The 43,908-nt window shown below is 69.6% G+C and carries 40 protein-coding genes and 1 pseudogene; 27 read left to right on the forward strand and 14 right to left on the reverse strand.

The genetic code is table 11. The features are described 5' to 3' along the window. Nucleotides 1–916, forward strand: a 916-nt coding sequence (locus tag IEZ17_RS35800) for an APC family permease (protein WP_189307642.1), incomplete at its 5' end; no start/stop codon positions are given. Between the two features lie 317 nt (nucleotides 917–1,233). On the opposite strand, the gene IEZ17_RS35805 is transcribed toward IEZ17_RS35800, so the two are convergent. Continuing rightward, a complete protein-coding gene (locus tag IEZ17_RS35805) occupies nucleotides 1,234–3,438 on the reverse strand; it encodes an FUSC family protein (RefSeq protein WP_189307699.1) in 2,205 nt (734 codons plus the stop codon). Nucleotides 3,439–3,968: 530 nt separating this feature from the next. Here IEZ17_RS35805 and IEZ17_RS35810 point away from each other — a divergent pair. Then, nucleotides 3,969–8,213, forward strand: coding sequence for a bifunctional nitrate reductase/sulfite reductase flavoprotein subunit alpha (locus tag IEZ17_RS35810; RefSeq protein ID WP_189307644.1), 4,245 nt, complete (start codon nucleotides 3,969–3,971; stop codon nucleotides 8,211–8,213). Between the two features lie 386 nt (nucleotides 8,214–8,599). Then, nucleotides 8,600–9,118, forward strand: a complete 519-nt coding sequence (locus IEZ17_RS35815; protein ID WP_229852971.1) for a hypothetical protein — start codon at nucleotides 8,600–8,602, stop codon at nucleotides 9,116–9,118. Between the two features lie 314 nt (nucleotides 9,119–9,432). On the opposite strand, the gene IEZ17_RS35820 is transcribed toward IEZ17_RS35815, so the two are convergent. The 3 genes from IEZ17_RS35820 to IEZ17_RS35830 all read right to left on the reverse strand — a co-directional run bounded on the left by IEZ17_RS35820 (nucleotide 9,433) and on the right by IEZ17_RS35830 (nucleotide 12,821). Then, nucleotides 9,433–10,758, reverse strand: coding sequence for a PP2C family protein-serine/threonine phosphatase (locus IEZ17_RS35820; RefSeq protein WP_189307646.1), 1,326 nt, complete (start codon nucleotides 10,756–10,758; stop codon nucleotides 9,433–9,435). Then, entirely contained in the window at nucleotides 10,758–11,717 is a 960-nt protein-coding gene (locus IEZ17_RS35825; protein WP_189307648.1) for a hypothetical protein, read from the reverse strand. Before IEZ17_RS35825 ends, IEZ17_RS35820 begins: the two co-directional genes overlap by 1 nt. A gap of 690 nt (nucleotides 11,718–12,407) precedes the next feature. After that, on the reverse strand, nucleotides 12,408–12,821 hold the full coding sequence (locus tag IEZ17_RS35830; protein WP_308427746.1) for an FAD-dependent monooxygenase: 414 nt from the start codon (nucleotides 12,819–12,821) through the stop codon (nucleotides 12,408–12,410). Nucleotides 12,822–13,143: 322 nt separating this feature from the next. Between IEZ17_RS35830 and IEZ17_RS35835 the strand changes: the two genes are divergently transcribed. Then, entirely contained in the window at nucleotides 13,144–14,148 is a 1,005-nt protein-coding gene (locus IEZ17_RS35835; RefSeq protein WP_189307651.1) for an NAD(P)H-dependent glycerol-3-phosphate dehydrogenase, read from the forward strand. Nucleotides 14,149–14,627: 479 nt separating this feature from the next. On the opposite strand, the gene IEZ17_RS35840 is transcribed toward IEZ17_RS35835, so the two are convergent. Then, a complete protein-coding gene (locus tag IEZ17_RS35840) occupies nucleotides 14,628–15,038 on the reverse strand; it encodes a Fur family transcriptional regulator (RefSeq protein WP_189307653.1) in 411 nt (136 codons plus the stop codon). A gap of 592 nt (nucleotides 15,039–15,630) precedes the next feature. Here IEZ17_RS35840 and katG point away from each other — a divergent pair. The 3 genes from katG to IEZ17_RS35855 all read left to right on the forward strand — a co-directional run bounded on the left by katG (nucleotide 15,631) and on the right by IEZ17_RS35855 (nucleotide 19,901). Further along, nucleotides 15,631–17,847 carry a catalase/peroxidase HPI gene (katG, locus tag IEZ17_RS35845; protein ID WP_189307655.1) on the forward strand — a complete coding sequence of 739 codons (2,217 nt, stop codon included), beginning with the start codon at nucleotides 15,631–15,633 and terminating at the stop codon, nucleotides 17,845–17,847. 652 nt (nucleotides 17,848–18,499) lie between these two features. Then, nucleotides 18,500–18,724, forward strand: coding sequence for a cytochrome P450 (locus IEZ17_RS43360; RefSeq protein WP_229852972.1), 225 nt, complete (start codon nucleotides 18,500–18,502; stop codon nucleotides 18,722–18,724). Nucleotides 18,725–18,923: 199 nt separating this feature from the next. Further along, on the forward strand, nucleotides 18,924–19,901 hold the full coding sequence (locus tag IEZ17_RS35855; protein ID WP_189307656.1) for a phosphatase domain-containing putative toxin: 978 nt from the start codon (nucleotides 18,924–18,926) through the stop codon (nucleotides 19,899–19,901). Nucleotides 19,902–19,936: 35 nt separating this feature from the next. On the opposite strand, the pseudogene IEZ17_RS35860 reads toward IEZ17_RS35855, so the two are convergent. After that, a pseudogene (locus tag IEZ17_RS35860) lies at nucleotides 19,937–20,606 on the reverse strand (coagulation factor 5/8 type domain-containing protein); the annotation flags it as partial. 240 nt (nucleotides 20,607–20,846) lie between these two features. On the opposite strand from IEZ17_RS35860, the gene IEZ17_RS35865 reads away from it, so the two are divergent. The 3 genes from IEZ17_RS35865 to IEZ17_RS35875 are packed head-to-tail and all read left to right on the forward strand — an operon-like array spanning nucleotide 20,847 to nucleotide 22,251. Further along, nucleotides 20,847–21,428: a DUF6230 family protein gene (locus IEZ17_RS35865; protein WP_189307658.1), complete on the forward strand. Its 582-nt coding sequence runs from the start codon at nucleotides 20,847–20,849 to the stop codon at nucleotides 21,426–21,428. Continuing rightward, entirely contained in the window at nucleotides 21,428–21,787 is a 360-nt protein-coding gene (locus IEZ17_RS35870) for a DUF6114 domain-containing protein (RefSeq protein WP_189307660.1), read from the forward strand. The genes IEZ17_RS35865 and IEZ17_RS35870 overlap by 1 nt, the downstream gene beginning before the upstream one ends. Beyond that, entirely contained in the window at nucleotides 21,784–22,251 is a 468-nt protein-coding gene (locus IEZ17_RS35875) for a hypothetical protein (RefSeq protein WP_189307662.1), read from the forward strand. The genes IEZ17_RS35870 and IEZ17_RS35875 overlap by 4 nt, the downstream gene beginning before the upstream one ends. A gap of 3 nt (nucleotides 22,252–22,254) precedes the next feature. On the opposite strand, the gene uppS is transcribed toward IEZ17_RS35875, so the two are convergent. Further along, nucleotides 22,255–23,070, reverse strand: a complete 816-nt coding sequence (gene uppS, locus IEZ17_RS35880) for a polyprenyl diphosphate synthase (protein WP_189307664.1) — start codon at nucleotides 23,068–23,070, stop codon at nucleotides 22,255–22,257. A 96-nt stretch (nucleotides 23,071–23,166) separates the two neighbouring features. On the opposite strand from uppS, the gene IEZ17_RS35885 reads away from it, so the two are divergent. Beyond that, a complete protein-coding gene (locus IEZ17_RS35885) occupies nucleotides 23,167–23,760 on the forward strand; it encodes a phosphatase PAP2 family protein (RefSeq protein WP_189307665.1) in 594 nt (197 codons plus the stop codon). On the opposite strand, the gene IEZ17_RS35890 is transcribed toward IEZ17_RS35885, so the two are convergent. Then, nucleotides 23,729–25,099 (reverse strand): cytochrome P450, encoded by a 1,371-nt coding sequence (locus tag IEZ17_RS35890; protein ID WP_189307667.1) that lies wholly within the window; start codon nucleotides 25,097–25,099, stop codon nucleotides 23,729–23,731. The two genes, IEZ17_RS35885 and IEZ17_RS35890, sit on opposite strands and share 32 nt — an antisense overlap. A 60-nt stretch (nucleotides 25,100–25,159) precedes the next feature. Between IEZ17_RS35890 and IEZ17_RS35895 the strand changes: the two genes are divergently transcribed. Together IEZ17_RS35895 and IEZ17_RS35900 are read left to right on the forward strand one after the other, a co-directional pair. After that, complete coding sequence (locus IEZ17_RS35895) at nucleotides 25,160–26,626, forward strand: FAD-dependent oxidoreductase (RefSeq protein WP_189307669.1); 1,467 nt, start codon at nucleotides 25,160–25,162, stop codon at nucleotides 26,624–26,626. Next, nucleotides 26,623–27,132, forward strand: a complete 510-nt coding sequence (locus tag IEZ17_RS35900) for a nitroreductase family deazaflavin-dependent oxidoreductase (RefSeq protein WP_189307671.1) — start codon at nucleotides 26,623–26,625, stop codon at nucleotides 27,130–27,132. Before IEZ17_RS35895 ends, IEZ17_RS35900 begins: the two co-directional genes overlap by 4 nt. A 95-nt stretch (nucleotides 27,133–27,227) precedes the next feature. On the opposite strand, the gene IEZ17_RS35905 is transcribed toward IEZ17_RS35900, so the two are convergent. Next, nucleotides 27,228–27,833 carry a TetR/AcrR family transcriptional regulator gene (locus IEZ17_RS35905; RefSeq protein WP_189307706.1) on the reverse strand — a complete coding sequence of 202 codons (606 nt, stop codon included), beginning with the start codon at nucleotides 27,831–27,833 and terminating at the stop codon, nucleotides 27,228–27,230. Nucleotides 27,834–27,935: 102 nt separating this feature from the next. Between IEZ17_RS35905 and IEZ17_RS35910 the strand changes: the two genes are divergently transcribed. The 4 genes from IEZ17_RS35910 (at nucleotide 27,936) to IEZ17_RS35920 (ending at nucleotide 31,371) form a co-directional block, all read left to right on the forward strand. Further along, nucleotides 27,936–29,165 carry an alpha/beta hydrolase family protein gene (locus IEZ17_RS35910; RefSeq protein WP_189307674.1) on the forward strand — a complete coding sequence of 410 codons (1,230 nt, stop codon included), beginning with the start codon at nucleotides 27,936–27,938 and terminating at the stop codon, nucleotides 29,163–29,165. 12 nt (nucleotides 29,166–29,177) lie between these two features. After that, nucleotides 29,178–29,603 (forward strand): MFS transporter, encoded by a 426-nt coding sequence (locus tag IEZ17_RS35915; RefSeq protein ID WP_229852973.1) that lies wholly within the window; start codon nucleotides 29,178–29,180, stop codon nucleotides 29,601–29,603. A 328-nt stretch (nucleotides 29,604–29,931) separates the two neighbouring features. Then, on the forward strand, nucleotides 29,932–30,063 hold the full coding sequence (locus tag IEZ17_RS44010; RefSeq protein WP_268249883.1) for a hypothetical protein: 132 nt from the start codon (nucleotides 29,932–29,934) through the stop codon (nucleotides 30,061–30,063). 195 nt (nucleotides 30,064–30,258) lie between these two features. Next, complete coding sequence (locus IEZ17_RS35920) at nucleotides 30,259–31,371, forward strand: methyltransferase domain-containing protein (protein WP_189307676.1); 1,113 nt, start codon at nucleotides 30,259–30,261, stop codon at nucleotides 31,369–31,371. A 164-nt stretch (nucleotides 31,372–31,535) separates the two neighbouring features. Here IEZ17_RS35920 and IEZ17_RS35925 read toward each other — a convergent pair whose 3' ends face one another. Both IEZ17_RS35925 and IEZ17_RS35930 read right to left on the reverse strand, forming a co-directional pair. Beyond that, the gene (locus IEZ17_RS35925) at nucleotides 31,536–31,751 is read right to left on the reverse strand and encodes a hypothetical protein (RefSeq protein ID WP_189307677.1); all 216 of its coding nucleotides are present in this window, start codon (nucleotides 31,749–31,751) and stop codon (nucleotides 31,536–31,538) included. After that, entirely contained in the window at nucleotides 31,748–32,734 is a 987-nt protein-coding gene (locus IEZ17_RS35930) for an Lrp/AsnC family transcriptional regulator (RefSeq protein WP_189307679.1), read from the reverse strand. The genes IEZ17_RS35925 and IEZ17_RS35930 overlap by 4 nt, the downstream gene beginning before the upstream one ends. A 116-nt stretch (nucleotides 32,735–32,850) precedes the next feature. Between IEZ17_RS35930 and IEZ17_RS35935 the strand changes: the two genes are divergently transcribed. From IEZ17_RS35935 to IEZ17_RS35965, 7 genes are all read left to right on the forward strand, one after another. Then, the gene (locus IEZ17_RS35935; protein WP_189307681.1) at nucleotides 32,851–33,645 is read left to right on the forward strand and encodes a class I SAM-dependent methyltransferase; all 795 of its coding nucleotides are present in this window, start codon (nucleotides 32,851–32,853) and stop codon (nucleotides 33,643–33,645) included. Between the two features lie 448 nt (nucleotides 33,646–34,093). Further along, nucleotides 34,094–35,038: a phospholipase D-like domain-containing protein gene (locus tag IEZ17_RS35940; protein WP_229852974.1), complete on the forward strand. Its 945-nt coding sequence runs from the start codon at nucleotides 34,094–34,096 to the stop codon at nucleotides 35,036–35,038. A 546-nt stretch (nucleotides 35,039–35,584) separates the two neighbouring features. Next, nucleotides 35,585–35,851: a hypothetical protein gene (locus tag IEZ17_RS35945; RefSeq protein ID WP_189307712.1), complete on the forward strand. Its 267-nt coding sequence runs from the start codon at nucleotides 35,585–35,587 to the stop codon at nucleotides 35,849–35,851. A gap of 7 nt (nucleotides 35,852–35,858) precedes the next feature. Next, nucleotides 35,859–37,049: a glutathionylspermidine synthase family protein gene (locus tag IEZ17_RS35950; RefSeq protein ID WP_189307683.1), complete on the forward strand. Its 1,191-nt coding sequence runs from the start codon at nucleotides 35,859–35,861 to the stop codon at nucleotides 37,047–37,049. A gap of 686 nt (nucleotides 37,050–37,735) precedes the next feature. After that, on the forward strand, nucleotides 37,736–37,915 hold the full coding sequence (locus IEZ17_RS35955) for a ribbon-helix-helix domain-containing protein (protein WP_189307685.1): 180 nt from the start codon (nucleotides 37,736–37,738) through the stop codon (nucleotides 37,913–37,915). 1 nt (nucleotide 37,916) lies between these two features. Then, nucleotides 37,917–38,261: a VOC family protein gene (locus IEZ17_RS35960; RefSeq protein WP_189307686.1), complete on the forward strand. Its 345-nt coding sequence runs from the start codon at nucleotides 37,917–37,919 to the stop codon at nucleotides 38,259–38,261. 22 nt (nucleotides 38,262–38,283) lie between these two features. After that, nucleotides 38,284–39,141 (forward strand): class I SAM-dependent methyltransferase, encoded by an 858-nt coding sequence (locus IEZ17_RS35965; RefSeq protein ID WP_189307688.1) that lies wholly within the window; start codon nucleotides 38,284–38,286, stop codon nucleotides 39,139–39,141. 257 nt (nucleotides 39,142–39,398) lie between these two features. Here the strand turns inward: IEZ17_RS35965 and IEZ17_RS35970 are convergent, their stop codons facing one another. From IEZ17_RS35970 to IEZ17_RS35980, 3 genes are all read right to left on the reverse strand, one after another. Then, nucleotides 39,399–40,022 (reverse strand): methyltransferase family protein, encoded by a 624-nt coding sequence (locus IEZ17_RS35970; protein WP_189307690.1) that lies wholly within the window; start codon nucleotides 40,020–40,022, stop codon nucleotides 39,399–39,401. Between the two features lie 3 nt (nucleotides 40,023–40,025). Next, a complete protein-coding gene (locus IEZ17_RS43365; protein ID WP_229852976.1) occupies nucleotides 40,026–40,562 on the reverse strand; it encodes a PucR family transcriptional regulator in 537 nt (178 codons plus the stop codon). A gap of 62 nt (nucleotides 40,563–40,624) precedes the next feature. Then, nucleotides 40,625–41,005 (reverse strand): hypothetical protein, encoded by a 381-nt coding sequence (locus IEZ17_RS35980; protein WP_189307692.1) that lies wholly within the window; start codon nucleotides 41,003–41,005, stop codon nucleotides 40,625–40,627. A 146-nt stretch (nucleotides 41,006–41,151) separates the two neighbouring features. On the opposite strand from IEZ17_RS35980, the gene IEZ17_RS35985 reads away from it, so the two are divergent. From IEZ17_RS35985 to IEZ17_RS35995, 3 genes are all read left to right on the forward strand, one after another. After that, nucleotides 41,152–41,595, forward strand: coding sequence for a GDSL-type esterase/lipase family protein (locus IEZ17_RS35985; protein ID WP_189307695.1), 444 nt, complete (start codon nucleotides 41,152–41,154; stop codon nucleotides 41,593–41,595). Nucleotides 41,596–41,979: 384 nt separating this feature from the next. Further along, nucleotides 41,980–43,026 (forward strand): alpha/beta hydrolase, encoded by a 1,047-nt coding sequence (locus IEZ17_RS35990; RefSeq protein ID WP_229852977.1) that lies wholly within the window; start codon nucleotides 41,980–41,982, stop codon nucleotides 43,024–43,026. Between the two features lie 263 nt (nucleotides 43,027–43,289). Next, nucleotides 43,290–43,853, forward strand: coding sequence for a cysteine hydrolase family protein (locus IEZ17_RS35995; protein ID WP_189307697.1), 564 nt, complete (start codon nucleotides 43,290–43,292; stop codon nucleotides 43,851–43,853). Nucleotides 43,854–43,908 lie beyond the last annotated feature (55 nt).

Raw genomic sequence — 43,908 nt, forward strand, 5'->3', positions numbered from 1 at the left:
CAAGCGCGACCTGCCGCGCGCCACGATCGGCTCGGTCGCGATCGGCGCGGTGATCTACATCCTGCTCCAGGTCGTCTACATCGGCGCCCTGCCGCTGGCCTCCTTCGCGCACGGCTGGGCCAAGCTGAACTACGCCGGCATCAGCGGCCCGTGGGCCGGTCTGGCCACCGTGGTGGGCCTGGGCTGGCTGGGCTGGGTCCTGTACGCCGACGCCATCATCTCCCCCGGTGGCACCGGCCTGATCTACACGACCTCGACCTCCCGCATCTCCTACGGCCTGAGCAAGAACGGCTACGCACCCAGGCTGTTCGAGAAGACCGACGCCCGCGGCGTGCCGTGGTTCGGCCTGATCATCTCCTTCGTGACCGGCGTGATCTGCTTCCTGCCCTTCCCCAGCTGGCAGCAGCTCGTCTCCTTCATCACGTCGGCGAGCGTCCTGATGTACGCCGGTGCGCCGCTCGCGTTCGGTGTGTTCCGCGACCGTCTGGCGAACCACGAGCGGCCGTACCGCCTGCCCGGCGGCAACGTGATCTCGCCGCTGTCCTTCGTCGTCGCGAGCCTGATCATCTACTGGGCCGGCTGGGACACCCTCCAGCGGCTCGGCTGGGCGATCATCATCGGCTACATCCTGCTCGGCAGCTACGCCTGGTACGCCACGAAGAAGCAGCTGCCGAACGCTCCGCGACTGGACTGGAAGGCCGCGCAGTGGCTTCCGGTCTACCTCATCGGCATCGGCCTGATCTCCTGGCAGGGCGGCTTCGGCGGCAAGGGCCACATCCCGCTCTGGTGGGACATGGTGATCATCACGGTGTTCTCGCTGGGGATCTACTACTGGGCCCGTGCTACCGCCATGTCGGTCGAGGCGATCGAGCAGAACATCGAGGAGGTAGCGGTCGTGGACGAGGGCGGTCACTGACAGCGCCCTGAGACCTGACGGTCAAGCATGCCGATGAGTTCCGCCGGTCACCCGGCGGAACTCATCGGCTTCTGCTTTCGTGTATTCGGAATCCTGTTCGCTCGCATCGCGACGGCATTCGCATCAACTGCGCAGGACGAACCCGACCCGGAATTGCGGAAGTTGACCTGGATCGGCCGACGGGGAATTCGCAACAGGACAGATGTGGGAAGCGAATTGACCGTCCACGTAAGCGAGTTGATCTGGACGGCCACACCGTGTGGCCATGAGAGGACCGTTCCGCAGCGGAGACCGCTTGCCTGGAGAGGCGCCGGCGATCACGGGATTTCCGCAGCGACCGGGCTGTTCCTGCTCCCGCTGCGCCCCGTCACCGGCACGTCGAGGGAGCGGGCGATGCCCACCACGCCCTCGTCGAGGCGCTGGAGATGCCGCAGCACACGGAAGGTGACGGTGCCCGACCGCAGTGCAGGGGAGTCGTCCGCGTCCAGCATCGAGGCGATGCTCGCGCCGGATTCGACCTCGCCCTCGGCGGGCTCGTCCGCCACGCGCGCGACGATGAGATCGATGTTGCACGCGATCCGCAGTCCGGCGCGTTCGAGCCGAGGATCGGCCGCAACGGTCTTGCTGAACGGCACGAGTTCGGCCGTCGCCGCCAGAGAACGGGCGTGATACGCGCAGGTGTCCAGAAGCGCCACCAGATAACGGGCCGTCTGCCGGCGGCCCCGCAGCGGGGTGATGGGATGCATCAACGGCTGGGTGGAGCCCCGCAGATCGTCCAGGGCGGTGTCCAGATCCCGCGCCCGGCTCAGCAGGTCCACGGCGGGCCCGCCGCTGAGCTGCTCCACCGCCGCGGACACCACCTCGCGCAACCGGACCAGGACCGTGCCCAGATGCTCGTCCGTACGGCGGTCCGTGTGCACCGGCAGCACCACGACGGCGGCGATGATCCCGCAGGCCGCGCCGAGCGCCGTCTCCTCGATACGCAGCACCAGAGTGGCGAGGCTGTACGTGTTCAGGAGCGTGTAGAGCAGGCCGAGCATCGCGGTGACGAAGAAGGACATCAGCGCATACGACAGCGGAGCGGTGAAGAACATCCCGAAGACGCAGAGCAGGACGAGGAAGAACGCGCTCCAGGTGTGGTTGCCGACCAGGCCGGCCAGCGCGACACCGGCGACCACACCGAGCACCGTGCCCAGCAGCCGGCGATAGCCCTTGACCAGGATCTCGCCCGTCGAGGCGGTGTTGAGGAACACCACCCAGCAGGTCAGGACCGCCCAGTACCAACGTTGGGTGGACAGGAACTCACCGCCGACGATGGCCAGCGCGGACCCCACCGCGACCTGGCAGGCGGCCCGGGTGGTGGGCCGCTGGAGCCCGGTGCGGTCGTCCTCGCTGTCCGCGCTCTCCTCGGCCCCGACGATCGCGAGGTCCTCGGCATCGAACTCTTCGCGCGAGCGCGTGGTGGCAGGAGAGTCGTCGGACTCGTCCTGCGGCCCGTCCAGAGCCAGCCGAAGGCCCAGTACGGCACGCGCGGCCTCACCGAGACCGCGGAAGGCGTCCTGGACGGCCGGTGTGCCGGGCGGCAGATTGTCCTCGTCGCGGTAGCCGAGCAGCCTGTTCCGCACATGCGCCAGCCCCGTGCCGCGGTCGCCGGGCGCCCGTGCGACCAGCAGATGAAGCGCCTCAAGGTCCCGGCGCAGCGTGCCGACGGCATCGCCCTCGGCCTGTACACGGTTCATCATGGCCGGCACCGGGGCATCCGGCAGATGCAGGGTGAGGGTGTCCGTGCGCTCCGCGCTGCGGGCGTTGAGCAACATCACCCCCAGCCGTTCGGCCGCGATCTCGGCATCCGCGACCCGGCGCTGAAGCAGTCCCGCGACGGCGGCGTCACGGGTTCCCTCCTCCAGGCGGCCCTGAATCATCAGTGCCGCTTCGTGCAGTCGGGCAGTGTGCCGCCGCAGGTCGTCCAGGACACCGTCCAACTGCTTGGGACCGGCGTCCACGAGTTCGACATGGGTGGCCACAAGCTGCGCGAGGCGGGCCCGGAAAGCTTCGCGCAGTCGGCGCAGGGTCCCTTCCGGAGTTTCGGGGACGACCGCGAAACGCACGACCGCGCTGCACACGAACGCGACGGCCAGCGTCAGGTACAGCTCCGGCAGAGTCGGCACGGTGGCATGCACGAACAGCGAGACGAAGTAGACCTGGAAGCCGATCAGCCCCAGGGCCATGCCGCGGTCACCGAAGCGGCGGGCGTAGACGGCACCGAAGATCAGAGCGACGAAGAACACGTCACCGGCGATGATGCTGGTGTGGAGCAGGGCCGCCAGCGTCATGGCGGCGAGTGCGATGGGCAGACCGAGGGCGAGCGTGATCGCCTGGCCGCGCACCTCTTTCTCCCTGATGGCGAACGTCGCGACCATGGCCGCCATGGCGCCCGCGACCATCAGCGTGACGCCGGTGTGCAGCAGTGCCAGCGTGACGAGGGTAAGCACGATGGCCGCCACCGTCCGCAGCCCGGCCATCAGCCGCAGCAGCCCGGGGTCCGATGCCGCGAAGCGGTCCCAGGTGCCACGCCCCGTCCGTCGTATCGCTGCCTTCACGCTGCCGCACACTCCCCATTCATGGCATCGGCCGAGGTCATGTGCGCCATCGGCCGGGCGGATCAAGCATCGCACGACACCTGTCCGGGACCGCCGCCGAAGGTCCAGTGGTGGTGCAGAACCGTTGGGCGTCCGTGCCGACTTCCGCGAAAAGCAGGTGCCAGCGCCTGGCCGGCGAGCGGGAGGCGCGGCGTTCCTCGGCACTGAGCTCTCTGAAAGATCCCCTGCGGGCGGGGCACAGCCGGCCGTCGACGTCGCGCTGGGCCGGCGTCCAAACCCCGCGCGCCTCACACGCCGCCGCTGTAGCGTGTGCGCGGGGCGTAACCCCGGGTGCTCCCACCGTGTGACGGGCCGGAAATTGGATCTTTCTACGGTGCTGGTCATGGGGCTGCACGCCAGCGGCGCGACGCCCCCGGCCGGGGAAGGTACACGCACCACGGGGTGGGGTTTCGGTGGCATCTGGCGCGAAGGACGGCAGCGTCCGCACGGTCTGCTCGTACTGCGGGGTCGGCTGCGGGGTCGTGCTGGACGTGGTGCGGGACCCTGCTGACGGCCGCCGCCGTGCGGCGAAGGCGTCCGGGGACAAGGCGCACCCCACCAACTTCGGCCGCCTGTGCACGAAGGGCGCGACCAGCGTGGACATGATGGCCGCGCCCGGACGGGTGGAGAAGGCGCTGGTGCGTGCCGAGCGGGGCGCCCAGCCGGTCGAGACGGAGGTGGACGACGCCATCGCTTCGGTCGCCGGCCGGTTGCGGGCGATCCTGGACGAGCACGGGCCGGACGCGCTGTCCTTCTACGTGTCCGGGCAGATGTCCCTGGAGGCGCAGTACCTGGCGAACAAGCTGGCCAAGGGCTTCGTGCGCACCAACCGGATCGAGTCGAACTCCCGGCTGTGCATGGCCTCCGCCGGCTCCGGATACAAGCTGTCGCTGGGGGCGGACGGCCCGCCCGGCTCCTACCAGGACTTCGACAGCGCCGACACGTTCTTCGTCATCGGCGCCAACATGGCCGACTGCCACCCGATCCTCTTCCTGCGCATGATGGACCGGGTCAAGATCGGCGCCAAACTGATCGTCGTCGACCCCCGCCGCAACGCCACCGCCGACAAGGCCGACCTCTTCCTTCAGATCAGGCCCGGCACCGACCTCGCCCTGCTGAACGGCCTGCTGCACCTGCTGGTCGCGAACGGCCACACCGACGAGGAGTTCATCGCCGAATTCACCGAGGGCTGGGAGGAGATACCCGCCTTCCTCGCGGACTACCCGCCCCACCGGGTCGCGGAGATCACCGGCCTCGCCGAGAGCGACATCCGGCAGGCCGCGCAGTGGATCGGCGAGGCCGGCGAGTGGATGAGCTGCTGGACCATGGGCCTGAACCAGTCCACCCACGGCACCTGGAACACCAACGCCCTGGTCAACCTGCACCTCGCCACCGGCGCCATCTGCCGCCCGGGGTCCGGCCCCTTCTCATTGACCGGCCAGCCCAACGCCATGGGCGGTCGCGAGATGGGCTACATGGGCCCCGGCCTGCCCGGACAGCGCTCCGTACTGGTCGACGCCGAGCGCGCCTTCGTCGAGAGCCTGTGGAAGATCCCGGAGGGCTCCCTGCGTACCGACGTGGGACGCGGCACGGTCGACATGTTCGAGCAGATGGCCGCCGGAGACGTCAAGGCCTGCTGGATCATCTGCACCAATCCGGTCGCCTCGGTCGCCAACCGCAAGACCGTCATCGCCGGCCTGGAGTCCGCCGAACTCGTCATCACACAGGACGTCTTCGCCGAGACCGAGACCAACGCCTACGCCGATGTCGTCCTGCCCGCGACGCTGTGGGCGGAGTCCGACGGCATCATGATCAACTCCGAGCGGAACCTCACCCTCGTACAAGGGGTCGTCGACCCGCCCGGACAGGCACTGCCCGACTGGCAGCTGATCGCCCGGGTGGCCTGCGAGATGGGCTTCGCCGAAGCGTTCACCTACACCTCCGCCGAGGAGGTGTTCGAGGAGCTCAAGCAGGCATGGAACGCCAAGACCGGCTGGGACCTGCGCGGCGTGACCTACCAGCGGCTGCGCACCACACCGGTCCAGTGGCCGGCACCGGACGCCGACGGCCCGGACCGCAACCCGATCCGCTACCTCAACAACGGAGTCAGCCAGACCCTGCTGGAACGCGAGGACGGCACCCGCCCCCGCCTGGCCTTCCCGACCGCGAGCGGACGCGCCCAGTTCTTCGCCCGACCGCACCTGCCACCGGCCGAACTCCCCGACGACGACTACCCGTTCGTCCTCACCACAGGCCGCCTCCAGCACCAGTGGCACACGATGACCAAGACCGGCAAGGTCACCAAACTCACCAAACTCAACCCCGGCCCGTTCGTGGAACTCCATCCCGACGACGCCGGCGCACTCGGGATCACCGAGGGCGACCACGTGGAAGTCGCCTCCCGACGAGGCCGCGCCGTACTGCCCGCCACCGTCACCGACCGGGTCCGGCCGGGCACCTGTTTCGCCCCCTTCCACTGGAACGACCTGTTCGGCGAATACCTCAGCATCAACGCCGTCACCAGCGACGCCGTCGACCCGATCTCCTTCCAGCCCGAGTTCAAGGTCTGCGCCGTCACCCTCACCAAGACAGCCGCCTCCGTCCCCGAGGCCCGCACCGGCACCCGGTCCGGGGCCGCCCCGACGGCAACCGCGCACCAAGAAGCTGCCGTACCCCCCGCCCCGGCCCCGGCAGCAGCCCCGTCGGACTCCGCCGTCCCCGCGCTCGCCACGCTCTTCGGCATCACCGACCTCACCCCCGCACCACTGGCCGAGCCGGAGCGCCGCTACCTCGCCGGCTATCTCTCCGGTCTGACCCTCGCCCCGCCCGACGGGCGCGTCCCGGTACTGCCGCCGGACGCGCCCTTCGCCCCCGACTCCGCACTGTGGGTCCGCGGCGTCCTCGCCGGCATGTTCTCCCGCACCGCCGCCGCCACCCCCCTCGTGCCCGCGCGGACCGGCGCACCGGCAGCCGACGTCGCCGTACCGACCCGCCGCCTGGTCATCCTGTGGGCCTCGCAGACCGGCAACGCCGAGGAGTTCGCCGCCACCGCCGCCGCACACCTCACCGAGGCAGGACGCACCCCCGAACTGCTGCCCATGACGGAGGTCGCCCCGGCACAGCTCGCCACCGACACCGACCTGCTGATCGTCACCAGCACCTTCGGCGACGGTGACGCGCCGGACAACGGCGCCGACTTCTGGCACGCGCTCTCCTCCCCGGACACCGGACGGATGGCGGGAATCCGGTACGCCGTGCTCGCCTTCGGCGACTCCCACTACGACGACTTCTGCGGCCACGGCCGCCGGCTCGACGAACGGTTCGACGCACTCGGGGCCACCCGGCTCGTCGCCCGCACCGACTGCGAACCCGACTTCGAGGAAACCGCCGAGCAATGGCTCGGCCAGGTGGTCACCGCCCTGACCACCGCCGACGACCGGCACTCCGTGACCGCGAGCGCAGTCGAGACCACCGCCCCCGAACCCGCCAACCCCCCGGCCGACGCGCCCACACCGACCAGCACCTCCACACCGGCCGGCTACACCAAGGCATCACCCTTCGCCACCCTGCTCATCGGCAACAGGCTGCTGAGCCTGCCCGGTTCCCAGAAGGAAGTACGGCAGTTCGCCTTCGACACCCGCGACGGCGAACTCGCCTACGACGCCGGTGACGCCCTCGGGGTATGGCCGGTCAACGGCACCGGCCTCGTCAGCGAATGGCTCGCCCTCACGGGACTGGACCCCGACGAGCCCGTCATCCTCGGCGACAACGCCCGCATCCCCCTCGAAGAAGCACTCCGCACCCGCCTGGACATCACCCGCATCACCACCGACCTGCTCAAGTTCGTCGCGGAGCGCACCGGCAGTCACGACCTGAAGCGACTGCTGCGGCCCGACAACAAGGACGCGCTCGCACAATGGAGTTGGGGCCGCCAGGCCGCCGACGTCGTCGCCGCCTTCCCCGTCCGCGCGTCCGCCACGGACTGGACAGCCGTACTCAAGCGCCTCCAGCCCCGCCTGTACTCCATCTCCTCCAGCCCCCTCGCCCACCCCAGCGAGGTCCGCCTCACCGTCTCCGTCGTCCGCTACACCAACGACCTCGGCCGGGACCGCGCAGGCGTCTGCTCGACCTACCTCGCCGACCGCGCGGACGACGGCCCGGTACAGGTCTTCGTCCAGCGCTCGCCGCACTTCCGCCCGCCCGCCGACCCCACCACCCCCATGATCATGGTCGGACCCGGCACCGGCGTGGCACCCTTCGTCGGCTTCCTCGAAGACCGCCGGGCCCGCGGCCACACCGGCCCCAACTGGCTCTTCTTCGGCGAACAGCGCCAGGCCACCGACTTCTACCACCGCCAGGACCTGGAGGCGTACCGGGCATCCGGCCACCTCGACCGCCTCGACCTCGCCTTCTCCCGCGACCAGCGCAACAAGATCTACGTCCAGGACCGGATGCGCGAGAACGGCGCCCGCCTGTGGCAGTGGCTCCAGGACGGCGCCCACTTCTACGTCTGCGGCGACGCAGGACGCATGGCCAAGGACGTCGACAAGGCACTGACCGAAGCCGTCGCCACCCACGGCGGCATGGACCACGACGAAGCCACCGCCTACGTCAGGCGCCTCTCCGCCGACAAACGCTACGTCCGCGACGTCTACTGACCGCGCCGCCGGGCCGACCCGCCCGGCGCGCGGCCGGGCGCGAGGGCCGCAAGCCGCCAAGCCGGCGTCCGGTGCCAGGCCGCGCGTGCATGACGGTGCCCCGGTCCGCGTTCCACCTGCCCGACCACAGGGCGACGTTCACGAAGTGCTCCCTCGCGCGCCGCAGTCTGTCGCCGGCCGGTCCCTCGCGCAGATCCGCGCGGTGCTGCAACGCCTCGACTCCCGAGGGCCAGGAGTCGTGTGGTTGCGCGCACCAGGCGCGGAGGGTCAACTGCGGTTTCTGATGGGCTGGTGATGCCATGAGGACGGATTGCGGGGGCGGACGCGAGCAGTGCAGTCCCCACCCGTGGATTGTCTTTGAGGGACACTGGGCGATCCTTACCGGTATGCACGACGCGCTCACTCACTGGGACAGTCCCTTCATCAACTTCAAGGAGTTCGACTTCCCGGAGGGGCGAGGTCACGGATTCCGGTGGGTTCACATCAAACGTTTCCATCTCCCGCCTGGCTCGCCGACCGAGCAGGATTTGCTCGCCTCCCTGATCGCCCACCCGGAGTTCCGGGACACGTACGACGGAGCCGGCGTCCGGTTGGAACCGCGCCACGGTCAGTGGTGGTCGGACCGGATTGCTCCCAGCGCCTACGCGGCCGTCGACGAGTCAAGCGCCATCAGCACGATGCGCACATGGGCGAACAACGGTTCTCCCCTTCCTCCACCTCTGGACGCGAGGCTGCATGAAGCGGTTTACACACCGATCCACCAGGCGACGAGTCGGTACGCGCTCGGAGCCCTCCCCGAAGACGCGCAACACGACTACGGACCGATCCACATCGAGTTTCATGAACTCGTGCTCATCGACCGCCGCATCGGCACTCTCGCCCTCCTGGTAGCCGCCGACGACTGAGACTGGTACTCAACCGGGCTTCCGGACTTGCCAACGCGTCGCCGCAGCACGCAGCGCGCTCCACTTGGCGCCGCTTCGCGACTTCGCGGCTCCGTTCGTGGAGTCGATGGACGCGTCGTAGGTGCATGGCCGGCACCGAGATCGGGAGCCGCCCTGATCGGGTGACTTCCGTGAGGCTGCCGGGCTGTTGTGTGTGTTGGCAACGAGGTGGGCTGACAAGGCGTTGAGTCGGCCGTTCCGGGTCCCTCGGCTGCGCTCCTGACAGGCGTGGTTCGGCGGGCCCGGTTCTTCTTGTCTGCCCGGGGTGCTTGAGGTCAGATGTGCGGGGTGCGCAGGGCGAGAATGGCGATGTCGTCGTGGCCATCGCTGGGATGGTGATCGGCCAGTGCTTGCACGAAGTCCTGAACTGGCAGTGCGGCGTGGGTGGTTGCCAGTTCGGCGAGCTCGTTCAGGCTCTGATCGATGGGCTTGTCCGGGTGCTCGATGAGTCCGTCGGTGTAGAAGACCACGGTGGCTCCCGGGGGGAGGGGATGGACGTGGTCCGGGCGGGACTGCCCGGCATTGACCCCGAGCGGCAGCCCGGGTTCGGCGAACAAGTGCTCGGCTCGCCCGTCAGGGGTGATCAGCAGCGGTGGGAGGTGGCCTGCGGTGCTCCAGCGCAACCTCCAGGCGGGCCCGTCGCGTTCGATGTGGGTCAGGCTGGTGGTGGTGACGGGATTGTCGGTGATGGCTTGCAGGGTGCGGTCGAGCTGGGCGAGGACCGCGCTGGGCAGGATGCGCTGGGTGAAGAGCAGAGCGCGCAGCATGTTTCGGGTGGATGCCATGGCAGCCGCCGCGTGCAGATCATGGCCGACCACGTCGCCGATGGCGATCGCCACCGTGTCGTCGGGTAGCACGATGGCGTCGTACCAGTCCCCGCCGAGGGGGTTGGGCTCGATGGCAGGCCGGTAGATGGCGGCGGCTTCGAACGGCCGCAGGGCAGGCAGGGTCGGCAGCAGAAGCCGCTGGAACTGCTCGGATCCCGCTCGGACCTGTTCGAAGAGGCGGACGTTTTCGATGGCGATGCCGGCGGCACCGGCCAGGGCAGCGACGATGTTCTCGTCGTGGTCGTCGAAGGGCTGCCCGTCGCGCCGCTCGGACAGGTAGAGGTCGCCGTAGATCTCGCCGCGGACGCTCATGGCGACTCCGAGCAGGGAGCGCAACTGCGGGTGGCCGGGCGGGAACCCGGTGGAGGACGGGTGGGACCGGATGTCGTCCAGCCGCAGCGGCTCCGGATGGCGAATCAGGTGCCCGAGCACCCCCAGGCCGCGGGGGAAGGCGACCCCTGCCAGATCATCGCGTTCCTGCTCGGACAGGCCGGCGGTGATGAACTCGTCCAGGTACTGGCCGGAGTCGTGCAGCACGCCCAGTGCCCCGTAGCGGGCGCCCACCAGTTCCATGGCGGTGGTGACGACCCGGTGGAGCACCGCGGCAAGTTCCAGCTCCCGGCTGATCGCCAGCACCGCATCCAGGAGGCCGTGCAGCCGGTCCGTGGCTCGGGCCAGCGCCTGAAGCTGCTCGGTGATCTGCTCCACTTCGGCATCGAGGCGGAGCCGCAGTTCAGAAGAACTGGGCTGCCGGGGTTCTTCTTCCCTGTGCATCACGTCCGCCTAGTGGCCTGGTGCTCGGTTTCGGTGGCCTTGAGCCGGTAGGAGTCCGTGCCGGTCGGGACCAACGTGCCCTGGAAGGCGAGCCGCTCGGCGATCGCCGGGCATGGCCTCGCGTCGATGCACATGTGGTCCCACTCGCTGAACAGGGCGTTGGAGGCCGCCGCGGTCGCTCTGCGTTCCAGCTCCTCGAACCGTTCCCGGATGATGGGCAGCCGCAACCCCCGGCAGGCGTCATCGGTCATCGTGTCCTCCGGGCTTGTCTCCGGAAGCGGCATCTGCCGCGGTGGCACCTGATTCTCCGCTCCGGCTTCGGTGTCCTCGGTGGCAGGCACAGTCTTGGCGGGACTCAGGTGTTCGTGCCCTTCCTCATGGCCGTGCTGATCACCGGCTTGAGGAGCCGGTCGTACTTGGCCAGGTCCGGCGGCGGACGCGGATCGGGCGGCAGACGACGCCGGGCGTGAAGCGAGAGCGATGAAGCCGCTTTCCGCCGGGGATAGCGCAAGCGCGGCGGTGCCGGCGAACACCCGCGGTGTGACCAGCAGGACTTCCAGAGAGTGGTCCAGGACATCGTGGTAGGTGTAGCGGCGGATCAGCCGCGGATGACGGGCAACAACGTGTCGCCCGTCATCGACCAGCAGCTCGTTGGCACGTAGCTTGGCCCGCACCTGCGTGCCGATGCACCGTGCCGGGACCCAGTGGTAGCACTGCCGCACCATGAACCGGCTGTTGCGCTGGACCGTCGGCGTCGGATCGATCCCGCAGTCGTGGCGGCCGTCGGCGGGAAGCGGAGCCCCCTGCGAGGCGTCCGCACAGGCCCGGTGCACCGCTTTGCCCGAGTGCTCGACCGCCAACCGCTGCCAGATCCGGTCGATGGTGTGCCGCTGCTTCTGCGGCGCCTTGAGGTCCTCACGCAGCATCGCGTCGAAGAAGCCCACCACCGGCTCAAGCACGCTCTTACGCGGGGGCTGATTCCGCTTCAACGGAACCGGAGACGCCCAGCCCTTCGCCGCCGTATTCCTGCTCAACCGGTACCGCTGAGCCAACACCCGTGCAGACACTGTCGGGTCCGCGCCGCGGTCACGACGGATCCGCTCATACAGCCACTCACGCGAGCGGTACACCCGGCCTCCTGACACGACCGTGATCAAACAAGACCACAGCGTGACACGGCCAAACAGCTCAACCCGCTCATTACTCCACCAGCGGCATGCCACCATCCGAAAAGACCGGGTGGAGACCGTTCCCGTTGTCGAAGGGTGGTTCCCCACCTCACCGCCCCAGTGGCTCCTGTTCAAGGCTATGGCTCAGTCGGGTTCGGTGGTCCGGTCACGGTCCGTAGGCCCGAGGGGGCCGCTTCAGAACGGGGGTCTCGCGCCCCACGAGGATCGCTCTCCCGGGCCGCGGCCCGGCTTGTGCGCTTCAGGCTCAGCGGGAACCGGCTCACGCGGCCCCGTACGGGTACCGGCTCGGCAGCCAGGGTGATCCGAACCCGGCCTGTCTGGGTGGCTGGAGAACGGGGGAGACGTGACCTGCGCCCACCGCGCCACGGTGGAGGAGCAGACGGCCGCCCGGTGGCAGTCGATGGGCGGGGACATCCCGCACACTCTGATGCCGGCCCCGCCCCGCGTCCTGTCGTGCCGTCAGCAGTCAGGTGGGTCGAAGGCCATGGCGGCGCGGAAGGCCGTCGTGGTCTCGGGGGCGGGCTCGTCGAATCCCGGCGCGTCCGTGGGGTCGGCGTCTGTTCCGCCGTCCGCCCCCGAGGTCGTATCCCTCGCAGCCGTGAGGGCTCGCCCCAGGTCGAACAGCGCCTGATTGGCGGTCACGTGGTCGCGCAGCCGCTCCTGGTAGGAAGCGAACGCGGCTCGGTGATCGCCGCCGGCTGCGTGCAGTTCGCCGGCGAGTACGTAGGCTGCGGTCAGCGCCGCACTCGTGCCCTGGCCGGTGAGTGGCGAGCAGCAGTACCCGGCGTCGCCGAGCAGTGCGACGCGGCCTCGTGACCAGTGGTCCATCCGGATCTGCGCGACCACGTCGTAGTGGAAGGCGTTTTCTCCCACATGGCCTTGAGAAAGCGCGGCACTTCCCAACGCAGTTCGGCGCAGTGCTCCGACGCCGATGGGGCCCTCCGCGTCGATCCCCTTGGTTCGCCCTCAATCGGCTGGGAGGGCTCCGAGAGGTACGCAGGGTGCTGCGCCCCGGTAGCCGAGTGGCCGTCAGCTTCGGTGGACGCCGGGACGATCGCCTCGCCCCATCGTGGGGGCCGGCACTGTTACGCTCGGGCGCCCGTGCGGCAGGCGCAGGTCCACGCAGGTTGTGGTCTGGCGGAGTCGAACGGGGCTGGGACAAAACCGGGTTGGAAAATAAGGGGGCGGTTGGCGGATGCCGACTCGTGTTGCCGTCTTCGGGGCTGGGTCCTGGGGCACGGCCTTCGCCATGATCCTTGCCGACGTCGGATGCCGGGTGTCCTTGTGGGCACGCCGCCCCGAACTCGTCGAAACCATCAATGCCACCTCCACGAATCCGGACTACCTCCCGGACGTGACCCTCCCGAGCGGGATCACGGCGATGGCGGATGCTTCGGAGGCCGCAGAGGGCGCCGCATTCGCGGTGCTCGGCGTCACCGCGCAAACCACTCGTGCCAACCTCGCGGTGTGGGCGCCGCTGCTTGCCGACGACACCGTTGTGGTGTCCTTGATGAAGGGCGTTGAGCTGGGCTCGGCAAAGCTGATGAGCGAGGTGATCGCCGAGGTGGTCGGCGCCGGACCCGAGAGGATCGCAGTCGTTTCCGGACCGAACCTGGCAGGAGAGATCGTCCGTCGCCAACCCGCGGCGAGCGTGGTGGCCTGCCAGGACATGGCTGTCGCTGAACGGCTTCAGGCCGCCTGCCGCACGCCGTACTTCCGCCCTTACACCAACGGCGATGTCATCGGCTGCGAACTCGGTGGTGCGGTGAAGAACGTGATCGCCCTGGCCGTGGGCATCGCCGACGGCATGGGGCTCGGCGACAACACCAAGGCCGCGCTGATCACCCGGGGCCTGGCCGAGACCACTCGCCTCGGCCGGGCGATGGGCGCCGACGCCCACACCTTCGCCGGGCTCGCCGGCATGGGCGACCTCGTCGCCACCTGCTCGTCGCCGCTTTCCCGAAACCACACCTTCGGCACCAACCTCGGCCGGGGCCTGACACTGAGCGAGACAGTCGCCATCACGAGGCAGACCGCGGAAGGCGTTACTTCCTGCGAATCGGTCCTGGACCTCGCGCGGCGGCTCGGCATCGAGATGCCGATCGCCGAGACCGTTGTCAGCATCGTCCACGAGGGGAAGTCGCCACAGGGGGCAGTCGAAGAACTCATGTCGCGCTCGGCGAAACCCGAACGTCGATGAGCGGATTGCATGGCGAAGCCGTCTGCCGCTGCAAGGAAAGTTGACGGGACGTCAACAACCTTGGCCGCTAGGCGCAATAGGTCGATTTCCGCGACTCGTTTACTTGTCTCCAGGCGAGAGACGGTGGACGCCGAGCAGCCCGTCCGGGCTCCCGGATCCGCCTGCCGCCCCCTGATGAGGATTCCGTCCGGCTCCGACGGCGAGGGCGTGAAGGTCATCGCGAGCCGAGGACCCGGGTGCGGAGGAGCTCGAAGGCTGCTCGGTCCTGCATGGTTCGCCTGAGTGGTTTCACCCGGTTTGTGTGACTTTCGGTGACGGCGTCGAGGTCCTGGCGGAGGAAGCCTGCAAACCCCGCACCGGCTTCGGTGCGTCCTGCTCGGGCTCGCGGATCGATCCACTTCAGCAAGAGATCCGCGCCGGTGACGCACCAGGCCGGCGAAGGCGTGCGCGAGGTCGCACGCCCGGGTGCGTGGGCCGGCTCAGGAGCAGTCGGGGCACAGGCCCCGGTAGGTCATCTCGACGCCGGAGACGGTGAAGCCGAACCGCTCGGAGGCGGGCAGGTCGGCCAGTGGGTCCCCGTCGGGGTGGACGTCGCGAATGGCGCCGCAGCGCGAGCAGACCAGGTGGTGGTGCGGACGGTGCGCGTTCGGGTCGTAGCGCTTGGCGCGGCCGTCGGTGGTCACCTCGGTCACCTCGCCGAGCGTGACGAGCTCCCCGAGGGTGTTGTAGACGGTCGCGCGGGATATCTCCGGCAGTCGGGCGGTGGCGCGCGCGAGCACCTCGTCCGCGGTGAGGTGGACATGCTCGCCGTCGAGAACCTCGGCGACGACCCGGCGTTGGGCGGTCATCCGCCAGCCACGCCCGCGAAGCCGTTCCAGCAGGTCGCTCATGGTCACCGGCCTAACAGTGCATCGTCTGGCTCATGAATCCGTACGGATCTGGTTGCCGTATTGACTTGGACCTGGTCCATCGTAGGATCTGTTCCGGCGATAGCCAAGGGACGAGACAATCGCAGGGAAAAGCACGTGACGGTTCACCGGACGGGCCCGCTCACCACCGCATCCTCTTGCGCCGGTCGCGGACAGCCACAACAGCGGGCAGGCGAGCGTCGACGGCCCGAGCACAAGGACTGCGCCGATGCCTTGGGGCCAGTCGTCCACGCGGTGCGGCGCCGGCGCCTGGACGGTGACCACCCCGGCGTCGAGACGATCGCCCCCGGGGTGTGCAGGCGCATGGACCATGTCTCCCCGCACGCCGCGTACGGGCCCGCTACCCGCCCACCACGACGGCACCCCTACGCCGTATCGAACCGGCCGACGGCATCGACTGCGCCGCCGGTGCGGCTTATCTGTCCGACCGCATCCGACGACAACGGCTTCCCGGCCGGCGGGGCCGAGATCGTCCAACTGGGGCCTGCGCCCCGACCGTTCCACTGCCGGCGGTTGCTGAGCACTGTGATCCGCCTTATCCGGAAGGATTCCGATGTCTGAGAACCACGATGCAATGGCCGAAGACGCCACGACGGACGGCGCAGGTGGCTGCCCGGTCGCCCATGGGCGCGCCGCTCATCCGACCCAGGGCGGCGGAAACCGTCAATGGTGGCCGGAGCGGCTCAACCTGAAGATCCTCGCCAAGAACCCGGCCGTGGCGAACCCTCTCGGTGAGGAGTTCGACTACGCCGAGGCGTTCACGAGCCTGGACCTCGCGGCCGTGAAGCGGGACATCGCCGAGGTGTTGACCACCTCGCAGGACTGGTGGCCCGCCGACTTCGGCAACTACGGCCCGCTCATGATCCGGATGGCCTGGCACAGCGCCGGTACGTACCGCATCAGCGACGGCCGCGGTGGCGCCGGTGCCGGCCAGCAGCGCTTCGCACCGCTCAACAGCTGGCCGGACAACGCCAGCCTCGACAAGGCCCGCCGTCTGCTGTGGCCGGTCAAGAAGAAGTACGGCAAGAACATCTCGTGGGCCGACCTGATGGTCCTCACCGGAAACGTCGCGCTGGAGTCGATGGGCTTCAAGACCTTCGGCTTCGCCGGCGGCCGTGAGGACGTGTGGGAGGCCGAGGAGGACGTCTACTGGGGTCCCGAGACCACCTGGCTCGGCGACGAGCGCTACACCGGTGACCGGGAACTGGAGAACCCGCTCGGCGCGGTCCAGATGGGCCTCATCTACGTCAACCCCGAGGGGCCCAACGGCAACCCGGACCCGATCGCCGCGGCCCGCGACATCCGTGAGACGTTCCGCCGCATGGCGATGAACGACGAGGAGACCGTCGCCCTGATCGCCGGTGGCCACACCTTCGGCAAGACCCACGGCGCCGGTCCGGCCGACAACGTCGGCCCCGACCCCGAGGCCGCCCCGATGGAGCAGATGGGCCTCGGCTGGAAGAGCTCGTACGGCACCGGCGCGGGCGGCGACGCCATCACCAGCGGTCTGGAGGTCACCTGGACCAGCAGCCCGACCGAGTGGAGCAACGGGTTCTTCAAGAACCTCTTCGAGTACGAGTACGAGCTGACGCAGAGCCCGGCCGGCGCCAACCAGTGGGTGGCCAAGGACGCCGAGGCGATCATCCCCGACGCCCACGACGCGTCGAAGAAGCGCCTCCCGACGATGCTCACCACCGACCTCTCGCTGCGCTTCGACCCGATCTACGAGCCGATCTCGCGCCGCTTCTACGAGAACCCGGAGGAGTTCGCGGACGCCTTCGCCCGCGCCTGGTACAAGCTGACGCACCGCGACATGGGCCCGGTCGTGCGCTACCTCGGCCCGGAGGTCCCCGCCGAGACGCTGCTGTGGCAGGACCCGCTGCCGGCGCGCACCGGCGAGCTGATCGACGCCGCGGACATCGCCTCCCTCAAGGAGCAGGTCCTCGGCGCCGGCCTCACGGTCTCCCAGCTGGTCTCGACCGCCTGGGCCTCGGCCTCCTCCTTCCGCGGCAGTGACAAGCGCGGCGGCGCCAACGGTGCCCGCGTCCGCCTGGAGCCGCAGCGCAACTGGGAGGTCAACAACCCGGACGAGCTGGCGCAGGTGCTGCGCACGCTAGAGGGCATCCAGGGGTCCTTCAACTCCGCGGGCGGCAAGCAGGTCTCGCTGGCCGATCTGATCGTGCTCGCGGGCAGCGCGGCGGTCGAGAAGGCGGCCAAGGACGGCGGCTTCGACATCGAGGTGCCCTTCACGCCGGGCCGTGTGGACGCCGCCCAGGACCAGACGGACGTCGAGTCGTTCGACGCCCTGGAGCCGGCCGCGGACGGCTTCCGCAACTACGTCGGCAAGGGCAACCGCCTGCCGGCCGAGTACCTGCTGCTCGACAAGGCGAACCTGCTGATGCTGAGCGCACCCGAGATGACCGTCCTCGTCGGTGGTCTGCGTGTGCTGGGCGCCAACCACGGGCAGGCGAAGCACGGCGTCCTCACCGACAAGCCGGGCGCGCTGACCAACGACTTCTTCGTCAACCTGCTCGACCTGGGCACGACGTGGAAGTCGACGTCCTCGGCGCAGGACGAGTTCGAGGGCCGCGACGCGAGCGGCGCGGTCAAGTGGACCGGCACCCGTGCCGACCTGGTCTTCGGCTCGAACTCCGAGCTGCGTGCCGTCGCGGAGGTCTACGCGAGCGACGACGCGAAGGCGAAGTTCGTGAACGACTTCGTCGCGGCGTGGGACAAGGTGATGAACCTCGACCGGTTCGACCTCGCCTGATCATCGGGTCACGTCCGGGTCGGCCTGCACCGGCCGACCCGGACGTCCTCGGTTCCGAAGGACCCGACCCCCGGTCACCCGGGAGAACAGCAGCGGCTGCCCGGCCCTGCCGCTCAAGCGGACCGTCAGCCAGGAAGAGTGGTCATGAAGATGAACACGAACATCCCTGGTCCCGAGCCGCGGAACGATGGCGGGGTCGGCGCCATCGCAGCAGCGGGCGGGCTGCACAACTACCAGTTGCGACTGCACGCCGAGTACGGGCCCGTCGTACGGTTCCAGCTTCCCGGCGCGGAGACGGCGGTGTCGGTCGCCGACCCCGTGCTGCTGGAGGCCATGGCGCGCCTCAACGAGCGGCCGAAGCGGCTGTTCGAGTTCCTGGACCCGCTGTGCGAGGCGGGCAACCTTCAGGTGATTCCGGCCGAGGAGCACACCCCATGGCGACGCCTGCTGCTCTCGGTACTGGCCGGACGCCCTTCCCATGAGCGGCACTTCGCGCGGTTCACCGAGCTGGTGACGGCACTCGCGGACCGCTGGGCCGAGCAGGACGGGCCGGCCGACCGCGAGCCCGTCGAGTTACAGAAGGATCTCACCGCCCTGGCGCTCCGGATGATCTGCGAGTACGCGCTGGGGGGCGAGGCCGCGGACCCGGGAGATGGCCAAGAGGCCGCGACTGTCCTACATCCCCTTCGGCCTCGGGCCGCGCAGCTGCGAGGGCGCCGGCCTGGCCATGGTCGAGGCCGGACTGGTCCTGGCGGTACTCCTCAAGCGCTTCCGCTTCCGGCCCGTACCAGGGCATGAGGTGATCCCGATCGAACGCTTCGTGCTCTGGGCGGCCGATGACATCCGCATGATCGTGAGCCCGCGGATCCCGGGGTAGGCCCCACGGCGTCGCTCGCCCGCAGAGGTGGCCGCCTGCTCTCTCGCCGGCGATCAACGGTGAGGGCGCCGGGCAGTTCGCGGACCACCGCAGCGGGTTCGGGGCCGGTGCGGCGCCGTCGCAGTGAACTTCCCGGCCCCCAGGGCCGTCTTCACCACCGGCCCGGCGGTCGGACGCCGGGGGAAGGGGAGAGGCGGGCATGGCAATCCATCCGGGGCGGTGCCGTCAACAGCGGCTGCGGACCCACTCGTTGGCGGCCTTGCTATCGGCACTCGCGGTACTGCCGATCGTGGCGGGCTGTGCGGACGGCGGTACGGCCGGCAGCGGTTCCACGACTCCCCGACAGGCCCGGCAGATCATCGACGTCGCCGACACTCCTGCGCTGCCGAAGAACTTCCGTGTGGTGGGTGCCGTGGCCGACCACGGGACGGACAGGACGGCCCCGTCGCTGACGGGGCTCGCCACCCTGCACGCCTCGGGCAGTGGCGTGTTCTCCGCCGCCGGCCTGCGGGCGGTCAGCGACCACCTGCCCGCCGGCCACGGTCCCGTTGTCGATGTGGACCTGCGCCAGGAGTCACACCTGTACGTCAACGGGATGCCGGTCAGCTGGTTCGGGGACAAGGACGACGCCAACATCGGACTGAGCCACGACCAGGTGCTGGCCGACGAACAACGGCGCCGGACGGAGCTGGAGCGGACCCGCCCGGTGAGCTTCGACTGGATACCGGGCAAGTCGGTGAGGCCCAGCGGGCCGGTGCGCGGCTCCAAGTCGGTCCGCACCGAGGCCGATATGGTCGAGCAGGCGGGCTGGCGCTACGTCCGGCTCACCGTGCCCGACCACCACCGCCCCCAGAACGCAGAGGTGGATCGCTTCGTCACCCTCGTCCGGGGCCTGCCGCAGGGTGCCTGGCTGCACTTCCACTGCCGCGCGGGAGTGGGGCGCACCACGACCTTCATGGCGATGTACGACATGATGCGCAACGCCCGGCGGGTCTCCTTCGGCGACATCCTGCGCCGCCAGGCATGGATAGGCGGCAAGGACCTTGCCTCCGATGCGCACTCCGACAAGCCCGAGGCGCGTGAACGGGCGGCCTTCCTCCGTGACTTCTATGCCTATGCGCAGCGGAACGCGGACGGTTTCAAGCTTCCGTACTCCCGCTGGGCGGCGGGGCGCTGAGCGGACGTCCGCCCGGCGCCCGGCCCGGTGATGGGTCAGGGATAGGAGACGACCGTGGACGGCGTGGTGGACGTGCCTGTGGTGGCGGCGCCGGTGGTGTTGACGACGTGCTCGTACTGGTCTTTGCCGCCGAGCGAGACGACCAGCAGGTCGTGGAACCTCACACCGGGAGCGTTCGGTGCGGCGAAGCCGTGGTCCTGGCGGATGTCGGGGTCGGCGATGTAGTAGCAGTAGCTGCCAAGTCCCCATGCTTCGTGGGTCGTTACGGCGTCGTCGACCTTGTAGGCGGCGTATCCCTTGACGTTGCCGTCCTGGATCGCGGCCTGGTTGGGGCGTCGTATGCCCGCGGTCGAGGTGGTAGATGCCGGGCGTGAGGAGCAGGTGGAGGCCCTGGGCCAGGGCTGCGTTGAGCGTGGTCGCGGTGACACCGGGCTTGGCGACGTAGAACCGGCCGAGCGACAGCGATGTGCCCCGTGGTGTGCCGTTGCCCCAGGTGGGCCCACCGGCGTCGGTGCGCATCTCGGGCAGGAAGACCCGGTATTCGCTGCCGGAGAGATAGAGGAAGGGCTTCTCCCGGGAGACTGCGGTGGTGGCCAGCGTCGTGTAGGGCGGGTTGGGGAAGCCCTGCGCGGGAGCGCCCTGCACCCCGGAGAACACCATGTTCCACACGCCGTTGGTCCAGCCGCCGACGGCGCTGTCGCGCGTGACACTCGCGAACACACCGCATACCGCATATCACCTCGCGGCGAGCGTGGCAGCGGAGTCGGAGACCGCCGACGCGGCAGTGCCGTCAGCACAGTTCGGGAGGGAGCATCCGTAGCTCTGGCTGCTCTGGCTCAGCGCACTTCGCGCGCCCCTGCGCGCTCCCACCAGCCCTCATGGACCTCCACGCGCCGGGCCGCCACAGGCAACGGTGGCTGCCTTCGGTAGTTGAATGAGGCTGTGGTGGACGATGTGTGCGGTGGGGGATGGGCGGACCACAGACTCAACCGGTGGCGGCTGGCCGCGGCCTCGGTCATGGCGCTGGTCGGTGCGGGCGGGTTGCTGCTGTGCATGGCTCACGGGGTGTTGGCGGTGTCCGTGGCGGGTTCGGGCGGTGCGTTCAAGGTGACCGGCGAGCAGTTGGAGGGCGACGGATTCACGGAGGTGACCGATACCCTGGTGGAGCACGACGGGACCAGTCACCCGGTTGCGGTGGTGGGCGCGGAACGGGCGTCGGTCCGGGGGCTGTGCGCCAGCCTGCTGGTGCCCTCTCCGTTCGGCTTCTTCACCCTGCGCGGCGCTGCGGGACGCACCGTCCCCGTCCAGGCCACGGGACTGGTGGTCAACAGCGATCGGGTCAGTGGCGCCGACACCACCATCACCGGCTTGCGCGTCGGACTCCTCCCGCAGGGCGGCGTCGGTATCCGGGCCGGTCATGCGGCCGTTTCCCGGGCCCGGTTCACTTCCTGGCTCGCCACGGCGGGCAGCTTCCGGGTGCACGATGTGGACGTCACCATCAAGTCCGGCCGGGCGGAATGCCACTGATGCGGCTGCCTGATCGGGCGTGGCGGCGTGGCCGCCCGTGGGGCGCCGCCGTGCTCGCCGTGCTGGGGTCGGTGGAGATGGTGCTGCTGCCCTTCTCCGGGGCCCCGGCCACGGTGACCGTGGCCGGGATCGTCGGCGGCGCGGGGTTCTCCACCAGTGTGCCGCTGTTGGCTGCCTCCCTGATGCTGATCACGCACCCGCAGCTCCACACGCCGGTAGGGCTGGTGGTGCTGGCACTCGCGCTGGTCGCCCTGGTGACCTGCAATGTGGGAGGCATGCTGGTGGGCAGCGTCCTGGCCGGCGCCGGCGGTGTGTGGGGATTCGCCTGGCTACCGCCCGCTGCCCCGGACCGAGCGTGAAGCGGCTCGGATGGGCGGTGACGGTCCTGCTCGGCGGCGCAGCCATGACAGGGCCCGGGCCGGCCCCGGCGGTCGGCCCATCCCCGGCGTCCCCGTCGCTGACCGTGCGGGCCCGGGCCGCCAGGGGTGGACCCGCCCACTGCGTCCTGCGGGCGGCCGACGGGCACCCGCTGCTGCACTGCCGCCTCGCCCGCCTCGCTCTCACCGGGGCGGAGGTCACCGCTCGCACCCCGGACGGCAACGTCACGGTGGAGTGCGCCCGCGCCGACCTCCCCGGCGCCGTCGAGGTGGATTTGACGGCCGTCAGCGGCCGGCTCTTCGGTGTGCTGCCGGTGCAGTGGGACGCGACGCTTCCGCTGCCGTTCGCCGCCGCTCCGCCGGTGGCACTGACCGACGTGACCGCCACCGTCGACGGCTTTTCCGTACAGGGCGGCCGGCTCCAGGAAGTCGTACAGCACCGGTGACCGTCACCGTGCCTCGGGCAGCGCGCCGAACCGCCGCTTGCGGGCGGCGAAGGCCCGTATGAGGAGCCGGAGTTGGTCACCGGTGAAGTCGGGCCAGAGGGTCTCCACGAAAAAGAACTCCGCATAGGCCGACTGCCACAGCAGGAAGTTGGAGATCCGCTGCTCCCCGGAGGTACGGACGAGCATGTCCACGTCGGGCAGATCCGGCAGCAGCAGGTGGCGGGCGAAGACCTGCTCGTCGATGCCATCCGGTTCCACTCGCCCGGCCAGTGTGGAGCGGGCCAGCGCCGCTGCCGCCGTCGTGATCTCGGCGCGGCCACCGTAGTTGAGGCAGAAGACGACGGTCATCGACCGGCCGTGCCGGGTCCGGAGCTCCGCCGCGCCCAGCGCCCCGACCACTTCGGGAGCCAGACCTGTCTGGGCACCGCACCATCTCAGCCGAAGGCTGCGGTCGGTGTAATCGGCGAGGGAACGGAGGCTCTCGACGGCCAGCCGCATCAGGGCGAGCACCTCGGCCTCGGGCCGGCGCCAGTTCTCGGTGGAGAAGACGAAGAGCGACAGATGGCCGACGCCCTCGTCGAGTGCCGCGTCCAGCACGGACCGCACGGCACGCACTCCCGCCTCGTGTCCCTTGATCCGGGGCAGCCCTCGGGCAGTGGCCCACCGACCGTTGCCGTCCATGATGATGGCGATATGGAGGGGGCGGACGTTCCCCGCCGGGGGCCGCAGCGGGACCCTTATCGCTCCCTCGGCCCGGGCATCAACGCCACGGAGCAGCCATGCCGCGGCGGATATCCGCCAGTTGGAGACTCTGGACATCAACTACCCCCTGTCCGTGCACCCGTTTGGAGCGTTACCTGGAAGGTGGACGTCGTATGCCGCAAACCATCCGGTTGGGCGAATCGTTGGTGAGTTGTGGCAGAGAAGCGCACGAGCAGCAGTAACGCGCCCGAGCGGCTGGCCCTCTGGACGGGCAGGCTGTTCGCGCCCCCCGTGCTTCCGGTGGCCGCCGGCTGCGCACTCAGCTGGCGGGCCGCCCTGCCTGCTTGGGGCGTCACCGCCGCCGGGTGCGCGGTGCTGGGGGTGATGGTCATCGTCCTGGGGGTGCGCCGGGGCTGGTGGTCGGACTGGGAACTGAGCCGCCGGGCCGAACGTCCGTTGCCGCTGGCCTGCGCCACAACCGGCGCCTTGGTGGTGTGGCTGGCCTGCTGGTGGCTCGGCGCCCCGCGTGAGCTGCTGGTGCCGGCGGCGCTCGCCCCGCTGGGCGGCGCGGCGTTCCTGGTGTGCACCCGCCGGGGCAAGGTGTCGCTGCACACCAGTGCCGCAGCGGGCGGGATCGCCCTGCTCTCGGTCGAGGTGAGCGGGTGGTGTGCGGTGGCGGGGGTCCCCCTGCTGGCGCTCGTCGGCTGGTCGCGGGTGCGGCTCGGAGCGCATACCGCGCGTCAGGTGTCGGCGGGCGGGGTGCTGGGCGCCGGGCTCACTGTTCTGGTGCTGTGGCTGGCCGGCTGATCCGGCGCTCGGCCACCATCGGCATCGCCTGAGGATGGAGGAAGATCCGTGCCGACGGCCGGACGCGGGCGCCCGGCACGGCCCGCAGCCGCCACCGGGCGGCGATCGTGGCCACCACGGCCAGCATCTGGTTCATCGACATCCGCTCGCCGATGCACCTGCGTGGTCCGGAGCCGAAGGGGACGTAGGCGCAAGGGGCGACGGCCCGGGCCCGCTCGGGGAGCCAGCGGTCGGGGTCGAACCGGTACGGGTCACGATGATGCTCCGGGTGATGGTGCAGCGCGTACGCCGACCAGGCCAGGTCCGTACCGGCGGGCATGCGGACGCCGCCGAACTCCACCTCGTTGAGCGTGCGTCGCCCCAGCAGCCACACCGGTGGGTAGCGGCGGAGTGTCTCCAGCACGACGCGCCGGGTGTACACCAGCCTCGGCAGGTCATCCGCCCCGACCCGCCGTCCCCCGAGCACGGAGTGGAGCTCCTCGTGGAGCCGGTGTTCCACCTCCGGGTGGGCGGCCAACTCGTGGAAAACCCATGGCAGCACGTCACCAACCCCATGAGCCCCCGCAATCAGAGAGAAGAACATCTCCCGGACGACCTGCGCGTCGTCGAGCCCTCCGCCCTCCGGATAGCGACAGCGCACCAGCGCCGAGAGGACATCGCCGTCGTCCCGCCCCGGCGAGCTGCGGCGCGCGCGCAGCGCCTGCCCGATCGCGGCGCGCAGCCTGGCCCGGGCCCGTACGAAGCCGCCGGTGCCGGGCGCCGGCACCCGCTGGGTCCACTGCGGGGCGACCGACCGCCAGTACAGGCCGGCCACGAGATGGGTCTCCACCGCGGCGAGGGCCGTGGCCACCTCGTCGACGGGTTCGCCGCAGAAGGCGTGCGCGGCGATGCGGTGGGCGAGTGTCAGCAGGTGCCGTTCGAGGCGGAGCGGGCACCCGGGGCGCCAATCGGCGAGCCCTTGCTCGGTGGCCCGGACCGCGAACTCCACCTGCCCCGCGAGCCGGTGGGGGTGGAAGGCCGGCTGGAGCGCGCGACGGTGGCGGCGGTGCGCGGCGTAGGGGGTCAGTCCCGGGAAGCCCATGTCCATCACCAGGCTCACCCCGATCTGCGGGCCCGCGCTGTCGGTGAGCCTCCCCTTGACGAAGTCGCGGGAATCGGTGACGAGCATCCGGTGCACCAGCTCAGGGGCGGTGACCATGTAGCAGGGGCGGAACCCGGGGTGGAAGCGAACCACCGGGCCGAGTCCGTTGAGACCGGTCATGAACTCCAGGGGACGGAACCAGAGTTGCCCACCGTGCCCGATCGGCGGCACACCCCAGGGCGCGGTAGGAATGCTCAACGGGCCACCTCCCCCGCGACGTTGCACACATAACGCTGCGCTGTTGATGGAATACCCAGCGTGTCGAGTGCTGGGGTAGTAGTCGTCGGTTCCGGCTTCGGCGGTGGGGTAGCCGCGCTGCGGCTCTCCGAGAAGGGCTATCGCGTCACCGTCGTGGAGGCGGGCCGGCGCTTCGCCGACACCGACTTCGCCCGATCCCCCTGGCAGTTGCACCGATTGGTGTGGGCGCCGAGGCTGCGGATGTCCGGCATCGTCGAGGTCCGTGCGCGCCGTAGGCTGCTGACCCTCACGGGCGTCGGCGTGGGCGGCGGCTCCCTCGCCTATGCGGGAGCGCACCACCGTCCGGAGCCCGAGATCTTCCGCGCACCCGGATGGGATCCGTCGGTGGACTGGCCGGCCGAGCTCGCCCCTTGCTACGACCTCGCGGAACGCATGCTGGGCTCCACGACCGTCCCCCGGCCTGACTGCGACGCCGGCGGCGACGGTGCGTTGCGGCAGGTCGCGGGCGACCTGCGGGCGACCACCACCTTCCATCCCACCCGGGTCGGCGTGTACTTCGGGCCCCCGGGGGTGCCCGCCGACGACCCGTACTTCGACGGCCGGGGCCCGGGCCGTACCGGCTGCACCGGCTGCGGATGCTGTGCCACCGGCTGCCGGGTCGGCGCGAAGAACACCCTGGTGAAGAACTACCTCCATCTCGCTGAGCAGTTGGGGGCCCGAATCCGCCCCCTCACCACCGTCACGTCGCTCCACCCGCAGCCGGGCGGCGGATGGCGGCTCCGCACGGTGCGGTCCGGCGCGCTGGTCCGCGGACGGGTCGAGACACTCGACGCCGACCAGGTGGTGCTGGCCGCCGGCGCGTGGGGCACGGTGGAGCTCCTGCACCGCTGCCGGGCCGCCGGTACCCTTCCGGCCCTCTCCCCGGCCCTGGGCACCGGCACCCGCACGAACCGGGAGGTGCTGCTCGCCATCTCGGATCCCGGCGCCGGGGTGGGCCCCGGTGTGGCCATCAGTTCCGCGCTGCGTCCCGACGACCGCACCCTGGTCCAGCTCTGCCGCCTCGGCCCGGGGTTCCACCCGCTGGGCGCCGCGTTCGTACCGCCCGTGCGGCGGTTCGGGCCGCACACCGCCCTGCTGTTCGCCATGGAGCGGGCCAACTCCACCCTCACCAGCCGCTATCGGTGCGGACGGATGACCTTCGCACCGGGCGAGGGCCCGGCCGAACCGGTGAGCCTCGCCGCAGCCCGGGCCGTGGCCGGCCGCTACGCCGAGCGTGTCGGGGGCCGCACCCACACCCTGTGGTGGGGCCCGCTGCTCCGCCTCCCCTTCACTGCCCACCTGCTGGGCGGATGCCCACTCGGCGGCGACTCGCGCACCAGCGTCATGGACGTCCACCACAGGGTGCACGGCTACCCGGGCCTGCACATCGCGGACGCTTCCGCCGTTCCCACCAACCTCGGCTGCAACCCCGCGCTCACCATAACCGCCATGGCCGAACGGGCCTTTGCCCAGTGGCCGACCGCATGAGTGGCGAGCGGCGACGGCCCGTTCCCCCACTCATCAGCCGCATCGGCCGCACCCGCCTCTTCTGCGCGCTCGCACCCCATCTGCTGCCCGTGTGCGACCGGCTGGTCCACCGGGCCACCCGCGGTCACTGGATGCCCAGCCGCCTCTTCCTCCCCACCATCCTGCTCACCACCCGTCATCCCAACGGCCACTCGCACGCCACACCGGTCTGCGCCTACCGCTACCCGGACGGCGCCTGGCTCGTCATAGCCTCCAACTTCGGCCGCCCACGGCACCCGTTGTGGAGCGACAACCTGCTGCGCGACCCGTCGGCCACGGTGACGAGCGGTGGTCGCGATCACCGGGTGACCGCCCGCCTCCTCACCCTTGACGAAGTGCGGGCGGAACGCCCCCGGATCCTGGCCGCCCTCCCCGTGTACGACCACTACGCGGCCCGCGCCGCGGAACGGACCCTCCGCGTCTTCCGCCTCGGGTCTGCTGCGAAAGTGGATCTCGGTCGTGGATGATCGGGCCTGCCGTCCGCTACGAGGCGACTGTGCCGGCCGCAGTCCTCGACGAGTGGCTGTAGCCAGCACTTTCCCCGCAGACCCCAACTGCGCGATCAGGGCTGTTCGGACGTGTGCGGACGAGCCTGAGCGGTGCCACCGTGCAGCACTTCCTCGACGAGCTCCTGAGGGTAGGCGGGTATGTCCGGCATGGCGCCGAAGAGGGCTCGTAGGTAGAGCGGTCCGAGTACGTGGTCGAGTACCCGGTCGATGTCCGGGGGATCCTCTCCGCGGGCAGCGGCACGGTCGAGGATCCGGCTGATGTCGCCGGCCCGACGTGCGAAGTGGCGGGAGCGTTCCTCCTGAGCCTCGGGTGACCCCGGCAGGGACATGGCCAGGGCGCGCAGTATCAACTGCCCTTCGGGGCGCAAGAGGCTGGAGGCTGCCGCAGTGGCCCACTGCGTCAGGTCTCCGCCCAGTGTGCCGGTGTCGGGCAATGGGGAGTCCTCTTCCAGCCGGGTGACCGCCACATCGGCCAGGAGTGCCTCACGGGTGCCCCAGCGGCGGTAGATGCTGGTGGGGTTCACGCCGGCACGCTGGGCGATCGCGGGGACGGTCACCTCCTTGCCGCCGGGCTCGGACAGCAGCTCGATCACTGCCTCGTGGACCGCCGACCGGACGCGGGCTGCGCGTCCGCCGGGGCGCGGGGTCGATGCGTTCATGCTCACACCACCAGTCTAAAGCAGATCTGTTTGCTTTTGCCGTCTCAGAGGTGCTCTACTTGTGCCGGGCGAAAGCAAAGATAATTGCTTTAGGGAGAAGTCATGAAGAACCTGGTGTTCCCCGATGACGCCCAGTTCTGGTACGAGACCCTGCGGTCGTTCGGCCACATCACCTACGGCGGCGCCGACTTCGGTGAGGTCGTCTCGACGAGCACGCGCATTGTGGAAGGCGACTACGGAAGCTGGCACGACGAGTGGCTGGACACGTCCGACCGGGTGGCCGCCGAGGCTCGACAGGCCCTGGAGAAGGGGCACTTGGTCAGCGCCCGGGACGGCTTCCTGCGGGCGTCGAACTACTACCGGTCCGCGGAGTTCTTCCTGCACGGCAACCCGTGCGACCCCCGCCACCACCACGCCTACGACCGCAGCGTGGAGTGCTTCCACGCCGCAGCGGCGCTGTTCACCCCGCGAATCGAGCCGGTCCGTATCCCCTACGAGGGCACCACACTCCCCGGCTACCTCTACCGCGTCGACACCTCCGCAGCCTCCCGACCCACCGTGATCATGCACAACGGCTTCGACGGCACGGTGGAAGAGATGTACTTCTTCGGGGCGATGGCGGGTGTGGAGCGCGGCTACAACATCCTCGCGTTCGACGGACCGGGGCAGCCCGGGCCACTCCACCACGACGGCCTGGTCTTCCGTCCTGACTGGGAGAACGTCGTGGGCCCCGTCCTCGACTTCGCCCTGGCCCTGCCGGAGGTCGACGGCGACCGGGTTGCGCTGCTCGGTAACAGCATGGGCGGACTGCTTGCCCCGAGGGCGGCGGCGTTCGAGCACCGGCTGGCCGCAGTGGTCGCCCTCGACGGCGTCCACGACCTCGGCCGGGCGGTCACCAATATCGTGCCCGGCGACCGTGACGAGGCCGAACGGCGGCTGCGCGCGGCCTCGGATCCCGAACTCGACGCCCAGCTCGAGCACTTGATCGCCGCCAACCCGGTCATGCGCTGGGCGTTGAACCACGGCATGTACGTGATGGGGGCCGAGACCCCCCGCGCCTTCGGTGCCGCCTATCTCGACTACCACCTCCGTGACGGCATCGCCGAACAGATCACCTGCCCCGCCCTTGTCTGTGAGGCCGCCGAGGACCTGTTCTTCGCCGGACAGGCCCGGCAGCTCTACGACAGCCTCACCTGCCCCAAGACCCTGCTCGAGTTCACCGCGGAAGAAGGCGCCGACGCGCACTGCCAGGCGGGAGCTCAGCGACTCGCCCTGGCCCGCATCTATGACTGGCTGGACGACACGCTGCACCACCGGCACGCGGCCGGCTAGGAGAGACGCCTCGTGCAGTCGAACTTCCGCTTCCTCACCTCCAGACGACCCGGACTGCGCGGATGGCAGGCGGTCGTGGGCATCGGATTCTCCTTCGCCGTCACGATGATGGGAACCACGCTGCCCACGCCGCTCTACCCGCTGTACCGGGCCTCCTACGGCTTCGGGGAGCTGACCACCACTGTCGTCCACGCCGTCTATGCGGTCGGTGTCCTGGCAGCGCTCCTGCTGTTCGGCCACTGGTCCGACCAGATAGGACGGATCCGGATGCTTCAAGCCGGGGTACTGCTGTCCGCCCTGTCGACGCCGGTCTTTCTCATCGGCGAGGGAACCGGCTGGCTGCTCCTCGGCCGGCTCGTGTCCGGGCTGTCCGCCGGAATCTTCACGGGCACGCACGCTGTGGTTCCTCGCCCGCCGCCCACAAGGGGCCCCAGCTAGCTGATCCTGCGACGGGCGAACGCTGCCTGCCGGGCCCTGGGGCCCTTCTTGCGGCCCTCCGCCGCGTCAGCAGGCCCGAAGGCCTGTTGCGAAAGTCCCACCGCGCCGCGACTTTCGCAACAGGCCCACGCCACCCACACCGCTCCTGGTGGCGCACACCGCCCCTGGTTGTGCACCCGAGGGGGCATCTCCCCGTGGCCACCGTCCTCGGCCTTGACCTTGCCGGTGTCCGGATTCGTGCCGCACGCCCCAAGTGCACTCGCTCACCGGACCCTTGCAGTACCAGGCGCAAGAGGTAGCCTGCCAACTCCGTGACGAAGGGAACGCCATGGAGTGGATCCACCCCGAGTACGCCGGCCTTGCAGCGGCCATGACGACCGCGCACATCGCGATGGGCGGCGAGGGCGAGCGGCCTCCGAGGGGCTCCCGCACCGGCGAACCAACGCCCGAGCAGCACTGAAACCGACCCTGGCATCACTTGGGCGAGCGCCGGGCAGGGCTGGGTCCCCACGCATTCCTCGACCAGAAGGAGATACCGTGCAACCACCGGCCGCAGACGACGGCAGGCATGCGGGCAACCCCTCGGACAAGCCGTGGACTCCTCCGCCCACCCCGCCCTCGCCCGACGGCGAGCGGCCCAAGGTGGCGTGAGCCGATGGCCAACCCCCTCCAGGGGCACGCCGCGCTCGTCCACCAACTGGACGAGCGCGGCCTGTTGAGCCCCCCATGGCGCGCCGTGTGGGAACGTACCGCTCGTGAGCCGTACCTTCCTGACCGCGTGTGGCGTCAGGACCCCGACCGGTGCCGACCGGTCACCGGCACCGTGGAACGCTCAGCCCTGGTGTACGCCGACGAACCGGTGGTGACGCAGGTGGACGACGGGGCTGAGGACGGGCCCGGCATCGCGACCTCCTCGAATTCCCAACCGTCCATGGTCGCGCGCATGCTGCACCTCCTCGATGTCCACGACGGACAGCGGGTACTGGAGATCGGTACTGCCACGGGCTACGTCGCCGCGCTCCTGTCCGCCCGGCTCGGTGACCAGTGGGTGACGAGCGTGGAAATCGACCCGTTCCTGTCGGCGCAGGCCGAGCGGAACCTCGCCGCAGCCGGCTACCGACCGCGCCTCGTGGTCACCGACGGCGAGCACGGATGGCCGACCGGTGCCCCGTATGACCGCATCATCGCCACCTGCGCGCTGCGGCACATCCCACACGAGCTGATCGACCAACTGCGGCCGGGAGGTGTGCTGGTGGCGCCTCGCGTCGGCGACTTCTGGTGCGGTTCGATCGTCCGCCTCGTTGCCGCCGAGGACGGCAGCGCTTCAGGACCCTTCACCGGGACCGCCACGTACATGCCCATGCGCTCCCACCGTGCCCCCCACGGCGCCCGCCCGGACACTTCCAACCCACGCTCACGTACCACCGCGATCCCTCCCCAGGAAGCGATCGCGCCCGGCTTGGCCCTGTACGCCGGGGCCCGCCTCCCCGGCATCACCCTGATCGAAGGCCGCCAGGATGCCGGGCTCCGCGTCTGGGTGCACGACGGCCGCGGGTCCGGCGCCATCGCGGACGCCGACAGCACCGTCACCGAATTCGGCCCCCGCAGCTTGTGGGACGAGGTGGAAGCGACCTGGCAGGAATGGAACGCATTGAAACGGCCGCCTGCCGAGGACTTCGGACTTACGGTCACCACGCACAGCGAGTACCTGTGGCTTCGGACACCGTCCACACCCGTGAGCCCCCTCCGAGCGCTGGAATCGGCCTGAACGCGACGCACGGTGGCACCGCTGTGACACGTCCGTACGCACCCGGACCGCACTGGGCGCCTCTCCAACGGCTGGTCCCCGCAGGGCCGGGACGCCGCCGCCGTCCCGGACCTGCGGAAGGTGGTCGCGGGCGGCAGTGAGGCCTCCTCGCCCGCCGATCTGCCTCAACCCCGTTCCTGGGGGCGTTCGTCGGACTCGTCGTTGCCGGCGCGCTGTTCGTCGAGCAGTGCTGAGTAGCCCGCGCATGCGGAGCCGGTTCGGTGTGCCTGGCCTTCGCTGCCCCTGAGGCTGTTCGCCCAGCGCCTGTCGTCGGCCCACGAGTGGTTTGTTGCCGGCGGCTCAGCTGACTCGTCGATCTGTGGTGGGAATGCGGCAGTCATGGCCGGAGTCTGGCGGGGGAGGGTGCCAGCACGGTGCCCAGCCGTTTGATGTGCCGGGTGACGGGAGTCGTTTCCGCGCCCAGCACACCGGGGAGGTCACCTACGCGCGTGGCCAGGTAGTCATAAAGGTCGTCAGGCTCCCGGCACAGCACGACCGCCACCACATTGCTCTGCCCGGTGGTGACGGCGGCGTATGCCACCTCGGGGTGCTCGGCCAGGCTCTCGGCCACCCGGTTCAGTGCCGCGGGCGCCACGGTGAGCCAGAGCATCGTCTCCAAAGGCCGATCGTAGAGCGCCGGGTCGATCTCCACGTCGAAGCGGAGCACTCCGGCATACCGCAGTTCCTCCATCCGGCGCCGCACCGAGGACTCCGACCAGCCGGTCGCAGCTGCCAGTTGCGGTACGGCAGCGCGCCCGTCCTGGGCGAGTACGCGAAGCAGTCGCTCGTCCCGCTCGGTGAGTCGGAGAGCGCGCGAGGTGTCCACAGCGCGGGTGAGGGCCGCGGTCTGCCGGGGGTCAAGTGCGCTCATACTGCCGCGCCAGCCCGACTCCCCGGCCACGATGCGCAGCCTGCACTGAGCTTTCACCGAGGTCAGCCGGGAGGTCTTGGGCAGCTTGGGGAGCAGCAGGCTGCCACTGAGCGAACCCTGGCGAGCCTGTGTGACGCAGGTGATCTCGGTGCCGCCGGAGGACAGTCCGACCCAGAAGGTGTCGGCGCGTTCGGCCAGTGCCTTGGCCACCGGCAGCGCCGCCTCCGGTGCGCACTCAAGGCGGACGAACCACTCGACCAGGCCCGTCCGCCCGGCATCCGGCAGCCCGACCACCCGCAAGGCCCCGGCCTCACGCAGCCGTTGGTAGCGGCGGGCGACGGTGCGGTCGGAGGTGCCGATCACGTCGGCGATCCGGCTGAACGAAGCCCGCCCGTCGAGCCGCAGGGCGTGTATCAACTGCCTGTCCAGCGTGTTCAGTACGACGGATTCCACCGTCGAACGGTACCTCGGTGTCGAGTTCGCCTGGTGAGTGGGCAATTTGGGTCATCGGATGGAGAACTGGCGGCACTCTGGGCGCCGTACCAATCCCTGTGCGTAAAGGAGTGCTCATGTCCTCTCTCGATCCGGTAGCCAAGACCGCCCGGCTGACGGCAGCCCTGCGAGCCAAGGAATCCGAGCGGCCCGACGGGCTGTTCACCGATCCGCTTGCCGCAGTGCTGGCCGGGGACTCCGGGCGGGCACTGGCCGACCAATTGGGCAATGTGCCCGCCATCGCGATTCGCACCCGGTTCTACGACGACCTGCTCACCAAGGTCACCGGTGGTCAGGACGGGCCCCGGCAACTGGTCCTGCTCGCGGCGGGCATGGACACCCGGGCCCACCGGCTGCCCTTCCCCGCCACCACCACCCTGTACGAGGTGGACCGACCAGAGCTGTTGCATCTCAAGCAGACTCTGCTGACGGACACGCCCGAGCCCGCCTGCCGCCGGGTCGCCGTCGGAGCGGATCTCGCGGGCGCTTGGCCCCGAGCGCTGGCGGAGGCCGGCTTCCGGGCGGAGCTGTCCACCTGCTGGCTCGTCGAAGGACTCACCCAGTACCTCCAAGAGTCCGATGTGCTACGGCTGTTCGATCGCATCACCGCGTGCTCGGCGCCCGGCAGCCATCTACTGGCAGACTTCGTCGCCGGATCCTTGCTCCGCGACCCTGCGGCCCGCCCCGTGTTGGACGCACTCGCCGAGCAGGGGGCGCCTTGGTGCTACGGCACGGATGCGCCACAGCCCCTGTTCACCGAGCGCAGCTGGCGGGTGGAGTCGATGTCGTTCGCCGAGGTCGGTCAGGAGTTGGGGCGATGGCCTCAGGACGGCAACACGGCGGGGGGCCACCTGGTGCATGCGGTGCGGTGAGGGTGGCCGCCGCGCGATCACGGTCTGATCCCCGCGTCTTGCTGCCCGGCTACGTGGACCGCTTCAAGGGCGTCGGCCCGTCCGGCGTCCCGGACCTGGCAGCAGCGATCCACAACCTCCACAACGACTCGCGTCAGGCGGTCGATGCTCGTCGCTGGTCGTGGCGCCGCTGCGCTGCACCGCCATCTGACGCTGCGCCTGACAGGCGCGGATCCGTCGAACAAATATATGCGCCAACTCCGCATGTTTTTGGGTGAGTTGATCTCGAATCGCGAGCCGGATTGTTTTGCACAACGCTGCCCTTCTGTTCACTCAACTGGGCTTCAGCGCGTTCCGGTGCTGTGTCTTACTGGGGTGCGCTACGCGCGTTGAGCGCATCCCCCACGACGTCAGGAGAGTTCCGGTGAGCCCCACCCGCCGTCTCATACCCACCCTGGCCGCAGGTACCTTGGCCGCTGTAGCTGCCATCGTGCCCGCGACGGCCCACGCCGCAAGCCCCTTCTCCCTGGTGATCCTGCCGGACCAGAAGGAGGGCGCGATCTACGACTTCGTCAACTCGGCGAAGAGGTCGGTCGACGTGACGATCTATGAGCTGCGCGACACCACTCTCGTCAACGACCTGGTGAAGAAGCAGAAGGCAGGCGTGAAGGTCCGCGTGGTCTTCGACTCCCAGCACGCGTCCATCGACGGCGCCGCCTACAAGGCGCTGTCCGCGGCCGGCGCCGGGGTGACGTACTCGTCCTCGGAGTACGTGTACACCCACCAGAAGACGATCACCGTCGACGGCGCCAAGTCCTACATCAGCACCGGCAACTTCGACACGAAGTACTACGCCACCTCGCGTGACTACGGCATTTTCGACACCGACAAGGCCGATGTCGCGGCGATAGAGAAGGTCTTCAACGCCGACTTCGCGAAGACCTCCGTCACCCCGTCCGACGGCACCGACCTGGTCTGGTCGCCCACCGACTCGCAGAGCCACCTGCTGGCCCTGGTCAAGGGGGCGAAGCGCAGCCTGGATGTGCAGCAGGAGGAGTTCGGCGACGCCGCCCTGGTGAACGCGATCGTCGCGGACGCCAAGCGCGGCGTCACCGTTCGCGTCGTCGCGGAGAACCAGTCCTCGAAGTACAGCAAGCAGCTCAAGAAGGTCACCGCCGCCGGTGGCAAGGTGGCCACGTACACGAGCTCCACCGGCTACTACATCCACGCCAAAGCGATCGTCGCCGACTACGGCACGTCCTCCGCGAAGGTGTTCGCCGGCTCGGAGAACTTCTCCAACAACTCGCTCAACCACAACCGCGAACTCGGCCTCATCGTCAGTGACTCCGCGGTCGTCAGCGGCATCGAGAAGGCGTTCAGCGCCGACTTCCGCAAGAGCCACCACAAGGCCTGACGCGCCACAGCACCAACGTCCGGCGCGACCCGATCCGAACCTTCTTCAATTCCCCGGGCCGCGACATTCCCACCCGGCCGCTGACTCCTGGATCGCCGGCTGAACGCATCGGTCGGCGATCGAGGGTTGGTGGCAGGGGCGGATGCCTGTGCAACGGACGCCTCGGCCGCGTTCGACCACCCATCGGCGCTACCTGCGCGCCGACCGTGTCACGCCTGCGCCGCTCCGAGCCCGGGGGAGCGCGGCGCGCCGTTGGCGCGCTTTGGGCTACAGCGGTCTTGCGGTCTTGCGGTCTTCGGCGCGGCCGAGGCGCCTCACCTGCTCGGGCTCCGAGCGCCCTCCTGCCTCGTGGCGGTGGGGGGCTTTGTGCCGGTCGTCACCCTCGGGCCGTTGCCGGACCTACCCCTGCGTCCCCCCGGCGGAGCCGGGTCGTAGGGTGGGTGGGCGCAAGTGTTCGTATACAGATCGACGGGGGTTGCAGTGGCGCGGAAGACGGATTCGGACACGGTGCGGCGGCTGCGCTCCAGTGCCGTCATCCTTGGTGGCATGGGGGTGCTCGCCGCGGCCCTCACTTCCTGCGGGAGTGAGCCGGACAAACGGTGTGTGGACCCCAAAAGCCATGACAAGGCCCAGGGGTACCGCGTGATCAGCCCCTCGCAGTGCGAGGGGAAGGGAACGTCCGGTCACCCGGCCGGCCAGTGGTACTACGGCTCCGGCGGCTCGGGTCGTTACGCCAAGGGCGGCAGCTTCAGCAAGAGCGCGGTGGTGGAACGCGGGGGCTTCGGCTCCGGGCACGGCTCCTCGGGCGGCTGACCGCACGATGCGCCGCCACACCATCGAGCCCCGCCCCGACTGGCAGACCATCGTCGAGGCCCAGGGTCTGATCTATCCCCTCACCCGGTACCCCGACGACTCCTTGCGCCCCTACTGGGACGAGAGCGCGTACTACTCCTTCTCGGCGGCCGAGATCGAGTCGCTGGAGGAGGTCGTCGAGGAGCTGCACGGCATGTGCCTGGCCGCCGCCGAGCACATCGTCACCCACGACCGGTTCGCCGACCTCGGCATCACCGATCCGCAGCTGGCCGCCAGGGTCGCCGAGGCATGGCGCCGCCGCGCCGAACTCCCCTCTCTCTACGGCCGTTTCGACCTCCGCTACGACGGCATCGGTCCGGCCAAAATGCTCGAATACAACGCCGACACCCCCACCTCCCTGGTGGAGGCCGCCAGCCCCCAGTGGTTCTGGATGGAGGACCGGTTCCCGACCGCCGACCAGTGGAACTCGCTGCATGAGCGACTGGTCGACGCCTGGAAACGGCAGGCGGCCCTGCTGCCGCCCGGCGCCCCGCTGCACTTCGCGCACTCGGCCGCCGACGAACTGGGCGAGGACCTGATGACCGTCGCCTACCTGCGGGAAACGGCCGAGCAAGCGGGACTGACGACCGAGGCGATCGCCATGGAGGAGATCGGCTGGGACAGGCTCTCCGGGCGCTTCGTCGACCAGCGGCTGCGCTTCATCCGGGCCTGCTTCAAGCTCTACCCCTGGGAGTGGCTGGCCAGCGACGCCTTCGGTCCGAGCGTGCTGGACACCCTCGACAACGGCGGCGCCACCGGCACCACCCTGTGGATCGAGCCCGCCTGGAAGATGCTGCTCTCCAACAAGGCCCTGCTGGCCATCCTCTGGGAACTCTTCCCCGGCCACCCCAACCTCCTTCCCGCCTACCTGGACGGCCCCCGCGACCTGGCCGCCCCCGACGGCCCCGGCTATGTCGCCAAGCCCCTGCTGGGCAGGGAGGGCGCGGGTGTCACCGTCCACCCGCCGGGATCCGCTGCGGCGCGGCCCGAAGAGCTGTGCTGCTACCAGGAGTTGGCGCCGCTGCCCGAGTTCGACGGAAACCGGGTGGTGCTCGGAACCTGGGTGGTCGAAGACGAGGCCGCCGGGCTGGGCATCCGCGAATCCGCGGGCCTGGTCACCGACGGGTACGCACGCTTCCTGCCGCACCTCATCCGTTGAGAATGCGATGCGGCAGCGCACCGCATCGGCGGCCTGCCGGTCGGAAGGCTCCGTGAGGAACTGCCACACGTACACGGTGGCCGGTTGAGCGGGGGACAGGCCCGGTGTGCCGCCCCGCGGGGACCGCTCCGGGAAGTCCCGTGCAGTCACGGCGACGACGCGACGTAAGGGATCCACGGAAGCAACCGCCGTCTCGCGATGGACCCGCTCGGCCTGCCCGTGTTGATCACGGTGACACCCACCGGCCTCCCGGGCCGCGACGCCGCCCGCGACCCGTGCCGGCGGCTCCCCTTCACCCAGCCGAAGATCACCAGATCTGGACCCACCACAGCTACGCCGGCGAATTCGTGGACAGTGCCCGTGAACGCCAAGGCGCTCGCCCTGCGCATGATCTCCAGGCCGAAGGGCGTCAGGGCTTCGGCCTCCTGCCCCGCCGCTGGAAGGGCGAGCCCACGATCGGCTGGTGCATGAACGCCCGCCGCAACGCACGCGACCACGAGCGGTGGACCCAGCGCTCCGAAGCCCACCGGAACAGGGCGCTCATCACCATGACGCCCCGGCGCCTGCCCCGCAAAGAAGCGGCCCGCGGCCGGACACGCCGGCTGCCCCCGACGCCCTGTGCCGGCCGGGCCGGATGATCGTCCTGTCGGCAGCGGGCTAGCTTGCTAGGATGCTAGCATCGCCTCGTGGGTGATGAGGAAGTGAAGCAGTTCAACGTGTACCTGCCGATCGGGCTGATCAAGCAGGTCAAGTACCGAGCCCTTGAGTCGGGCATGTCGTTGTCGGCGTTGGTTGCTGACGCGCTGCGCGCCTACCTCGACGACGGCCAGGGGCACAAGCCGCAATCGACTGACAAGGAGACCTGACATGGCGACGGAAGGAATCGAGGCCGTCTTCCTGACGACCCACAACTGGGGCAAGGCGGCGAAGTTCTTCCAATCGCTGGGCTACGAGTTGGACTTCTCGACCGACCACAACTCCGGCCAGCTCCGCAACGGCGACGGGCCGTACGTCTTCATCGCCGAGGTTCCCGAGGACCAAGAGCCGCAGACGCGGATTGTGCTGAAGGTGCCGGACGCCGACGCGTTCCGTGCCGATCCCGGCGTCGAGGTGGTCACGCCGTTCGAGGACACCCATTACGGAACCAGGGAGATGACCGTCCGCGACCCCGACGGGCGTCTGTGGAGCCTCCAGGCTCCCGCCGAGAACTGACCGCAACGAGAGGGGAAGCGTCATGGAAGGCAAGCAGACAGGGGCGCCGGACAGCACTGCGGTGCGGACCGCCCTCTGGCGGGCACTGCACGTCCAGATCGACCCGCCACCGCACGTGCTCAAGGACGAGATCGGCCTGCGGCTGGCGGCACCCGGCGACGACTGGCGCCGCCGCCCCGACATGGACCCGCACGCCACCAGAGGATTCCGGGCGGCCATCGTGGCCCGCGCCCGTTTCATCGAGGACCTGATCGCGGAGCAGGCCGACCGCGGCATCGCTCAGTACGTCATCCTGGGCGCCGGCCTGGACACCTTTGCCCAGCGAAGGCCGGAGGTCACCTCCCGCCTACGCGTCTTCGAAGTCGACCAGCCCGGCACCCAGGCATGGAAGCGCCGTCGCCTGGTCGAACTCGCCTACGGCATCCCCGACGGGCTGCGTTTGGTGCCGGTCGACTTCGAGGCGAGCGAAGACTGGCTGGAGAAGCTGGCCGCTGCCGGCTTCGACCCCAGTCGGCCGGCGGTCATCGTCTCCACCGGCGTCACCATGTACCTCACCAAGGACGCCACCGCCACCACCCTGCGCCAGATAGCGGGGCTCGCACCCGGTTCGACGCTCGCCATGACCTTCCTGCTGCCGCCCGAACTGCTCCACGACGCCGATCGCCCCGGCCTCCGGACGAGCAAGGAAGGCGCGCAAGCATCCGGAACGCCGTTCATCAGCTTCTACACCCCGTCCGAGATGCTGGCACTGGCCCGCGAAGCCGGCTTCGGAGACGTCCGACACGTGGCGGGAGACTCGCTCGCCGAGCGCTACTTCGCCGATCGCGCCGACGGCCTCCGCCCGTCAAGCGGAGAGGACCTGCTGCTGGCGACTATCTGATCTCTCGTCAACACCCGCTGCTCCCAAAGGCCTTCGCTCCTCGTGGGTGCCCGAAGGATGCTGCGCCCGCTCGTCGAGGGCGGCTTCCCCGATCCCACTCGGCATCCGGACACGCACTCAGCGACGGCTGTACGCCGTCCATGGCAGCGATGACGTGTCCCTGTTCTCGGCCCGGCAGCGCCCGTCCTCACGGATCGGGAGTTGGAGGGTGCCCTGGACGGCTGATTCCTGCATGGTGCCGGGGAGGACGACGCCAGTCAGAGGACCGCCTGCCGCCGGGCGGGGCGCGTCCACGGGATCAATGCCGGTACTCGCGCGCGATAGAGCTCGTAGGACGATCCGAACTGGTCGGCCATCAGGCCGTCCTCGATCCGGACCCGGCGGAGCAGCCAGGGGACGGCAACCACCAGGAAGGCAATCCAGACACCGAAGCCGCAGGCCAGCATGCCGCCGACGATCAAGCCGAGGAGGCCGGTGTATATGGGGTGGCGGACCAGCCGGTAGGGACCGTCCGTACGCAGCTCGTGGTGCTCCTGGACCATGGGGATGCTGGCCCACATCGTGCCCAGGACCCATCGGGCCCACAGCAGCAAAGCGGTGGAGGCGACGGCGAGCAGGGCGCCCAGGAGAGCGAGCTCGGGTTGCCAGTACTGGAGGTGGTGCCACAGGTGTGGGGTGTGTCCGACCAGTGCGGAGAACGCGTAGGCGCCTGCGATGAGCAGCACCCTGCGGGGCAGGGTGCGACGCAATCCGCGCACCCAGGCGCCCGGGCCGGCCGGGCCCTTCAGCCCGAAATAGACAGCACCCACGAACCAGGCCACGACAAAGATCAGAACACAGACACCTGTGAGAACGACAAGTACCGAGTGAAGTGAGCTCATGGCTCAAGGCTGCTCCTCGTTCACAACGGATGGCCACCACCCTGGGGTTGATGTGGAGGTCTCCACCCACGGGTGGATACCCAACCGGCGCCGCACCGGTGTCGCGGCCGGTGCCGGCACGCTCGATGCGCCGGGCGCTGAGCGAGACACCGCCGAGGCACTTTCCCTCGATTCGCGATCGGAACCGGGCGGGGCGGATGCTGTGCCAGGATTCCTGACCTGTTGCCGGTGTGGCGAAGTGGCGTCCTGTTCGCCGGGTGTCAGTCGCAGGGCATGCAAGGCCACGGCGAGGTCGGCGACTGTGCGGGGGTCGCGCAGCGAGCGCCCGGTCAGTTCCTCGATTCTGTGCAGCCGGTAGCGGACGGTGTTGCGGTGGCAGTACAGGAACCGTGCCGCGTCGGCCGTCGAGCCTGCTGCCGCGAACCAGCACTCCAGGGTTTCCAGCAGACGGTCCCGTTCGCCGGCCGGGAGCTGAAGTACGCCTTCGAGGACGGCACGGGCGATCCGTCCCGCTTCGTCGGGAGCGGCTGCTACCAGCAAGGCGGTCGGGCTGTTGTCGAAGCGTGCGATGCCTGTGGGCCGACCGCGTGTGCCGGTGAGTGTTAGGCGGGCGAGCCGGAGGGCTTTGGGGGCTCGCGCAGGTGACGGTAGGTGGGGCTGACGCCTACCGGGGCGGTGAGTGATCGCTCCAGGATGCGCAGGGCCGCATCGTCGGCTCCCGGATGCCGGACGGCGATCACGCCGATGTGCAGGTCGGGGAGCAGGCGCCAGGCCGACCGCAGTTGTTCGGCACGGAGGCGTGTCTCGATTCCGGGCAGTGCCTCCCGGTCGGGGCCGGGCACTTCGGCGGCGACCACGACGTAGGGACCACGTGTGGGCAGGCCGAGGACGTCGGCGGCCTCCCAGAGGGTTGTGCGGTCGGTGAGCAGGCCGGTGAACAGGGCCTCGACCATGGCCGAGCGTTCCCGCTCGCGTTGCAGCACGAGCTCGGAGACCGCCTCGCGGTAGGCATCGCTGGCCGATGCCGCGAGGCCCTGGTTGACCCACCAGGCGGCCAGGGACGTGATGGCACCTCGGCACCTCCGACCTCGGCTTCGTCGATGTCGTGATTGCCTGCTCAGCCCTGGCCGTGACCGACCCGCTCGGGTCTCCCCGCCACAACCTCTACGGCGACACGCTCAGCAAGCGGCTCGACTCGGCGGCAGCGCAGCTGACCGACGGTCTGCACAAGCTGTCCGCCAAGGCCCGCCAAGCCAAGGTGGTCGTCGTCGGCTACCCATCGGTGCTCCCCGACGACCCGACGACATGCCTGGGCAAGATGCCCGTCACGACCGGCGATCTGCGCTTCCTGCGCTCCATCCTCGGCGAACTCGACGAGGAGGTGGCCCAGGCCGCCACCGCGGCGGGCGCCACATACGTCGACACCCGCACTCCGACCAAGGGCCACGACAGCTGTTCCGCGTCCCCCTGGATCGAAGGTCTCGTGCCGGCCTCGCCCGCGGCACCGCTGCACCCCGATGCGGTCGGCGAACGCGTCATGGCCGAGACGGTGCTGAGGGCGCTGAACTGCTGAACCCCTGAACCGCCCGAGCGTCCTGCACCATCCGCCGGCACACCGTGTCATCGCCCTGCCACTTCACCAACGACGCGCAGTGACCCGGTGTAGCACCGGACCATGCTGGCGCACTCCGCCCGACGCACTTCGCATGGCGCACTCCGCCCTGCCTGCTCTCATCCGGCGGGGCGGAGTGCGTCGGACGGTCATGACTGTGACGACGCTTTTGGATAACGATCTCGACCCATGACCATTCCTGAGGAGCTGTGGCCTTCACCTCACAGGTGATTGACTACGGCGCATGGACCTCGCGCAAGCGCTCCCCACATGCACCGACATGCCGACGAGCTGCCCCGGTCGGGACGCCGGCCGCCATCCCCTCACCCGACGGGATGGCCTGTCATGAGTACCCCTGGTATACCGCCGGAGCCCGGCCGCACCTCTATGACTCGGGATGCGCCCCCGTTCGACCCGGAACTGAGCGTGGCTCTTGAGGCGTTGGGGGACGAGGCGAGGAAGCCGTTCACCCGGGAGAACCTTGCCGCCCGGCAGAAGCAGGATGCTGCGGCCCGGCCCAGGCCGACAGTCCGGGACCTCCAGGCCGACGGCCGCTTCGAGGTGGCCGAGCTGCGCGTGCCGGCAGCGCCGGGCGAGCACGACATCACGCTCGTCAGCGCACGGCCCGCAGGCATCGCCGGACCGCTGCCGCTGCTGTACTACATGCACGGCGGCGGAATGATCGCGGGCAACGCGTGGTCCGTACTTCCGCGGCTGCTCCGGGAATGGGCTCTCACACTGGAGTTGGCCGTCGTCTCCGTCGAGTACCGGTTGGCGCCTCAGGCGCAGTACCCCGGACCGGTCGAGGACTGTTACGCCGGATTCGTCTGGGTGACTGAGCACGCGGCCCGACTGGGCATCGACGCGGACCGCATCATCATCGGAGGAAAGAGCGCCGGCGGCGGACTCGCCGCGGCACTCGCCCTGCTCACCCGTGACCGAGGCGGACCCACACCGATCGGTCAACTGCTCCTGTGCCCGATGCTCGACGACCGCAACAACACCTTCTCCGGTCACCAGATGGCCGGCCTCGACACCTGGGACCGAACCTCCAACGCAACCGCGTGGCAGGCGCTGCTGGGCGACCTGTACGGCGCTGCGGACCTCCCGCCCTACGCGGCTCCAGCTCGCGCCACGGATCTGTCCAAGCTACCCCCGGCCTACATCGAGGTCGGGTCGGCCGAGACCCTCAGGGACGAGGACGTGGCCTATGCCCAGGCGATCTGGCAGGCCGGCGGCCAAGCCGAACTGCACGTATGGCCCGGAGCCTTTCACGGCTTCGACACCTTTGCGCCGCAGGCAGCTCTCAGCCAGGACGCCCGCAACGCCCGTTCCCACTGGCTTCGGCGCATCCTCACACAGTCCGACGCGAGCAGCGGGCCTGCCTGCTGAGCACGTTACGGGCGCCCGGGAGTTGGAAATCCGTCGCTCTCCTTCTGCACCTGCCGGCCGGATGACGTGGCGCTCTGCTTGCCTGCGTTGGTGATGAATCCCAGGGCGGACCCCGAGTTCGGTCTTCTCGTGCGCGCTTCGTTGCCGTGGCTTCTTGAGTCGGCGGGGCACGGTCTTGATCTTGTCGAGGTGTTCGTACACCGTGGAACGGGGCACGCCGAACAGGTCGGCGAATGTTCCCCAGTGAAGAAGGGACAGCAATCATGGCCAACAGCGCCCTCCTCGTGATGGACGTCCAGCGGGACATCATGGAAATCGCGGACGGCGATTCCGGATATCTGCTGCGCCTGCGCAGAGCGATCGACGGTGCCCGGGCGGCAGGCATCCCCGTGATCTACGTGGTCATCGGGTTGCGCCCGGGCTGTCCGGAGGTCAGTACCCGTAACAGGGTGCTCACCGCGGCCGTGCGGGAAGGACTGTTCACCGAGGGGGACCCCGGTACGGAGATCCACCACGACATCGCGCCCCGGGAGGGCGATGTCGTGGTCACCAAGAGGCGCGGAAGCGCGTTCTCGGGCAGCGATCTCGACCTGGTGCTCAGGGGCCGTGGCATCGACAGCCTTGTTCTCACCGGCATCGCCACCAGCGGTGTAGTGCTCTACACCCTGTGCCAAGCCAACGACCTGGACTTCGGCCTCACCGTCCTGTCGGATGTCTGCCTCGACACCGACCCCGAGGTGCATCGGACCCTCACGGAGAAGTTGTTCCCGCAGTGGGCAGATGTCGTGACCGTCGAGGAATGGCTCAAGGACATCGCTCCCTTCTAGTAGTGCTTGGTCAGGTTGATCTTGGTGGTGCGTGTCCTTCTGTCGCTGTGTGCGT

The organism is Streptomyces albospinus, from assembly GCF_014648695.1.
GTDB lineage: Bacteria > Actinomycetota > Actinomycetes > Streptomycetales > Streptomycetaceae > Streptomyces > Streptomyces albospinus.

Coding starts and splice junctions, on each gene's coding strand:
- IEZ17_RS35805 (WP_189307699.1), bottom strand. CDS start 3,438: ATGGCCGGGCTGCGGACGGTGGCGGCCATCGTGCTTACCCTCGTCACG.
- IEZ17_RS35815 (WP_229852971.1), top strand. CDS start 8,600: ATGCACGACGCGCTCACTCACTGGGACAGTCCCTTCATCAACTTCAAG.
- IEZ17_RS35820 (WP_189307646.1), bottom strand. CDS start 10,758: ATGCACAGGGAAGAAGAACCCCGGCAGCCCAGTTCTTCTGAACTGCGG.
- IEZ17_RS35835 (WP_189307651.1), top strand. CDS start 13,144: ATGCCGACTCGTGTTGCCGTCTTCGGGGCTGGGTCCTGGGGCACGGCC.
- IEZ17_RS35840 (WP_189307653.1), bottom strand. CDS start 15,038: ATGAGCGACCTGCTGGAACGGCTTCGCGGGCGTGGCTGGCGGATGACC.
- katG (WP_189307655.1), top strand. CDS start 15,631: ATGTCTGAGAACCACGATGCAATGGCCGAAGACGCCACGACGGACGGC.
- IEZ17_RS43360 (WP_229852972.1), top strand. CDS start 18,500: ATGGCCAAGAGGCCGCGACTGTCCTACATCCCCTTCGGCCTCGGGCCG.
- IEZ17_RS35855 (WP_189307656.1), top strand. CDS start 18,924: ATGGCAATCCATCCGGGGCGGTGCCGTCAACAGCGGCTGCGGACCCAC.
- IEZ17_RS35870 (WP_189307660.1), top strand. CDS start 21,428: ATGCGGCTGCCTGATCGGGCGTGGCGGCGTGGCCGCCCGTGGGGCGCC.
- uppS (WP_189307664.1), bottom strand. CDS start 23,070: ATGTCCAGAGTCTCCAACTGGCGGATATCCGCCGCGGCATGGCTGCTC.
- IEZ17_RS35900 (WP_189307671.1), top strand. CDS start 26,623: ATGAGTGGCGAGCGGCGACGGCCCGTTCCCCCACTCATCAGCCGCATC.
- IEZ17_RS35905 (WP_189307706.1), bottom strand. CDS start 27,833: ATGAACGCATCGACCCCGCGCCCCGGCGGACGCGCAGCCCGCGTCCGG.
- IEZ17_RS35910 (WP_189307674.1), top strand. CDS start 27,936: ATGAAGAACCTGGTGTTCCCCGATGACGCCCAGTTCTGGTACGAGACC.
- IEZ17_RS44010 (WP_268249883.1), top strand. CDS start 29,932: ATGGAGTGGATCCACCCCGAGTACGCCGGCCTTGCAGCGGCCATGACG.
- IEZ17_RS35920 (WP_189307676.1), top strand. CDS start 30,259: ATGGCCAACCCCCTCCAGGGGCACGCCGCGCTCGTCCACCAACTGGAC.
- IEZ17_RS35925 (WP_189307677.1), bottom strand. CDS start 31,751: ATGACTGCCGCATTCCCACCACAGATCGACGAGTCAGCTGAGCCGCCG.
- IEZ17_RS35935 (WP_189307681.1), top strand. CDS start 32,851: ATGTCCTCTCTCGATCCGGTAGCCAAGACCGCCCGGCTGACGGCAGCC.
- IEZ17_RS35945 (WP_189307712.1), top strand. CDS start 35,585: ATGGGGGTGCTCGCCGCGGCCCTCACTTCCTGCGGGAGTGAGCCGGAC.
- IEZ17_RS35950 (WP_189307683.1), top strand. CDS start 35,859: ATGCGCCGCCACACCATCGAGCCCCGCCCCGACTGGCAGACCATCGTC.
- IEZ17_RS35960 (WP_189307686.1), top strand. CDS start 37,917: ATGGCGACGGAAGGAATCGAGGCCGTCTTCCTGACGACCCACAACTGG.
- IEZ17_RS35965 (WP_189307688.1), top strand. CDS start 38,284: ATGGAAGGCAAGCAGACAGGGGCGCCGGACAGCACTGCGGTGCGGACC.
- IEZ17_RS35970 (WP_189307690.1), bottom strand. CDS start 40,022: ATGAGCTCACTTCACTCGGTACTTGTCGTTCTCACAGGTGTCTGTGTT.
- IEZ17_RS35990 (WP_229852977.1), top strand. CDS start 41,980: ATGAGTACCCCTGGTATACCGCCGGAGCCCGGCCGCACCTCTATGACT.
- IEZ17_RS35995 (WP_189307697.1), top strand. CDS start 43,290: ATGGCCAACAGCGCCCTCCTCGTGATGGACGTCCAGCGGGACATCATG.